We start from the raw sequence: 57,671 nt of genomic DNA, 5'->3' as shown, positions 1-57,671 counted from the left end.
ATTTTTATGATTATTGGTGTACCTCTTTCAATTATTGGCAGCATGTTTAATTGGAATTATATTTTCATGTTTTTTATTTATTGCGTGACATTAATTAGTTTGGCTAATTATATTAGACGTTCCACTGAAAGCCTTAGCGTTGTAGTAGGTCCAACATCAGGCGGATTACTGAATGCTACGTTTGGCAACGCTGCGGAAATTATTATTTCATTTTTTGCATTAAGTAAAGGATTAAATACAATCGTCATTTCCTCAATTACGGGAGCAGTTCTTGTTAATCTTCTTTTTGCCAGTGGAATATCCATGATCGTTGGAGGTATTCGATTTAAAAAGCAAAAATTTAGTGTGTTTAAAACACGACATAATACTTCCCTCTTAATGTTTGCTATTATCGTAACTTTTGTATTGCCGTTTATCTTTGCAAAACGCTTGGATGATAAAGATATGCAGGTTCTATCCACTTCTTTTGCTATTGTGATGCTGACCATTTACCTGCTTGCTCTTCTTTTTAAACTTGTCACGCATAAAGGGATTTTCACCGGAAACGCAGAAGAAAATGGAGAGGAACCAGAATGGGGAAAAAAGAAAGCAATCGTTGTGCTTGGACTGGCGACAATTGTACTAGCTTATATTAGTGAGAAACTTGTTGGCACCATTGAGCCAGTAGGTGCTGCTTTAGGCTGGAGTCACGTTTTTATTGGAATTATTGTTGTCGCCATAGTGGGAAGTGCTGCAGAGTACGTGTCAGCAATTGCCATGGCCTATAATAACAGAATGGACGTAATGGTGGAGATCTCCATTGGTTCAACCGTCCAAACGGCCATGTTTGTTGCTCCTATACTTGTTCTGTTCTCATACTTGTATGATTTCTTGCCTCTTGTGTTTAATACAGCGGAAATGATTGCGATGATTCTTGCCGCTCTCATGACGGTGACCGTTGTGAACGATGGTGATTCCAACTGGTTCGAAGGTGTTTTACTTGTTGGTACCTACATTGCGATAGGCTTTAGTTTTTACCTTTTATAGAATTTTTTCAAGAAAAAGATGAAAATTTCAGCTTACATAAAGACAAAGCTTGATCATCTTTTTAAATCTTGACGAATAATATATACACAAAAATTTGCTTTTCTTTTGCATGGTTTTCAACTTTAAACACAATTAAAGTATTGCTGTATTGATAATATATAATCGTATATGAACAAGAAAAACGAGCTCTTATCTGCTAAGAGCTCGTTTTTTATATTTATTTTATCTACCTTACATATAACCGTTTCAAATAAACAAAAGACACCAGTAAACCTAAAATGTATGTACATATTTTGAAGCGAATGACATATTTATAGCTCAAGAGACAGTGTTTACTAATAAAAGTTAGAGGAGATGAGAGTGAGAATGGATAATTTTAATTCACAATCATCCACTGATCATCCAAACCCGCAAGTATGGAATTTTGTTTCAGCTCCTAATTTACATCCCATGAAGGTTACCATTAATACTAATAAGCCTGGAACAGCTCCCGGCCTATTATTTGTTGCACCCTATACGGTATATGGAGCAGCGATGATTGGACAGACCGGCGCACTAATTATGGATCAGACGGGTAATCCAGTGTGGTTTAGACCGCTTGCTAGTAGGTATATCCAAAATACAGACTTTCGAGTACAAATATACTGCGGGAACCCTGTTCTTACGATGTGGCATGGGACAATTTCAGGCACTCAAACTTCAAACCCTAACCTTCCAGTAGGTGAACCTGAGCCTGGTGCTTATTTTCAAATTATCAATCAGCATTATGAGGTCATTAAAAAGTTATTTGCTAAAAAAGGGTTTACCTCTGATTTGCACGAGTTTACAATCACCAAACGGAATACGGCTTTATTTACGGCGGTAAAACAAGTACCTGCAGATTTATCCAAGTATGGAGGGCCCTTAAACGGGTATTTTAGTAATTACTCTATTCAAGAAGTAGACATTGAGACGGGAGAGCTTCTTTTCTTTTGGGATGTACTTAAACATATTAATCCAGCTGATTCGATGGTACCTGCTTCATCCGCAACAAGCTCTAATAATATATGGGATTGTTACCACGTAAATTCAGTCGAAGAAGGTCCAAACAATACACTTTTAGTGAGCATGCGTAGTATGTGGGCTATTTATAATATTGACAAAGAAACGGGAAAGGTAATTTGGCAACTTGGTGGAAAGCAAAGTGATTTTAGGCTTGGACCGAACGCTAAATTTTCTTGGCAGCATGATGCGCGCTACAGGTCCGAAAACAGGATAAGCTTGTTTGACAATGCCTGCTGTGCTTCTCCTGATTCTCCACCTCAAGGGCAAGCGCGTGGTTTAATTCTTCACTTAGATTATAAACACAAGGTTGCAAATGTAGATCGAACATATTATCATGACCCTGCTTTATATGTTCCAAGTCAAGGAAATGCGCAAAAGCTTTCCAATGGAAATCAACTCATTGGGTGGGGACAAGAACCGTACCTTTCGGAATTTAGGAACGCTGGCAATACACGGAGAAACCCTTCATTTAATTTGTTATATGATATGCAGTATCCAAATCAGAATCTTTCGTATCGAGCCTTTAAAAATAAGTGGGTAGGTCTCCCACTTTATCCGCCTAGCATAACTGTAGACTTATTGCCCGACGGTGAAGCTACAGTTTACGCATCATGGAATGGTTCAACAGAAACAGTCGCTTGGCAGGTACTGGCGGGACCAACACCTTTTAAATTGTCAGTAGTGGTATTTAGTACCCCTCGTACTGGATTTGAAACAGATATTCATGCTGAGGCAGGTGGTCCCTATTTTCAAGTCAAAGCATTAGATTCATGCGGGAACGTCATTGGTACATCACCAACTACTTACGTGAAAATAAGACGAAATAGACGAAAGTGAGCATTAGTAATCCTCTATTAGATTTTTAAAAATGTTCGTATAGTGCCCCTACTCTGATGACCTGGGGGAATACTTGATATAGATGAGTATGGGGTACTTTTTCTCTCGAATTACTTACCTTTTAAAACAACATCTTCTGATTTGTCATTCCATTTAGCAGTTAAAATCAAATGTTTAGATTTCATTATACCTTCACTAGCGTCAACCTTTACTTTCTCTTTAAAATTCCCTTCTTCATTTAACCTTGCGTCTCTCACTGCAATTCCATTTTGATTATTTGAAGTGTCTAAATTAATTCCAAAATCCCCTACGTTTTCTACCTTACTACCTAGATAATTTAAGTTAATTTGAGCTGTTTCTTTACTATTTTCAACGGGATATAACGTAATAGTAGCTGACCAGCTTTGAGTTTCACCTGAAAACTCTAAAGGATCCTCAACTTTACTTTGACATCCAACTAATGAAACAAAAAAGAAAAGACTAAATAAAACAATACAAAACTTTCTCATCCTCGTCCTCCATGTAAACAGTATAATGTCATTTTTACTAACTTATATTGTATTAAACTATATATTTTTAGTTAACGCCGCATAGAATATTATCTAGTAAAGAACATATGTAAGATCTTTTTTAAAAACTGATCGTAGATTTTGAAAGATGCGCTAAATGCGGAACGTTTCTTTTCACTTTCCATTATAATTTTATCCCCTTTTATCCTCAGGCATATTCTATACAAAACAAATTGCCGTTAGTTTAAACAATGAAAGGTCTCCCAGAAATAATTCTGAGAGACTAGTAAAAAAATTAACCTGTGAAAAAACTTACAACACCTATCAGCACAAAAAATATGAGAATTGCAGATAGAATGAGTACAACTGTAAAGATAGGTTTATACTTTGCTCTATTTTCTTGATTACTTATCTTATTATGTAAATCATCTAATTTTCTTTCAATTTCATCCAGACGTTTTTCAGTGTTAATATCCATCACCTCCTACCTTTTATACGAATTACTCCTCTAAAAGTTTCCTAATTACTGTATTTTGAAGAATATATATGTAAAAAACACTTTAAATTGTATGTATAGTTAGTTACCAAAATCTTCTTTTCCCCTAGTAAACGTTCATTAAAAAACAAAAATCTTAATCTAAATCAAAAGTGAAAGGGACTTACTTGTTTGATAATAAACGAAATAATAAACGAAACAGCAATTGTTGCCGCTAGCTGCTTTGGAGTTTCGTAAAAGACTACGCATAAAACAGCATACATAATGAATTCTTCAATATAGTTTACATGTATATAAAATATTCCAACCGCTAAAGAAAGACTTAACAATAACCCCATAGGCAAAGCTGGTAATATCCAAGCCAGACGTAAATTATTTTTAGCCATCCATACAATAGCTGCTAGAAACGGAGACGCTAGTGCGATACTTCCCCACAGTAAAAAATAACTAGTTGGAAAAAATCCAAATAAAAAAGCGGAATATATATAATAGCCTGTTAGCATTCCTATAAAGAACACGAATGTATTAAGAGCCGCACTAATTTTGGTTTTACTATACGCAGCTATAAGGGTAGCAATCAGTACCCAAATCCCTGTCCTCGAACACAAACCTCCAAAATATGGCAGGATGTTCATCCGCCAACTTCCATCAACACCTGCAACAGTATCTAAATATTTGGTTGCTATCCCCAAAGCTGTACCGAAGACTAAATAGATAATAGAAAATGCAAGTTTGTTTGTAGACTTAACTATTCCAATAGTAAACTCCCCCTAACCAAAGAAAATCTATTAAAATGTTTTAACTCTTTCGTCCAAAAGCTTTTGTATCAATATTTTTGTCATCTAGGAAACTCTCTATCTTTATCTGCTCTCTTCCATTTACACTTTTATTTTTATTCATAAGTGACTCAATTTCTGTTTCAGAAAAATCTCCTTCACTCATATGCTCAACCATGTCATCGATTGCTTGATCCAGTTCATCCAAAATTTGATTGGAACCCATAATATAGCGGCTAATTCTCTCTGAATCTTTTTTATATCCTTCTGGTAAAGTATTGTGCGAAATATAGGTGGAAAAGTTATGATCATTTGCTTTCACCAGGTCTTTTAACTCTTCAAATTTTTTCGCTTGAGCTTTATTTAATTTTTGATCGGACTCCATAATTTCTTCAAATTGATCACCGGTATTGGATAGATCCTCGTTAGTATCTAAGTATGTCTGTATACTTTCTTTCATTTCTTTTTCATCAATTAAGGCATTATTTTTCGATGAACTAAATATGGAAGTTGGTAATACAATTTTTCCACTAGCTTCTTTTGTACTTTCCTGATAAGAACAAGCGCCTAATAAAAAAATAATTATTAAGCTAAAACAAAGTTTTTTCAATTCAAACGCTCCCTTTAACAATGTGTTTTTTCTATTAATTTACATAGAAAATTTTAACATTAAAATCCTCTTAGGACTATACATCTAGAGGCGTATATTGGAAAAGTCCCCCCACCTAATTGAATATAGCAAAAAATGTTAAGAACAAAGATTTGTTTGCTGTTATAGTGAACGTAAGGTAGGTGAATGTAAATGAATTATGTAACTTGTATACAGAGAACGCTGGATTACATTGAGGAGAATTTGGAGACACAAATCACTTTAGAAAAGTTAGCAGAAATTGCCTGTTTTTCTCCTTTTCACTATCACCGTGTCTTCCAAGCCATGGTTGGAGAATCAGTGATGGATTATGTGAGGAAACGAAGACTTACGCGCGCAGCAGAACGCTTATTTTTCACAGATGAAAAAGTCATTGATATCGCACTTGATGTTGGTTTCCACTATCAGGAGTCTTTTAACAGAGCGTTCAAAAAATTTTATGATGTTTCACCCAAACAATACCGTAACGCAAGAAGAATATCTGGACCGCTGCGAGGAAAAGCCTACCTAAATACCACAATTTTGTCAGGAGGAAATAAGATGGAACCAAAACTAGTCACTAAACCTGCTTTTTATGTCATTGGATATGAGCTAAAAACAAAGAACGAGGGTAGCCAGAATAATAAAGACATTCCTGAATTTTGGCAACAGTACATGCAAAATGGATTAGGCTCTAGAATACCCCATCCCATAAACAAAAACGTTGAGCTTGGTATTTGCACTGACTTTAATCCTGAAACGGGTGAGTTTGTTTATGTAATTGGTATGGAAGTTGAGAAAGACACTCCAGCACCTGAAGGAACAGTTTACAGAAGCTTCCCTGAACTAGAATATGCCGTATTTACTACACCAAAATCAAATGAAGAATCTTTTACTTCTTCCATTCAGTCCACGTGGAATTATGTTTTTACAGAATGGTTCCCTGAATCGGGTTATGAGCACTACGGATCAATGGAATTTGAACTGTACGACAAAAGATGTTATGGCTCAGAAAATAAAGAGATTGACATCTACATTCCTGTAAAAAAACAGACTGTTAAGGCATAGAAGAGAAAAGCATTCCAAGTAGAAATTCACTTATAATGCTGAACATATTCCTATACAAAAGCCCAATCTCTAAGCACTTATATTTAAGAGAGGGCTTTTTATTCTTTTGCATTGGGAATTTTGGAATCAACCAATTTGAATATTCACTTCATTTTTAGTTATCATAATGTACGATATCGGCAATAAAAACATCAGATATACAGAGAAATACGATGTGCTTTTCTCTCCAATTACTTAATTCTTAAAACAATATCTTCTGATCTGTCACTGAGTATAAAGTAATACTAGCATTTTATTTTATGTATTTTCCTCACGTACATATTTTTTACATTTTATAGGAATGATAACGTTACTCGTTGTATAACAAATATTCACTCATATAAAAGGTGGTAAAACGTGCGACAAAGATATCTTCTGAAAAGCCCTAATAAAAAAAAGACAACAGCTTGTTCAGCAACTCCCTTATATGATGATGTAAATAAAAATATAGAGAGGCTATTGAACGAATTAGGAAATAGTTCTGATGTGTCGTTTCGAATGGTTGAGTCTCCGCATCAAAACACGTTAAAAGCAGCCGTTATTCACCTTGACGGATTAGCAGATGAAAACATTATAAATGAGAATATCATGACTCCTCTTATTCAGTGGTTTAAAGAAAGTAATCAAGTAGTAACCGTCGAAGAGATAGAAGAACAAATACCTCGGATGTTGACTGTATCTCAATTGACTATAAAAGAGAATTGGCATGAATTTGTGTCAGCAGTTTTAACTGGTGATACGGTCATACTAATGAATGGAAGTTCTAAAATTTTCATTGGCACTACAAAAAAACTTCAGTCCCGCGCAGTAACAGAACCAACCAGTCAAACGGTTGTTAGGGGACCTAAAGATAGTTTCACAGAGAATTTAAGGACGAATACTTCTTTAATACGAGCTAGAATTCAGGATTCTAATTTACGTTTAGACAGCATGAAAATTGGAAGCGTAACTCACACAGATATAGGAATCATGTATATTCAAGGAAATGCAGATGAACGTATTGTAGAAGAAATCAAAGAACGTTTAAAAGGGATTGAGGTAGATGGGATCCTTGAGTCGAACTATATTGAAGAATTTATCCGGGATGATAGGACCACTATTTTTCCACTTCTATTAAATACAGAACGACCTGATGCCGTTGTAGGAAATTTATTAGAGGGACGAATTGCTATTATTGTACAAGGAACACCTTTTGTTTTAATTGCACCCGCTATTTTTTCTCAATTTTTTCAGTCTCCCGAAGATTATTATCAAAATTATTATATTGCTTCCTTTTTAAGGATCTTGAGATTTGGTTCTTTTTTTCTTTCTATGTATGCGTCTGCTATCTATTTAGCATTGATTACGCATCATCAGGGACTTATTCCAAACACATTAATGGTCAGCTTAATGGCTCAAAGAGAACGAGTTCCTTTTCCAGCAATTGTAGAAATATTAGTGATGGAACTAGCTTTTGAGATGTTGCGAGAGGCAGGAATCCGAATGCCTAGAGCAATCGGACCAGCAGTCTCCATTGTAGGAGCACTGATTTTAGGACAAGCAGCTGTAGAAGCAGGTTTTGTATCAGCGGCTGTTGTGATCATTGTTGCTATTTCTGCCATCAGCAATTTTACACTGCCATCTACTAGCATTGTCAATGCGGCCCGGGGCTTTCGATTTATCTTGATTCTAATTTCAGCATTTATTGGCTTATATGGAATTTTGCTTATGACCTTATGTATATGGCTTCATATAAGTAGTCTAAGATCTTTCGGTGTCCCCTACTTTTCACCTTTTGCCCCCTTTGATTTTAAAGAGCAAAAGGATACTTTAGCTCGATTCTCTTTACCATCTCTTTTAAGAAAACAACAAAATAAATAGAAGCCACATAAAGATGAATGAGGATGAAAAATGAAAAGTTACCTTTCACTTTTATGGATCACTGCCCTTTGTTTATGTGTTTCAGGGTGTTCGAATTATCGAGAATTGAACCAAATAGGAGTCATTATAGGACTGGGAATTGATGAGAATAAAAATTCGGAAGAACCCTATAAAGTAACCTATCAGATTATTAACCCAAGTGGTTTGTCACAAGGCAGTTCGTCGGGAGGACAGGGTCTTCCTGTCATTAACTACACAGTAACTGCCAAATCGTTAGTGGAAGCATTAAAAAAAGCCTCTGTCGTCATTCCAAGAGAACATATTACTTCTCATCTTTCGCTTATCGTCGTAGGTGAAAAGTTAGCAAGAAATGGTCTTAGCTTATTATTTGATGCCTTGGATCGAGGCAAACAAGCTCGTACAAGTATTCCAGTTTTTATTGCGCGTGATGGAACTGCTGAGAAATTGCTTGGTGTGATTGAACCTTTTGAGGTTACTCCAGTCAAAAGTATCCTAAGTACAACCCAGAACAATCAAAAAATGTATGGAATAGTTAGTAATGTACAAGCATATGAAGTTATTTCTATGCTTTTGAGTGAGGGAAAAGATCTATCTCTTCCTGGAATCAATATTAACAAACCCTCTCAGCAGTCAGAAGAAGCAGGCAATTTAGAGAATACCAGCCCAAGTGCTATGCAGGTAAAAGGATTAGCTATGTTTAGAAAAGGAAAATTAGTTCGATGGCTGGATGGGGATGAAGCTCGATCTGTTCAACTTGTTACGTCTGAAGTGAAGAGCACAGCTCTTGTTTTCCCTTGTAATATAAATGAGAATATCACAGTTACAGCGACTGGAATAAAAAGTGAAATAAAAACAAAAATCCGCCGTGGACAACCTTTTATTCATACAGATCTGAATGTGATGGGAGAAATTACGGAAACATCATGCCAAAAAGATTTAAGCAACCCTAAGGTATTAAAAGAGTTGGAAAAAGAAATCCAAAATGAACTACAAAAGGAAATTAAAAAAACTATTAGCATCGCACAAAAAGAAAAGGCAGATATATTTGGCTTTGGTGATAGCTTATCTCGAACCAACCCTAGTTATTGGCGTCAGCATAAACAGAATTGGGAGAGTCTATTTTCAAGTGCGAAGGTATCGATGAATGTGAACGTCACTATCGTAAATACCGGAATGCGTACAAATCCTTATGAGGTAAATTAGATGAGGAGCTGAAAAAGCATTGACTAAAATAAAAATCGATGGGTTTCAATTATTTTGTATGATGTTTATCTTTATATTAGGCAGTACGTTGCTTTTAGATATAGGAAAGGCTGCTAAGCAAGATGCATGGATCGTTCCCTTTTTGGCTACTATTTTTGGATGTGCACTGTATTTAGTCTATATCTCCCTATATAAGAGATACCCTAATATGCCTTTAACCGGCTATCTTATTAAAATCTGGGGTAAATACGTAGGCAGTGCTATCAGCTTTTGTTATATTATATATTTTGTTTATATTGCTTCTAGAGTACTACGTGATTTTGAAGAATTACTAATTAGCTCTTCTTACTATGTTACATCGATTATTACGCTCGGCATATGCATGACCTTTGTGTTAATTTATAGTATTCACTTGGGAATAGAAGCATTCGCACGAGTTACATGCTTATGTTTTGTTGTTATTTTACTGACTCTTTTTATATTAAACGTTTTGTATGTAGTAGGAGGTTATATCAAAGTGGAAAACCTTCAACCCGTATTAGCAAATGGATGGGGAAACATAGGGAAAGAGTTAGTCCCTCTTGGCATTACTGTCCCTTTCGGAGAATTGATTACCTTTACTATGCTTCTTCCTTATTTGAATAAAAAAAGTCAGGCTGCAACAATTGGACTATCCGCCATTATAATAGGAGGGATTGTCTTAACCATTAATTCAATTATTCTTTTATGTGTACTCGGACCAGAGACTGTTTTAAGATCTTCTTTCCCAGCTCTTACAGCTGTGAGTTACATTAACATAGCCAGTTTTATTCAAAGGCTGGATACCTTTATTCTTATTCTCATGGTCATTTTAGGTTTTGTTAAAATATCCATCTATTTCTTTTGTGCCGTGATTGGGGCAACTGATTTGTTTGGTATGAAACCTTCTGTTACAAACATTTATCTAATTGGTGGTGTTATTTTTTTCTCCTCACTGATGATTGCTCCTAGCTACCAAGCTCATATAAATGAAGGGCTCAAAGTTGTTCCTTATTTATTACACCTCCCTTTTCATATAGCAATTCCTATCCTATTGCTGATTACAGCATATATTAAGCAAAAAATAAAGCCTACCCTTTCATGACAAGGGAGGCTATTGTTTTTTTAAAACAGGAAAAATGCTAACAGTAACGAACAACAAAGCAAATAAAACAATCAAAAAATAATCTTCTCCACGTGCAATTACAAAATATTGTTTTAGGTTATAAAACGATTGAAACATATAGTTTCCCTGAAAAACGTCGATGAATACAATAAGAGCATAAGCCCCCAGCAAAATACATAAGGATGAAATTATTTTAGCCATTATATCAGCCTCACCTTTTTCTTTTAAATTGCGGTAAATAATATAAAAATATACAAGGCGTCCATGAGATTTAATACTATTTATTAAATAATGAAAAATAATTGATCTTCTGCAAAGCAATCTGTTATAAAAAATTTAACGTAACAAGAATTTTAAAAATTCATCTACAAGGAGCTTTATTTATTTTAATGTACGGCTCTATTTTTATAGATTCTCACGAAGTAGTACAAGCCAAGCAGAAGTAATCCTACATTTGTATAAACATAAAAAATAGACCCATACCAAAAGTTCTTTTGAGCCAATGAATCAAAAAAATAATGTAAAAAGTGGTATAGCGCTACATAGATTAAACAAAGACTCCAGAAAACATTTTCTTCTCTAGAATAAATCTCTCTTAGTAATAAAAGAATGATCCACCAAAACACAAGTATTGATAATGTACTGAGTAAGTTAATTGGATAAGTCTTATAGTAAAAAGAATACGCGCTGCTATAAAATAAAAGCATCGATAGTAACAACATGAATAGTGGCTTTCTAGAGTGCTTATTGGTGATAAAAAAGTACAAGCCAATTAAAATGGCCATAAAAAAATAAATGTAATTCAACAAATTCCCCATCTCAAACCTCAACATTTTTATAATTTAATACTATGATATTTACGTTTCTCATAAAATCTTTTATGTAGTGGGTCAAAAACACAGCATCTTATGCTTCCTTGCCTCTTTTATGTGTACAATACCCAAAGATAGCAATTCCAAAAGAAACTCCAAAAGCGGTTGAAAATGCTGTTAAAAGATCAAAATTAGAGGTAAACAGCATATTAATTATTACGTTTCCTCCAAAGAAAATTAAAAAATATACCAAGAATTTCAAAATAACTTTTTTCAAGAACTACCCTACTTTCATAGATGTCGTTTAGATTGACTGCTGATTCAACACAGAATTTAAAAATCACGAAATTATAAATATAGCCAATATATGACTATATTACCATATATTTTTACTGACCATAAAAAAGAACCTCTTTAAAATAGAGGTTCTTTTTATAACAGAGAAGATATTTAGTTAGGGTAATGACAAGAATTAAAATGTCATTTGTGAGCTTTAATAAATATAGTTCTCGTACTACTTATAGCTTCTCTACCAATTCATCAACACGGACACAAGTGAATCCTTTCGTTTTCACTGTTTTTAACACATCTCTTAACGCATTAATTGTATTTCTTGGAGCTTCAGATTCCGCCCCTAGCGTATCACCGCAGTCGTGCAACAAAATCACGTCCCCGCCTTTTATATTTGCTAGGCGCTGTTTAATCTTTTCGCTTCCGCCAGAGGTTCGCCAATCTTCCGCCATGATTGACCATAGAATAATCTTATATTTACCTCTTTTGATAAAATCGAAAAGATTAAGCATTCCCCAAGGCGGGCGATAATATCTAGGCTCGACTCCCGTGATAGCTTCAATCACCTTGGCTGTATCCTTCAGTCCTTTTTGAACTTTCCAAGGCGACATAAACCAGTTGGAGTGATGTACGTAGTTATGAATTCCGATTAAGTGGCCTTCATTATGCATTCGCTGAATCAGTTCAGGGTACTTTTCTGCTTTGGTACCGACCACAAAAAAGGTTGCCTTCACCTCATTTTTCTTCAATAAATCAAGAAGTATCGGCGTATAAATAGGGTTCGGACCATCATCAAACGTAAAAGCAATTTTCGATAAATCCCTTCCCCTTTTAACTACGTTTACTCCTAGACCACGTGATAGGAAATACGGAATAACGGTGTATAATAAAATTAAAAAAATAATAGCAGGAATCATGAACTCCATATTATATACTCACCTCTATCTCCTTTTGCTTTTGTATTGTTCTATCATTTACGTTGAGTAATGGACTACGTCTTGCTGCTTCGACAATGACATGGAGAGCGTCTATGGATGACGTTTTAGTTTGGTATTTTTTTATTCTTTGTTTCATCCATTTTAAAGGTGCTGAATCATGAACCAGATTTTCGACCCGCGCAACCAACTCTTCTTCTGTTTTTACAGAAAGTGCGAATCCTGAACGACATAAATACTCTGCATTGTCTTCTTCTTGTCCCGGTAACGAATGGTAAATTAATATGGGTAAATCCATCGCCATTGCCTCAGACGTTGTCACTCCCCCCGGCTTGCTGATCATTAAATCTGAAATAGCCATTAATTCTTCAACCTTTTCACAATATCCCAAAATTCTCACGTCATGCTTCGAGTCTTTTAATTCCGACTCTAATTGTGTTTTTAACTTCTTGTTTTTACCGCATACTATAAAAAGTTGCATCGGTGTAGAAATGGATTCTAAGGCCTTAAAGGTTGAAAGTCCTTTCCCAAAAAATCCGTCGCCCCCTCCCATGATGAGCAGGGTGAATATATTGGGATCAATCATATATTTTTCTAAGAGAAGATCCTTTGGAAGAACATCCATAAATCTTTTCCGTACAGGTATTCCAGTGTTTTTAATTTTATCTGCCTCTACCCCTAACGCAATTAATTGATCACGCAATCGAGCAGACCCTACCACATATTGATCTGTAGAGGAATGAATCCAATAAGAATGATCCGTATAATCTGTGATGATGGTTACCGCTGGAATATCAATTAACCCTTGCTCTTTTAATTTGGATATAATTCCCGCGGCAAATGGGTAGGTACTAACCACTACTTTCGGCTTTATTTCCTGTATGATTTTAAGCACGGTTTCCATACCCGATAAAAAGATCGAATTTAACTTAACAGAAAAAGAATTTTTCACACGAGTTTTTTCATACAAAAAGCTATACACTTGTGGAAACTTCTTAATTCCTTTTTTATAAATATAATGGCTGATTGGATAAAGGTTGGGATGAACCCACTCCATGATATCAATGGTAATAGGTTCAGCATCAGCAACCACATTACTTACTGCTTCACTTATCGCATTTGCCACTTGTTTATGTCCTTCTCCAAACGTAGCGGAAAGAATTAAGTATTTATCCCGTTCACGGTTATTCATGACTTTTCCCTCCTTGTAGTTTGTATGCTTTTGCTGTGGGGTAAAACTTAGACTTTTCAGCACATCTTTTTGTTCTTTTGTTTAGGCGATTAAAGAATTGCTCTGCTGATAAAAAAGTAATAATGGGTAGTTCCCCTTTTTAATCGATTTGTAGGGTATATCTTTTCTTCTTTTTCGTTACATAGATTGGTTAGGAACTCCTTACACTATTTATTAGAAAAACAAACAGTCTTAAGTTGAGCTTTCAAATAGCACATTTTCAGTCTACGTTTTGTAATTAAAAATAGGCTAAAAATAACATTAAAAATTAATGAAAAATCCAGTTTTTTTAATAAATAGTGCTACATTAAAAGAAATACAAAGGTGAAATTAATCTTTTCACCTTTGTATTTCAATCGCATGTAAGCATATTCGCCTTACCGACTGTGCTTTAGATACATACATACTATGAAAGAAGGACAAACCATGGATTTTATCACATCTTATATAAATCAATACGGATATATCGTGCTGTTTCTATCATTGATGCTGGAACTTCTTGCACTTCCTCTTCCAGGGGAGCTGCTCATGGGCTACGCTGGGGTTCTTGCTTTTCAAGGACATTTGAGCTGGGTGGGAAGTATCTTGGTGGCTGGTATGGGGAGTATGGTTGGAATGACCATAGCCTACGGGGTAGGTTATAGGTTAGGGACTCCCTTTTTTGATAAATACGGAAAAACCCTTCATATGGGGCCAGAGCGAATTGAAAGAATGTCAAAATGGTTTGGTGTACATGGAAACAAGCTGTTGATTATTGCTTATTTCCTCCCGGTTATTAGACATATTACAGGATATTTTTCAGGAATTACTCGGCTTCCCTTTCGTACGTATGCACTGTATGCCTATAGTGGATCATTTCTTTGGGTCACCACATTTATTACTTTAGGAAAGTTATTAGGACCTCAGTGGGAACAGTTTCATCATTCTATTAAAAAGTATTTTGTCATTGGGCTGATTGTAGCTGTAAGTTTGTTCGCAGCTATTTACATTTATAAAAAGTTCAAAGTAACGATTAAAAAGATAGCAATTAATTGCCTCAAGTGGATAGTAAACGCATTTCATACGCGGAAACGGGCGGGTCTTGTTTTTATATTTACAGCATTAGTTACATTAGGGTTTATTCTGCTTATGATTGGAATGACGCAAGACTTTATCGCAAACGAGTTTGGAGATTTTAACAAAATAACGAGTTTATTAATAACAGCTCTTTTTAATAAAGATTGGAATGTACCCATGCGGGTGTTTTTCATACTGGGATCCAGGCAGGTTCTGGTAACATTGATTTTCTTTACACTTGTATGGATTTTATGGAAAGGCAGAGATAAAAAAATTGAATTATTATCTCTGGTAGTTGTTGCAGGCGGCGGAGAGCTATACGAAGAAAGCCTGAGACGAATGTTCCATCATTTCTCCCCTATTAGAAAGTCGTTGATAGAACAGCTTTCATACACCTTTCCAAGCGAGCAGTCTTTAATGGCTTTTGTTATTTATGGGTTTGCTGTATTTATGCTGGTTCGACACTCTAAAAGATTGTGGGTTCCTACAGTAGCACCAATAGTGGCCATTCTTATTTTATTGCTTATTGCCATTAGTCGTTTGTATCTGAGCATACAATACCCCAGTGACATTGCAGCAGGATATGTATTTGGAGGAGTATGGCTAGGGTTAAACGTTTTGCTTCTTGAAACCTTCCGTCTTATGAAAGGTATTAATCTATAAGTGATACTGTCAAAAAACTTATTTCTGATGTTTCCCATGAGAAAAAACACCTCCAAGTGATTGCTCGGTACCCCATACCCAGTTATCAGCTTGAAGGTGTTTTTTATTTATATAAAATCAGAGCCTGTCCAAATTATTAGCAATTACGTTTTCTTAATCTGCGAACGCTGATACTTTCTAAACTAGTCGTATTTCTATTACCTGAATTATCTTCCCATACTAAAAATCCGCCTTCTGCTCGAATAAACGTACCATTTCCATCAAGCTGTCTTCCAGCAGAAAAAACTTGAATTTTATCTCCTCTTCGAAAATTATCTACTATAGAACGAGATTGAGATGTACGACGATCTCCACTACGACGTCCTGGCATAACTCCACCTCCTTATACACTTATAGTACATACCATAAAGAAAGCAAAAATTGGTATAAGCAAAACGCGTAAAAGTATAAAAATATTTTATAAAATAAAAATTTGGCTATACCTGTCTTTAGTATTTCTGCAAGGTTTCTTACATTTATCCACAGTCCCATGAGACCTCTGAATCTCTTTCATCTTGTAACGTGACCTAGATTCAGTGAGTATAAAATACATAAGGGATGTTTAAGGTGTTTGATGTATATAGTCTGAGAAGTCTTCTTTTAGACATAAAAAAGAATCCTCCATGAAAAAGAGGATTCAACAGGGTAAGTAAGAAAAAGAAATATACATGCATGTTCCTGGGGGGGCTACGCTTGTATAATCAACTTATACCCGCTATTCAATGATTGAAACAGCTAAAAACATTTTATAAAAAAATTGATAGTTAACCTATTAAATTAGCCCTATAGATTCTTGAACTACTCCCCCACGGATGATAACCATCGCCTATATATGAAAAGTCATACTTTTCATAGTATCCAACGTAGTCGGTGCATAAATAAAGATTATCAAATCCGGCATTTTTCGTATCTTCTTTCAGCTTTAAAAGAAGTTGCTCACCTAAGGATTTACCTCGATAACTTTCTTCAATGTAAAGAGAACACACCCAGGGCCATAAATCCATTCGACTTATAAAATCGTTGGTGATAAGCCCTGCGCAGCCGATAATTCCTCCTTCGTCTTCTAACAGGTACCAGACTGGAAGACAACTATTTGTGTTTAAGCTATGTATAATACAGTCTTCGTAAAGCTTTAAATTCTCTTTACTCGCCCACTTACGCTGAGTATATTCAATAGCTTTGTCTTTGTACTCTACCTGTTCTCTAATATTAATAATTCGCATGACAAGGGCTCCTCTATTAAAATTAAATCCATTCTTTTGTATGTTCATAAATGAATTTGATATCGTTTTGATAATGCTCAAGATGCCCTTCGTCTATCATTTTTTGAAACGCAATATCACCTTCACTAGCTTTTCTTGTAATTGTTTTACATAACCCCTCTAATCGTAGCAATACCATTTCCAAATAACCTTCTTGTAATTCTTCGCCATAAGATTCAAAAAATAATTTCACTCTTCGCTTTCTATCTTGAGCATGCTGTGATGAATTATAATGAATTTTCTCACCTGTTTCAGAAAGATAAAATCTACTAAAAGGGACGCACGTATAAAGAGTATAAGCAATGTCCCAAAGTCTTGGCCCAGGTGCAGCAACATCAAAATCAATAATTCCTATTGGTCTCTCATCATTAAAAATAATGTTGTATATAGCAAAATCATTATGACATAGTATTTCAAATGGTTTAGGCGTGTTATCTATTGATTTCCAGCTGTCATCAAATGAAAAATCACTCACTGAATCATGATAAAGACGGAGCATTTTTCCTATTTCTATCAAAACATCATCGGACCACATATATTTCTTCAAGGGATAATTACCAGCTTCACCTTCAATAAATGACAAGACCTCTCTCCCTTTTTCGTCAATGCCTAAAAATTTTGGTGCATAAGTAAATCCCTTGTTTTCTAAATGCTTTAATAGCTTATGAAATTTATGATTATCTGATTTTAATTCTCGTCGTACGGTATTTCCCGAGCGGTAAACGTTAGAAACATTCCCTCCTGTTAGTACTTCTTCGTCCTTAAAGTTTGACATATAAATATTCCCCCTGAATATACCCGATTTGTCGTTAATAAGTGAAAGTGATAAAACATTTACCACAATGATATACCTTATTTCACCATCTATTTAGAACAGCCCGTACTTTTCCCTTCATAGCCCATTAATGTTACTTTACATTATAAAAAAAGAATCTTCATTCGAAGATCTTTTTGACTGCTTATTTCATACAAAAATCCGCTAAAAAAGCGGGAGACCGCTACTATGTTAAATCACCAAAAGCCACCGTCTGAGTGGATAATTTGTCCGGTAATCCATTCTGCTTCTTCGCTTGCTAAAAAAACAACTAATTTTGCGGCATCCCGGGGCTCACCAAGTCGACCCATTGGGAACTTCGGCAGTAAATCTTCCTTCAACTTACTGCTCATCCACCCAGTATTAGTTGGTCCAGGATCTACAGCATTAACAGTAATTTTAAGAGGTGCTAATTCAATAGCAACTGATTTAGTAAATGTAGAAACGGCACCTTTGGTGGCAACATAAGCCAAATTGCCAGGCTCAGGTGACTTATCTTGACCTGATACCATATTAATAATTCGACCGCCATGCTTGCCTTCGATTAGACGTGCAAACTCAACAGTTAAAAGACATGTTCCTCTAACATTCACGTTATAATGAGCGTCGAGAACATCAGCATCTATCGAACGAAAATCTACGTCTACAGAATGTGTTGCATTATTTACAAGGATTGATGGAGAACCCAGTTTGGTTTGAACTGTATCAAGCAGTTTTCTTGATGCATCGGGCTGTGATAAATCCAATTCCATCGATTCACATCGTACTCCCAGACTGCGTATCTCCTCAATCAGATGCTTCGACCAATTAAAATCATCCTCATTACAATAATCCATTAAACGATCATAATTTGACCAATGAGTGAAAAAAATATCTGCGCCTTCTTTAGCTAACTCCCTGCATATTTCAGTACCAATACCTTTTGCCCGACTAGCACCAGTAACAATCGCAATTTTATTTATTAATCGCTTCATAAAGCATCTCCTCATGGGAACGCTGAATTTATATGCTCACCAATAGCACACGATTTCAGCAATCCTGTATATGTATATTAATCTATCAAGTTGTAATGAATGAAAAAGGTAATCAAAGTTTAAATGGTATTACAATGTCTATATTCTGCACTCATAGACAGAGAATGACATGCCTTCTCCGTAGCCATCTTTTACTTCATGAACAGTAAGATTGTTAAATCCATTAGAGCTAAGGATACGTTCAAATTCTTCTGAGCCATAAAGTCGAAGAGGGAAATCCATTATCTCCACCTTTTTTGTCTGATTTCCTTGAAGTAGCTCATATTTTATCTTAGTATTCAAAGAGCTCGCTTTTCTATCGTAGAAGCTTTTTTTGTAAACGACGATGATTTCTTTATTAAAAGATACTCTATTTGTTTCAGTCCAATCTACTAGTTCTTCAATTTCACTTTTTTTCTTTATAATCGTTAAAAGTATTTTTCCGCCGTCTTTTAAAACTGCTTTCATATTTTGAAGACTTTTAGTGACAATATCATCAGCTAACAGCGAAAAAGAGCCAAAGGGTATTATAATAAGATCATACTTTTTACTATTTTGAAAATTCTCGATATCTTGGTACCATACATTTGGTTTAATGCTTATTCTTTCAGCCTTTTCTACACATGCTTCAAGCATTTCTTTAGAAATATCGAACCCTTCAATATCAATTCCGTTTTGCATAAATGGAATAAGCATTCTACCGCTCCCGCACATCGGTTCTAATACTTTCATATTTTGGTCTTTTACAAAGGAAAGATAAAACTCCAGCTCTTTTCTCTTTGCAACGGATTTATCAACTTCGTATAACCTTGTGCAAAGCTCTCCATAGTAATCATCCATTCTTATTTCACCTCACATAAGTAGTTTTCCATACGTGCATTCAACTTTCCTGCTCTATTCTAGTCAATAAGGTAACAGACGGAACAATCGATTCCCTAAATAAAATTCAAAAAGGAAATATTCTCATTTTAGAGAAGTGAATAAAGGGCTACTTTTCATTTTTCTAACACTTAAAAGGAGGTACACAAATGAATGAACAAATACTAAAGATAGATAACGTAGAGATTTGCACAGAAAGCTTTGGAAACCCCGAAAATCCTGCTGTACTTTTAATAATGGGAGCAATGTCCTCGTTAGATTGGTGGGATGAAGACTTCTGTCTTCGCCTCGCTGAAAGGGAGAGATTTGTTATTCGTTACGACCATCGTGATTTAGGCCAATCTACCACTTATCCGCCGGGTACTTCTAACTATACAATAACGGATATGGCTGATGATGCAATTGGCGTTTTAGATGCTTATTCTATAGAAAAAGCTCATATTGTTGGAATGTCGTTGGGCGGGATGATAGGTCAGATTCTTGCTCTTAGATATCCAAAACGCATAGACTCTCTTACTTTAATTGCATCAAGCGTTTTTGGAACGGAGGCGGAAAAATTGCCTCCAATGGATCAGCGCATACTTGATTATCATACAAAAAGCACTTCCATAGACTGGTCAAAACATGAGGAAACCGTTCCCTATCTTGCAGGTGGATGGAAAACGTTAAGTGGAACAAAACCTTATGAAGAGGAAAGGATGTATAAGCTAGCAAAAAGAGAAGCTGCCCGCGCCAAACAGTTGCCGAGTAGATTTAATCATGCTTTACTTCAAGGAGGAGGCCAATATTATGACAGATTGAGTGAAATTAGCACACCTACGCTGATTATTCATGGAACAAAAGATCCGGCACTTCCTTATGAACATGGACTTGCTCTTGCAAAAGCTATTTCTCATGCTAAATTAATAGCTCTTGAGGGTACAGGACATGAAGTTCATAGTGAGGACTGGGACCAAATTATCGAAGCAATTGTAGGGATTAGCTCTTAAAAGTAAAAAAAGAGAAATGAAGACTTCAAAGCGCTTTTTCAAGAAAGCTTTGGGGTCTTTTCATATTTCAAAATTCCTTTCTTCTACTAGCAGTTGACAAAAACGTTTTCTATAGCAAAGGGTATTTTGTACAAAAGGACCTACACCTTTTCAAGACAGCCTATTTACGATACACTAATAATTCATGAAATATCCACATAAGGGTATTAAAGTAAGAAAATGGAGGTTTTTATGAAATATTTTAAGGTGCTTTTTTGTTTAATCTTATTACTCCTTGTAGGCATAGCCGGCTGTTCTTCAAAAGAAGAAGTCACAAGTATTAACACTGTTGATGTACAAAAGCTTAAAGAGCATAGCGGAACTTATGTCGGAGATAATTCTAACGTTTCAGCTATCGTAAGAGCATTGCCTGGAGGAGAAACGTTTAAAGAAATCGATTTACATAATAAAACACCAAAAATAATTTATGGTACTAAAGAGGGCTCTTTATCTGAAGATGAAACGTTAAAATATTGGTTTGACGGTAAGAATACATTGGAGAAAAACTTTCTTTACAATGCTATTTATTTAGCAATATTAGTGCCTAATGCTCAAGGTTACAGTTTTAAAGTAGACAATCAAAAATTCTCAGTATCTAGAGAAGAAATGGAACAGTTTATTTCTGGCAACATTAAAACTTTACCGGATAGTAATAAATTATTTGATAAAGAAAAAGCACAGCAATTTATAGATGATAATAAAGAAAAGATAAATAAAACAGTTAAATCGGCAGCTATTCGAGAAAAATTTTTTAAGAATGTTCCGATAGTAAAGGAATAACAACAAATAAAGAGCCGTAAATAAGGCTCTTTATTCGTACTCTATTTACCTTTGTGCTTAGCTTTCGCCTTTAGTTTCTTCATCAAGTATTTTTGTTCCTTTAGTTCTTCACGGTATTGCTTAGATTTCTTTTTTCTACTTTTTTTCTTTTCTTCGTACTCTTGTTTCATAGCCTCTTGAGCTTTAGTAGAAATACCAATTTTATTTACTTCTTTTGCTACTTGGCGCTGTAAACGTTTTGGGTTGACCTTTTTATTAGATTTTATTTTCACATCAAGACCTGAATGAATCGATTGATTAATCAGATTTAACAATTTGTGATGAATAAAGTCTAATATCTCTGTATCTTTTGGTTCTGCTCCAAATACATAACGAAATGCTTTTAATTTACCGCCTTCTACAACTTCAATAATTCCTATCCAAAACTGACCATCATGGTAAATCGTTAATGACATAACGATTCCCTCCTCTAAACATACTATGAAATGATGGACATCCCGAGGAGGGGAAGGTTACTGACATTGATACATATCAATGCATCCGGACTACCAACCGAATTGTGTTTTTACATCCCACATACAAATTTTAACATGAAAATATTTATTATAACTACCATCTTTTATTTTTCACCAAAATTCATTGCAAAAAATACAAAGCTCGCCATAATAAATATTGGGATTACTGCAAAAGAGATTAAACTAAAATATTTCATCAACCCCTCTTCTTGTTTTCCAAAAGCTATTATTCCACATGAGAATCCTATCAAATAAACAGTAATACATACATACAAAATGTCGGGGCTATGTATGGGTGTAAAATACTGGCCAACACCAACAACCGTCCCAAGCAACGATAACCACAGTGAATATTGACTAAAACGTTTTTTCAATTTGGTCCTCCACGAACTAGATAAATGTTTATATGTCACCATTTAATTAGCAGCTTCCATAATGTGTTTAATCACCAGTAGGAAAAAGCTTGGGTGAATCACTCCAAACTCTTTTTTCTATAAAGAAAGAAACCTACTACCGCTCCAAGTGTAGCTATAACTACACTAAAACGAATGAGATGAATAATAAAATCAATAAGTTTTAAATAGGTTGTTTCTGTTACACCATCACCGACTGATTCAACTTCTTTATATGGAATCACAAAGAAACCTAATGATCCTCCTAAAATAAGGCCATAGAAAAAACCTTTTTCTATAAATTTCAACAAGAAATTCCCCTCCTTTCAAACATGCTCATTTAATGAGTTATAGCATTCCCTATTACTATTAAAAGGCATTTATTTATCTTTCATAAAAAATATTTTATCATGAATTTTATTACATATAATCTATATATTAACATATTTACAGATTAAAAAGGAGACTAACGTATAGTCTCCCTTTCTATAAAAGTTTAATAACTTTTACCATGTTATTTACTTAACCAAACTTTCAAATTAAATAAGAAATCCAGAAAGTCACGAATCAAGGAAATTTTTAACAGCAATTAAGAACGCTGATAAATTCTCTGTATGCACCTCATGTCCAGCTCCTTCTATCGTCACTAACTTGCAATCTGGAATACGTTTAGAAACTTCCTGCAACTTATCTTGAGGGATATGGCTAGATCCTCCTCCTATGATGAAAGTAGGTGCAATTATCTCTGTAAGACTTCCCCACCATTTAGGATTCGGGTTGTTCAACTGTTGAAGAATTGAAGGTACAACCTCCCAGTCAAATGGTAGAGAGCCAGGAGGTTTAGAAGGAATTTCGAACTTCTCTCCTGTAAAAGGTGGAGGTGTATCTTCAACAATTAACCGTTTTACCCTTGATGGAAATGTCTCGGAAAAAAGGTAGGAGACGGTGCCACCCATAGAGTGACCCATTAACGTAAAGCGCTCTAATTTCAGCGCATTTACAAACTGAAGCAAGTCATCACACATAAGTTCAAACGTATACGTGCCAGCTTTCTCGCTTCCACCGTGTCCTCTTTGATCTAAAGCTAAAAACCGATATTCCTTTCCTAATGCAGCCGCTACTTCGTCCCACGATTCTGCACTCATTCCTAAAGCGTGAAGTGCAACAATGACAGGTGCTGAAGCTTCGCCCGCCTCTCGATATTGAAATGTTAAACCATTTAGTTTAATTTGATTTACTCGCATTTTCAAATTAGATCAACTCCTAACTCAGATTTCACCAATTAAAATCTAGTTTATTAATGTTCATCTATATATTAGTGAAGGAATGAAGATTTCCTTCACCTCTTATCTTATTGGGAAAGATATCAGATTATTTTATGTATCCTGTGTAATTCTTTAGTCGGCATAATGTACCTAGAGTTTTTCACTTTCGGTACCTATATAATTTAAACCAAAAGTACTGCAAGCCAATTGAATAAACGATTGTAAAGGAAGAGACATAAATTTATCTTTATGCCAAAACATTTGTGTATAAAGGGTCGTATCCACTTTAGTACAAGCCAATTCTTTTAATATTCCTTTCTCAAGCTCTCCTTTTACCACTACTTCAGGCAATATCGCAATACCTAAATCCAACATCACACATTGCTTAATAGCTTCCACACTTGCAAATTCAAATTTAGTGGATGTACAAATACCCGCCTCACGAAACAAGTTTTCCAACACTACGCGATATGAACAACCTGATTCGGTATACAAGAGAGTCTCATTTTCAAGCTCTTCTAAGTAGATATCCGTTTTATCAGCTAAAGGATGCTGAGGCGAAGCAATAATTTTTAAGTCTTCTGCAACAAGACATTGTGTATGTAGATTTGCATCATGATGCTGAATAGGCTCCATTGTAAAGGCGATATCAAGAGTGCCGTCTAGTAGCTGCGCTCTTGTTTGTTCTTGAGAGTAAATAGGTTTAAAAATCATTTTAACCTTAGGAAATTGATCCTTAAACTCTTTTAATATGGGAGGTAATCTATAGGTACACTGGCTTTCAGAAGATCCAATAATAAGCGTACCCGAAGGCTCCTCCACTCCACTTACAGCGTTTTTTGCTTCCTTAGTCAATTGAATCATTTTATCTGCGTATCTTTTAAATTCTCTACCTGCCTCTGTTAAAACCAAGCGTTTCCCAAGACGTTCAAATAAAGGCGTTTCAAGTTCATTTTCAAGAGCTCTTATTTGTGCGGTAACGCTTGATTGAGCAAAATTCAAAATTTTAGCCGTATATGTAAAATTTAAATTTTCTGCAGCTGTTTTAAATGTAATCAGTTGTTTTATTTCCATTTCCCTCACCTCTATGCAATCGGATATTCCGATTGATTCAATCGGAATGTTCATCTGTAACGATCGTTAATTTCATTATAAAATATGGTAAATCAAACCACAACATACTAAATACAAAGTGATAAGGGGAAATCATAATGAATATAAAAAAAGAAAATACAAAGGAATCGATGAGTTTAACACAAAAAGATACGAGTAAAAAAGATTTCAAATACTACTGGAATGAAATTATTCGAGCGCTTATCGTGACTAAATAATTAGAGCAAATCAATTATATGTTGATTAAAAAAGCTATATAAATCAAATTCACATACAAGCGTTTCAATGTAAAAACAATAGCCCGCTAATTCTGAATACCTTCAGAGTTAGCAAGCTATTAATCTAATAAATTTATAGTCATGTTTATTCTTTTGAATCCAACCTAAACTCCGCAATGTCCTTGTCATCTTGGGAGATAATGAGTGTGCCTTTTAATGCATTAGCTTGTAGCTTTTTTAGTTTTTCTTCAGTTGGCAAAAGAGGTAATTCATTATTTTTTTCCTTTGCTCCTAACGTATAATTAAGAGTAAATTTACTTGTTCCTTTAGATGGAATTTCTCCTATACTCATGCCAACCCCTAACTTATTGTTATCCATCTTATAAATATTTGAACCAATTGCTTCTTTTACAGCTGATATTAACTCCTTATCTGGTTCTATGCGAATGTTTGTTTTAACAGGATCAGAGAGAGCCATAATATTATTAGACTTATTTTCCATCGTGAATGTATAGTGTAACTCCGTTGGAACGATACGTTTACTTTTATTCTTTTTATCAGGTACTATCATTTCCCCAACGATTTTTTTATCATCTGTTAACGTTACCTCTGCTTTTTGTAATTTTAAGTAATCAACATTGTTTACATATTCCGTTTTTGAACAAGCAGTAATGATAAACAACAAACAAATAACGGAAAAACCAAGATAGAACTTTTTCATATTTATCCCCCTACCTATTCACATATCATGTTTGTTTACTAGTACATGATTGTGCTGATTCCTTCTATATAACACTTCATGGTGTGATTGAGCTTCGACATGGTATTTAGAATACCTAAACTTAATTATTGATGTTCTTGAGACAAAGCAAATTTAGAATAAATAAAAGTACTCGTGCTAATTATTATTATCCATAAATAAACTGTTTCCTCCCTTTTTTTAGTTTTAACACGTTTTTTGTACATATGATAATGTATCAAAAACGAATAGACATATTGAAAACAAAAAAAGCTACTAGTATGTGGGACAGTCTCGTCCCACATACCAATAGCTTTTTAAATTAAAAATCGTTATATTCCTCTAAATCATCATCATCTAATGACCCGGATAATTGCTCTAGATCTGCAACCTTACCTTCTTTGAAGGTTTGGTGGCTTTCTGAAGGCTTCTCTTCTGTCTCCTCTTGTTTACTCACAAACCCGTTGGACTGAGCTAATTTCTTTAATTCCCGTAGTTCGGAATTGATATGTTCAAGAAGTTCTTCTGTTCTGTGTCCTGCTTCTACTTGATTGGAAGATGTACTATGAAGGTCACGAACAATTAGAGATGAAATATAGTCCCCTAATTTTCGAGACTTTGCATATTTTGCAAGTATATCATAGACTTCATCACTCAACTGGTTAGTTTTAATCGTAAAGGCGTTTTGACGCTCTGACATGGTTATCACCTGCGCTGTTAGGATTTAACGGCTTTCTTCTCGGCTTGTTTCTTTTGAAGGTACCCCATGCTTCGGATTTCTAAGCCGAATAAATTTAAGTGACGGCTATCCTCAGGCACTTTATGATATTTCTCTGTGCGTTCTTCGCCAATTTTTTCACGCATGCTATTCATAATCGCTACTTCTAGTGTAGGAGCGACACCGCCACTATATACATATTTTCGGATTTTATTTGCTGGTGGTGGGGCGACATCATTTAACTTAGCTAGTAAGATCTCTACATAATCTCTTAGAGAAGATTTGATTTGAGCTGTTAAATCAATGGATTCACCTGTGTTTTCATTTTTTAGTTCAAACTTTTGTTTGCTGTAGTTATCTAAAATAAATTGATCAAAAGCGCGTAAATCGGTAAACAACTCTGGGAATTTCTCTTTTCGTAACTTATCGATATGTGCTAAGTAGGGAATACCCTCGATACTTTGGAACGATTCACGACTGTTCGCAGCCTTCAACCCTTCAGGTAAGATTACAACATCAATGGATCCTCCACCGATATCGATCATTACGGTTTCACATTCCACATATTCATTAGCATCTTCACGGTCTTGAAGCGTTAGGTCTTTCTTTAACGCAAAACGTGCGATTTCACCTTCTTTTAAACAAACACTTTCTTCCACAGATACTTTTAATTCTTTTTCAAATCCTGGGGTATGGATGTAAAAAGTGTGATCACCTACAAAGCGATTTGCCATAGCCTTTTGCGCTTCACCAAACGTACTTTCTTTTTTTAGTAACCAAATTGGTAACATTGTAGAGAAATAGTCAATCTGGATGTTGTTGTCCTTTTGATCTTTTGTATGTAACGCGTGGTAGTATGCAACGGCAGCTAAAAATGTTACGTATGGAATATGACTTGTAATTTTATTATGTAAACGATTGATATGATTGTTTGCTAATTGTTGGCTGGCGGCAATGTCACCCACTAAGAAATAACGTTCTTTTTCTTCCTCTCCAATGGTTGTAGATAATAAGATACGCTTTTTAAATTCCTCTGGTGCTGTAACAGCATCTGTGAAGAATGAATCAGCAGCTTCTTTTTGGAGTTCTACTACGTTGGTTTGGAAATCAAATAGATATCCATCTATGATATTCATATCGACTGAGTTCCCACAGTCTTTATTAAAACGTGAAATTTTCATCTCTATACACCTCTTTTTTTAGTTGAACTTCTGTTGAACTTATTATACAAAAGAAAAGGTAGATTTTCAATCCTTCAGTTCAACTGATTTATCATCAAAAACTTACACATATCAACAATTTTTTTATCTAGTTGAACTTATTTCGGGGTTAGAAAAACAGTGTCAGGAAAGTTCTTTTTCGGGAATAAGAAAGTCGGAAGTAGAGATTCTGGTGAAAAAAGAGGTTGAGACAAAAGTATTTTAGATGAAGTAAAAAACGAACTATTGATCAAGATTTTCGATTAGTAGTTTGTTTTTTTATTAAGCTAAACGCAGACTTCATTTGTTTAGGTCTTTCTAGGAGTTGATTGAAGGGTAAGACAAATACTCCTGGTGGAAAAGCGGAATGTATCAAGATAATATTTATATTCGTTAAGAGACTTAAAATCTTGTTTGACAATATTAGATAACACTCACCTTTTTTGAACTACCTTTTTCATTAATTGACTTTTATGATCTTTGTCTTTAACTATAATATAATTCTCTGTTCCTTTTTAATTCCCAGATAAGAGCAATGATAGAAATAGCTCCACCTACCGCAAAGAGGTAAGAAGAAAACGGCGTTGTTTTATATACGAACAAACCTCTTACTCCATAGAAACACAGGATAATAGTGCTGATTAAACCGATCATAAGCCGGATATTTTTTTTAATCGTTTTCTCCCCCTTTAGGCTTCTCCCTGCACCTGGTCCTTTATCATAAGTCCCAATATAATGAAGAAGTTTAATGCAATCAGCAATCCATAATAAAAGCCAAGCCCTTCAAAAAATAAAGAAAGAATGGGAATTATTATAGTTTCAAAGCCAAACAGCATAATAATAAGCCCAATTCCTTTAGCGAGCTTCTTTTCATCCTTAGGTGTAAATATCTTTCCATATCCAGCAATAAAATTAGTACTACCTTTTTTCCATACACGTTTCCCAATATAAATGATTAAACAGCTTACTAGACTTATAAATAATAATTTCAACACCAGACATTACACCTTCTTTACATACTTTAATTTAACATATATAGTACATTTTACCATAATCAATAAACAAATATTATGTATTAAAGGTGGACTCACAAAATACAACACTGTAAAATATATACATACTAATTTTGGAGGTTTTTGTTTGTTAAACTTATGCTTAGAGCTGGGTGAGTAAGCTTCCTTAATGAATGTGTGCATAAAGGAAGCCCCATTTATGGAGTATAAAAAGCGGTAATTTAGCAAGTTGATAGGAGACTCTAAATGGATATCTTAATTAAACAAGAACTCACTGAAGAATATAATAAAACTGAAAAAGTTGTGAAAAGCGCCTTTTTAAATGAAGAATACAGCGATAAGAAAGAACATTTACTTGTGAAACGAATTAGGAAGTCAGATGAATTTATTCCTGAACTTTCACTAGTCGCATTAAATCAGAATGCAGCAGATATTATAGGCCATATTCTTCTATCTAAAATAACAATTATAAATGGTGATAACGCTACCGTTTCTTTAGCACTTGCTCCAATTTCCGTTTTTCCTCAGTATCAGAAACAAGGAGTTGGAAGTCAATTAATTCACGCTGCGTTAAAGCGGGCAAAAGAGCTTGGTTATCATTCAGTAATCGTTTTAGGGCATAAAGATTACTATCCAAAGTTTGGATTTAAACCAGCTAGCTTATGGAATATTTATGCTCCATTTGACATACCTGAAGAATTCTTTATGGCCTTAGAGTTAACAGAGGGATCACTAAAAAATGTGCAAGGCGTTGTGCAGTACTCAAAAGCTTTTTCAGAGTAAGCACAAACTGATTAATTAGGTTTTACGTAGAGGCTGTCCGGAAGAAATTTTATAGTATTTTCTATGGACAGCCTCTCTTTTATTTATTTGATATTATTAAAGCGGTGGATTTTCTACACCTAAATGAACCCAATCTTCTTTTGGAGGTCCATAAACTCCAGCAGGTTTTAGTCCTGCTTGACGCATAAGAACTGTGATCTGACCTCGGTGATGAACAATATGTTTGATTAGTCCCATTAAGATTGCCGCATTTGATTGCTGTCTTCCAAACGCTTCTTGTGTATGACTTAAAGCTTCGTCTGTCCATTGCTGTTCAATAATTTTAGCAGCATGAGAACTTACATTTTTGAAAGTTATAGCAATTTCCTGTGCAGAAGATGGAACGCTTGCTGTACTTTCAATTCTCTCTATGCTTAATCCAAACTCAGTTAGATAATCTGGAATATTTGTTGTAAAATGCCAAGCAATTCTACCTAGCGTACGCCCTTCAGGATAAACCTGTTGCTTCAACGAATCATCTGTCAAGCTATCCAACACTTTTTGAGTTAGCATGGCTTCGCTGTTCCATTCTTTGATAAAATCTGAAATGGTATTATACATGTAAAAGACCTCCCAATATAAATCTAATCTAAATTAACACTTAAATAATATCATAGAAAAAACAAGTTGGCTTATTTACTAAAGAAAGGAGATTCTATGTTATTTAAAGCTACCGCTCAAAAAACTATCATGTTTGCTTTATTACTTTTGTATGCTTTATTATTCATTCAAGCAATTCAATATAAAGCACTTGCCTTTTTACTTCTTTTGGCTATCCTTTGTTCGTTTCTTTCCCTGTTCCTCAGATATGAATTTCAAATAGACAAAGATACTTTAACCTATAGAACATATATATTATGGTTTAAAGTATATGCAAAAACAGTTAAACCAATGGACATTAAAAGAATTGTATTTAAACGGTTAAGTTGGAAAACAAAATTAGCAGTAGTAAAAGTAGAAAACGGGTGGAATATGCGAATAGCATTATTTAATCCACCAAATGTTTTTAAGGAATTAGAAAGGTTTGCACATGAATATGATGTAGATATTAAAAAAACCTCAGATTATAAAATTCTAGAGAAAATGTCTTGAATCTCACCCCGTTTGGAATACATTAACTTTACGTATGGGTGCACAATCAGCAGTTATTCATTTCTAATTAAGCAGCTTTTGGACCCCTTTACCGCTACAAAACATTAGTAAAGAGGGCTTTTCCTAAGCACCTTCAAGTTTAAAGAATTAGTCCTCCTTCCTCGCATCAACCTCAAGCCCTACATAAAAATAGACTTCAAGACCGTTTTATTTAGCATTATTTGGATATACAATTCGTATATAACACTTTTTAAGAGGTGATGATTCTGTATATATCAAAAAAGGTTGGCATTTTAAGCTGGTTTGCTACTTGCTTGTATTTTTTAGTTGAACCTTTCTTTATTTTGACTTCAACTGCTCCCTACAGTTTTTTACATCACGCAATGAGTGATCTTGGTGTAACTTCTTGTGGAAACTACACCTATTCAATTGCACCTCATGAAATTTGCTCTCCTCACCATTTTTGGATGAACGTATTGTTTATTGTAAACGGATTAACACTTTCAATTGGTGTTTTTTATATTTCACAGAACCTAAAGAAAACAACAATAACCCAACTAGCAACAGTGTTTATCCTTATATTAGCGTTAGGCAATATTGTTTCAGGCTTTATACCGGCTGATATACATTTATTTTGGCATTCAATATTCGCTCAGCTTGGTATGGTTACTGTTTTAGCTGGTCTTTGGATATATGCATCATCTTTAACAAGCGGCAAGTATTGGACTTATGGGTGCTTAGTGTCCTTACTAGTCATCCTTATACTCATTTTGCTTGTATTTTTTGTTCCTATGCCTACCGGTCTGCTGCAAAGGTTATTCTATTTAGTAATCTTTATATGGGGCACCGTGCTTTCCTTTATGTTAAACAAATAATCCATTATCATTCCGTTTCATATGAGCTTACAAGACTATGTTAAACTAGCCGGAATTTCAAATAGCAAAAAGTCCATAGAGGCATTCCCTATGGACTTTTTGCTATTTTGTTAAATAAATTCTCTTAATAATTCTTTAGATTTCTTTCCGCTAAAACCAAAATAATTGCCAATAAGTTTGACGTATTCTGTGTAAGTAACTTTTCTATTTAAAGCAGTTTCCCACCATCTCTGTGGATTATAATAACGACTTCCACTAGAACAATAGGTTAATTGTATTTGGGTATCCTCAAATTCTTTATTAAAGTTTTTTTCTACCCTTTTCATATGATAGTTTGAAGAAACAACGATAGCAGATTGAAAGTGATAGTTCATCATTAGCTTTTTTGTAAATTTAGCATTTTCCGTAGTACTTGTAGCGTGATTTTCTAATATAATTGAATCCTCAGGTATTCCAGAGTCTTTGGCTTGATGATAAAAATTATTCTCTTGACCATTCGAAAGGATCAAATGAGACGCATATCCTTTTTTATATAATTCAATTCCTTTCTCCAGTCGATCATTATCACCACTTAACACAATAATCACGTCAGATTTTACAGGCTTTTCGTTCACTACAAGCTCTTTCCCGGCAAACAGGAAAAAAATCATCCCTAATCCCAGCATGAATATACTGATCTTTACTCTTTTACCTTTAATTTTTTGCATATAGACCCTCATTTAAAAAGTTCACTTCATATCGTATCATAAAGCTCAATATTCATAAAAATAAAAAGGTAATCTTCAAAAAAATTTTGCGCGCTGCAAGTAATCACAGCTTTTATATAAAAGTTAGAAGGTAAAACTTTAACAAACATTCTTTCTAAATATTTTCGTTGTGATAGCTGTTCAAGTATTTGTAAACCTTGGAGCTGTCACGGGTCTTCTTCCTATTACCGGTGTCCCCCTACCTTTTATAAGCTTTGGAGGTTCTTCGCTGACATTGTTAATGCTTGCTGCAGGAATACTTACCAATGTTTCGATGTTTACCACATACACTCAAACCTATCAAAGCCACTCAATGGAACAAGCTTATATAAGGAATGTTTAACGTTTGAATGGCTAACTGGTGGCTATAATAAAAAGTCCTGACTATATATCAGGACTTTTTACTTTATTTACATAAATAATAATCAAGCAGCTGCTTAGAATTGCTGTGTTTTTTACTAGTAATCTATTAGAGGATAGATTTACTTCCTAAATAACGAGGTGCCCAGTAAGAATTGCTTAACGATGCAATAGTTACACCAGTTGAACTTCCAGCATGAATAAACTGCCCGTTTCCAATATAAATTCCAGCGTGTGAAGGACCTCCAGTAGTATCGAAGAATACGATATCTCCAATATTCGGAGTAGATGTACTTTTTCCTGACTGATACAAGGTGGCTACTGTTCGCGGTACAGTTACTCCACCTCCATTTTTAAATACATAATAAATGAAACCACTGCAATCGAAACCATTTGGAGAAGTTCCGCCCCAAACATATGGCACCCCTATGAATTTTTTAGAATAAGCCACAATATCACTAGCTGTCGCTTGCGTTGAACTATTAACAGTTGAAGAACCAGTGGCGCTAGTAGATGCGTTATTTAAGGCATTTAAAGTAGCTGGACCTACTATTCCATCCACAGCTAAGCCATGATCCCGTTGGAAATTCATAACGGCAGTTTGAGTAATTGTGCCAAAATAGCCTGTTGGTGTGGCGTTAAAGTAACCTTTTTCCTTTAACAGCTGCTGTACTTTTTCAACTTCATTACTAGTCATTCCATATTTCAGAAGTGTACTGCTTGTAACCGCACTTGTTGAATTAGCTATTAACGCTTGATATGTATTAGGTCCCACCATTCCATCAGCGGTTAAACTATGAGAACGCTGAAAGCTTAGAACTGAATCTTTTGTAATTGAACCAAAATAGGCAGTCGAAGTAGCTGAAAATATGCCCTTCTGTCTTAAAACATCCTGTAATTCTTTTACGTCTGGATCTGTCATCCCTTCTTTTAATAGCTTGTCCCCTAAAGCTGCATGGCTTATTGTTGGTAAAACAATCAATGATGAGCATAAAGCTAATGAAGAAATTATCTTTTTCACTAAGTATATCCCCCGATGTTATATTTTTCTTGTTCTTGACTATAAAATTTTAGCAGGGAGAAATAGAAAAGAAACAACCTATTTGTGAATTTTTCGTGACAATTCTAAAAATCACTTGATTTATTAGGAGGTAATTATTTGTTTTGTCATATAAAGTATAAATATACTTATAATGGTTAAAGTTACTATTCTTTGACCTTACTGTTTTACGTATATACCGCTAAATCTTTCATACAATAAAGCACCTTTTTATAATTGTGAACATAAAAAAGAAAAATAGAGGCTGTATGGTAAAGGATAGGGGGAATAATGTGAGCAAAATAGCGGGTTTGAAGCGCCGATTTAAATACTTACTTATTAAACTATTACGATTAAAAGATCATTCACATAAAGTTGCGCTAGGTTTTAGTCTAGGTTCTGTTGTGAACTTTGTTCCTACCTTTGGATTTGGCCTTATACTATCCGTAGGTTTAGCTAAATTATGTAAAGGAAACAGCATAGCAGGACTCATTGGTGGAATGTTTTTTATGTGGGCCTTTCCGTTGATGTTTTACTTGAATACAGTAGTTGGAGGATATATATTCCCAATCGATCTTGATCAAACTTTACTTCAGAATACAGATGAAGATTTAGATAATCGACTAGAACTAGGAGCAAAAGTAGGAAAGAATTTTTTAACAGGCATGATTCTTAACAGCTTCTTATTTAGAAGTATACTCTATATTGCTAGCTACTATATTATAAATCAGTACAGAGGCTTTCTCTTACACTACATCTCTAAAAAGTGGATAGTAAAAAAACCGTACTAAACAAATGGATTATTAGCTTGATTTCAACCTTTATTTCTAATTGTAAATCAATCTAATTTATATAAAAATATAACCATTAACGAACATTTCTTCAAAAGGCATAGAGGTAAATTAGCCCATAATTGATACCTATGGTTATCAATTATGGGCTAAGGTACAATCTTTGTTTCTGTTTTAAGATAAATATGGAGAAAATACATTGAAAGAGAGTTCTGTCTATTTTTTTCTTGAATATCAATTTGCTGCATGTGTTCTAATGTACTCCTTTCAATTGTATATATCATTTACCATTTTTTATCATAACGATCGATAGTAAACCTAATATATTTTTTTCTTTGTAAGAGTACATTCAGTTTAAAAACTTAAAAACAGTAAAACAGCTCCACGTAAAAATAAGTAGCCATACTATGATAATAATTGAACCCACAACCCAATTTTTAGGTTTTTCATTTTGAATGAGCTCTTCTGCTTTTATTGTGCAGTCCTCTATTACATTTTTAGGTATCATCTTTAAAGCAAGCATAATTCCTAAAGGAACAATGATTATATCGTCAATATAGCCTAAAACCGGTATAAAATCAGGAATTAAATCGATTGGACTGAAGGCATATGCAACCACACAAGCAGTAAATACTTTGGTATACCAAGATACTCGGTTATCTTTATAAGCTAAGTATAAGATAAATAGCTGCTTTTTTAACTTTTTAGCCCACAACTTTAATTGGTTAAGCATGTTTCCTATTCTCCTTATGGACGGTTTAATATAATATGAAAATCGGTTTTATTTTTTGTTTAAATGCATGTTTCTTTTATGAGTAAATTCAAAACTATACGAATAACTGATTAATGCAGTCATCTTGATTTGCAGCTAGTTTAGGAACAGCTCCAACAGGAACCCAATAATAGAAAAAGATTAATCCTGCATCTTCCCCTTCAGAATTCACCTTATATTCCCACCGTTCTGCCGTTTCTTTTTGAACTTCTAAATGAAAAACATGTCGTTCATGATATTGATTTTTACCTTCATGATGATAAACATATGTTTTCAATTTTGTGACGGATAAAAACTCCATTAATCCAGATTCTTCTTTGACCTCCCTATATAAAGCTTCTTCAATTGTTTCTCCTTCTTCTACAGTACCGGCTGGAACTTGAACTCCTGCTTCTGGATAATCTCTATGTTCGCAAACTAGTAACTCTGTATAGGGCTCATTGAATCTAGTTATGTAAGCCATAACTTTTGTTATAGTGGGGGTTTCCTTCATATTCCCTTCCTCCTTTAATGGAGACTAATTGAAAATATCTCTTTTTTTTAACGAACTTCTTTAATTCAAAAAAAACATTTATCAGTGTGTAAATTTATGGTAATATTTATGTCATACAGCTCAAGGAGGTTAAAAATGCCTATAATGTACTTGATTGTTATAACTACAGTTGCTTGCTTACTTTTACTTTCATACAAACTGAGCAGAACAACATCTTCTTTAAAATATACAATACCTTTAATTGCAGGAATAGTTAGTCTAAGTATTGTTATTATAAGCTATTTTTACGGAGGATTAACTGGTATGGGAATTGGAGTAGTTAATTTTGCTATTTTTATAGGATCCATTATATCTATAATCATCATATTATTAAGTGAGATAATAAGAAGTAAAGAAAGCCCCATAAATAAACCTTAGAGCTTTCTTTGCTTTCTAAATAGATTTTATTCATATTGTCCTTCTTAAAAATACCTATCAGAAGAGTAAGGACTCCGATTAAAAAGAAAAGCGGCAATGATAACATCATTAAACCAACTTCTGCAAAATCATCTCCTTGATTAATACTAAACAGAATAGAAACAACACATGAAAAGAATGGAGTTATTATTAATATAATAGTCGTTCCCCATACTATATATTTTTTTTTTAGCTGACTTTCCTTGGCTTAGTCTACTCGCAAACATAATACCTAATACTAAAACAGTTAATGCGATTCCGATTACCATTTCATCCCCGCCTTTCTCATAATGAAAAGTTTTATCTTTCAACCTCGCCCCCGTTTTTTAGCTCTAGTGCTACTATAAATATACTTGTAATGATAAATAAGATTAACCCTTCTCCCATTGTAATTGAACTTTTTATCTGTATATCCCTTCAGCTAAATATTACCATTAAAAAAGCAATCCATAGAAATTTAGTCAAAAAATAAGTAATGCTCCTATTTCAGAAGCATTACTTATCTTTATAGATTAATTAGTAAATCGCATATATAACCAAAAGCTTTATCAAAAAACAACTATGCTTTTGCACTGGAATTATTGCTGCTTATCATGTCTTGGCTACCAGATTTAATGTTTTTAGCTACTAGTATACCTACTACCCCCGATAACCCTAAAACAATGAAGATGGAGTTATAGCTTGTAACAAGAGCAATAAGCGTGGACGAAATAATACTTCCGAAATAACGAAACGTTGAATAAATGCCAGAGGCTGTACCAGATTGCTCTTTGCTTACCGAGTCTAGCGAGGCAATCTGCATGCTTGTTAGACCTATTCCGGTCGAAAAACCTCCAATAATTAAAGCCACTATAAGAAAAAGAATAGATCCAACGTTCTCTAAAGATAGAAAAAGAATAGTAGAGAAAATGATCATAGCAAAAGAAAAGCCAATCACTTTTTTAGAACTAAACTTATTGTTTAACAATCCTCCTATCCAGCCGCTTAAAGACATTGAAATCGAAAAAACCGATAAAACAATACCCGTTTGTGCTGTAGATAAGTGAAATTGAGCCTTCATTAACAGCGGCATAATTAATAAAATCACATACATAACAAAATTGCTAAGCATAATAGACAAATTAGCGCTTGTAAAGGTGGCATTTTTAAACAAAGAAAAATTGATAATCGGGTTTTCTGCCGTATTTTCTCTTTTGATAAACAAGAATGAAGATAAAACAAATACTAATCCCATTATTAAAGCCTTAGTAATTTCCATACCGTGTGTTAATAAAATCAATAAGGAAATACTAATGGCTAAATAGATGGAACCTTGAATATCTAAAGTACTTGCTTGTTTTTTTACATTAGATTTAGGAATCATAACTATGCCACTGATTAAAGCTAAGAAAAGAAAAGGCACATTCACCCAGAATATAGCTTCCAAGTTGAAGTTTTCAAGCAATACAGACCCTAGTAATGGTCCAATTGCAGCACCCAATCCCATTCCCATTCCAAATACACCTAAAATTTTAGGAAGCCGCTCTTTTGGCACCACATATCTAATGATGGCTATCGTGTTAGGGGTGAGTAAAGCTCCTCCTACTGCCTGCAGTGATCGAAAAATAATAAGGGAAATGAGATTAGTTGAAAATATACATCCTAAAGATGCTATAAGAAAGAACACTACGCCCCATAAATAGATATTTCTGTTTCCGTACAAATCTCCTAGCTTTCCAGCGATAGGCTGAGTAACAGCCATTACAATCAAATAAATAGTTACTACCCACGAAATATTTGCAAGTGGTTCATTAAAATGAGCTGATATAGTTGATAGAGCAACGGCAATCATGGTTGAATTAATTGGTACAAGAAATGTCCCAATTAGCAATGAAATAATCAAGATAAGCTCTTTATGTTTACCCAAACATTAATGCCTCCTTTTAGTGGAGAGAAATTCCTTTTATAAACGTGTTTATACTGTTTTTTATCATATCTTGATAATCCGCATGTAAGGCTTTGTCTCCAAAATTTAGTTTATACATAAAATATCCCCAATACGTACTTAGGAAAATCTCTGCTTGTGTGCAGCAATCTAATTCTTTGATAGATCCTTTCCTTTGCATTTCTTCAAAGTATTCTTTTAATATTTTTTTCGTATCATTAATTTTTTTTATAATTTCCTCGTGCGCCTGTGAGAAAATTAAGGGGTCTTTTAAAGCAATTGAAATCATGTCTCGGTTATTATCAAAGTCTTTTAGTAACAGGTAACCGAAATTCGTCAAATCTTTTTCAAGCTCCCATTCAATTGATTTATCAAAAATCTCAAGTGAAAAGCTTGTTGTTTTGACAATAGCTTGAATAATGCCTTCTTTATTGCCAAAGTGGCGAAAAACCGTCAATTCATTAACGCCAGCTTGTTCTGCAATTTCTCTAGTGGTAGTACCTTTATAGCCTTTTTCTTTAAGCAGTTCTATTGTAGCTTTTGTTATCTTCTTTTTTGTTTCATCTTTTTTCATGTTAATCATCCTTTATGCTTCCTGAATGTAAGTATTTACTTTCCATTAGGCAGTATATAAAGGAAAAAGAGCTGTTGTCAAATAGAAGCGAAGAGAATCATTTAGTCATTTAAAAGCGTGACAATTCCATTCGTACCATCGACCATAACCATATCGCCATCTTTTAGCTTATCCGTACTTATTTTCGTACCAACTACTGCAGGAATTTCATATTCACGTGCAATTATTGCTGAATGAGAAAGAATACCTCCAGCGTCGGTGATAACAGCCCCCGCAGTTTGAAATAAAGTAGTCCAAAGTGGAGTAGTGGTCTTACATACTAAAACGTCCCCTTTTTCTAACTTGTAAAATTCCTTTGTGTTTGAAATAACTTTTACTTTTCCGGTATAGATTCCTGAAGAAGAGGCTAATCCTTTGATAGAATGTTCGCTGTTCGCGTCATCTTCCTCAATAGCTCCCATATATTTCTCAGCTTCTTTCAGCTGAGCTGCTTCAGGGACGCCGAAGTATCTAGGTAAATTAGACGTTTGCTCATGTTCTACATGTTCTTCTTTACGTTTCTCAATTAATTGGGTCATGTCTACTGGATTTTCTAAAAGAGACTCTAGTTCATCAAGATATAAGAAGAAAATATCTTCTTTCACTAGAAAAACATGATGATGTACTAGTAAATTACCTAGCTTAAGTAGGAATAAACGAGCTTTTGCATCCAGCATTGCATCGATATAAAAATGATGATCATCTCTTATAACGGACGCATCTAATGCCCACTGATAATATTTTTTAAATTCTTCTTTGTGTTTGCTATCCGCTATCTGTTCCAGAAATTCATTATAGTTCTGTTCACGTTTCTTGACCGTCTGTTTGAAATTCTCATCAAAGTTGTAATTGTCTTTAACATACCCTTGAATAATTGATAATGCGTGAAGAGGATTCTCTAGCCAAGTTTCTCCTACAAAATCATGACTTACAACGTTTCGATATCCATACTGTTTTAGAAAAGTATTTAATTCAGCCATAAAGCTTTTTCCTGCTTCACTTTCCTCTAACTTTTTCACTAAAGTTTCTGTACATTCTTCTTCGAAGATCTTAGTAAGTTCCGCATTGCCTTTAACTGTTAAAGCAAGTCTAGAAAGCTCCTGATCAGTTTCCAACGATTTGTTCATTTTCCCCGTCAATAGCTCATAAACATCGTGTCCGGATTTTTTATTTGTAAGGTTTTTATAGTACTCTTCAACTATAGTATTTAAAGACATTTGAGGCATAACAATATCAAAATGCAGATCATATGCCGTTTTATAAAAATCAGTCAAACTTTGAAGAATCTCTTTTCCTCTCTGAAGGTTGAAATTTTCCCAAGTAGAGCTATCTAATTTGTCATAGTAAGATAAAAATTGTTCCTTAATAATTTGATTCATTCGTTTTGTTAAGGCTGGATAAATACTTTCCATTAATTCTTTATGTTCTTGGCTTCTCTTATTGAAATCTCCTTTAAAGGGCTCCGTTCTTGTATAGATATGACCTTTATAAACTTTTAAGTTAAGTCTATCAAATATAAAGCTTAACTTTTGAAAACTAGCAGCTGTTCCTTCAGAAAATGCCGGAATAATAAATGAAGCGTACAAAGGACTAACAGCATGAGAAAAACTTGTGTCATTTAAAATCCAAAACTCTTCCATATCCTCGAAACTTAAAGATATATCTTTTTGGAAAGAAGTTAATTCTTTGGCCTCTGTTAATGTAGTAATAGCTCTTGCCTGCAATAGATATACTTGATTGTCTTGAACCCCAAACTCTATGTCTACGGGATGTTGGTAAAGAGCTTCTACTTCTTTTGTTATTTCGGCCAGTTCAATGATTTTCTCGTCTGTCAAACAAAACCTTTGCTGCTCATCTTCCGTTGTTTTGATTTCTTCAACTCCTTCAACAAGTGGAATTATTTTTACTTCTTTTAGCCCCTTTTCTTTCTCTATTTTAAAAGTTTGCTTATTAACTAGGTAAACATCAGGTGTTACTAAGCCTGATACGATTGCTTCTCCTAGTCCATAGCTGGCATTAATCATCATTTCTTTTGTATTATGAGTGACAGGATTTTGACTGAATATCACTCCCGATACTTCGGACTCAATTAACCCTTGAACAACAACTGCCATTGAAACTTCGTCAAAATTAGCATACATATTTTGAGTATATTGTTCGACTCTTTCAGTAAAAAATGAGGCCCAGCACGCTTTCACTTTACTCAAAAAATCCTCGGTACTTTTCACATTAAGATAGGTTTCATACTGGCCAGCAAAAGATGCACCTTCTAAATCTTCAGCACTAGATGATGAACGAACAGCTACCGATGTATAAGAGCACTTTAGGTTTCGAAATGCCTCTATGAGATCTGATTCAATTTCAATAGGAATTTCCCCGTGTAAAATTCTCTCGTGTATATTATCCGTTTGACGATCAATCCCGTTCCATTCGATATATCGCTTTAAAGCTTCCGTTTGAATAACAAACCCATCTGGAATCGGTAAATTTTTTCTTTTCATTTTTATAAGGTTTAAAGCTTTTGCTCCAACTCGTTCATTCGCCTCGTCCACCTTTTGAAAACTTAAGCTATACATTAAAAATATTCATCCTCCCACAAACTAATTTTAAAAATGTAAGTAATTACTTACTTTATATTTATTTTAATTCTTTTAAATTTTTATGGTCAATAAAAAATGGTAAAACATTTAAAAAATGCATATTTAGTTGTGCTTTATTTTAATTTCACTTAAATAATATTCCTCTTTTTTATTACATTTTTTAACTTTTATTAGTCTTTTTTATTATAAAGTCTAAATAGTTAACCAATTAAAAAGTTACTAAAAGAAATGCAAAAAACCCCATCTAAATTAAGATGGAGGTTTTCCTCTTTTACAGCTGGGTTAACCATTATCTCTGAGTGCTTACAAGCTTCCACTGGCTGAGTGACAATTTTATCTTATATCCTCTAATATATAAGTGAGCGCTATCAGATTTACGAATCATATGTGAAGTCATAATCCAAACTCTCCCTTCTTATAAAACTATTTTGGAAATCTTAACCTAAGCATAGCTCAGTATTGTAAACCATTTATTAATGACAAGAAAAGATTATGTAAACATTTTAAATTACAGGGGAACCGCTCATTACTTATGTTTCAACTTCAGTAGATTTAAGTCTATATATGTGTGAGTTCATTGACGGAGCAGAAACTGCAGTGAAGATTTAAAAAATCAAGTGGATTCCAATACTGTAAGGTAAACGAAAAGGATAGCCCTTTAAAGACCTATCCTTTTACATGCATATAAAAAATTTATTTTCTTAATAAAATTGAGACATTCACCATCTATAATGGTTATGTACGAGGATCAGTCTATTAAACTGACAAGCTACTATTTATGTTGGATACAATCCTTTTTAACTCCATTAAATCATCTATTACCACATCAGCCTGTGCAAGCTCAGCTTCTTGAGCAAAATCAAAATTGCACCCCACTGCCATTAAACCATTATCCCTTGCAGCATTGATATCCGATAGACGGTCTCCCACTACTGCTGCGTGCTTTACATCGTATTTCTTTATAATCGTTTTGACTAAATCTCCTTTATCGAGCGTTTGGATTTGTTGAATACTAAATGTTTCTGTTACCCACTTATCCAAATCGTAATGGTCTACAATCGCTTCTAAATATTCCTTCAAACCGTTACTTGCTATGTAAATGGAGCAATTATTTTCTTTTAAATAGCTAAAGACCTCTTTTACATTAGGGTATAAAGCGCCTTTGCCTTTTTTTATATTCTCAACTAAGCTTTTCAAAAAATAGTCATTCGTATACTTTCTTATTTCACCTGAATGAGTAGGTAATAAAGCTTCCCATACTTTGGGTAACGGTACACCCATGATTTCACGATACTTATCAACAGGAGTACTAGTATTCCACTGATTGAGTGTACGCAAATGGTTAAAGGTATCATCAAGTGATAATTCTAAAATTTTATCTGTTTGAAACAGCGTTCCATCCATATCAAAGATTAGTGATTGCAACATTAAGTATCTCCCTCTTTCAACAGTATTTAATACGTATCTATATACAATACCATAAAAAGGAATATGTAATTTATTAAAAATAGTAATCACTGTTCTCAGCACAAAAAGAGCACCTACTTATTTATAGGTACTCTTCTTAACTTTACATACTTTGTTTGAAATAATAAATGAAAAAGTGGCCGCTATAATCGAACTTAAAAATGGATAATTAACAGAAAAAATACTGACCGTTGAGCTACTCAAGTGCTGTGAAGTCTCAGGTACATATGTAAGTGTAAGAAATAGACCAGAAACAATTTGAAAAGCAAATAGCAACAATATAAAACTACCAATAAACACTGCATAGTTTTTCAAAAAAGCGCCTCCAGTACTCTTAATTTATAAACCTGATATTATTTTAAAAATAGTGACGCAATGATAAAACCTATAATCATTACAGTAATAAGTACACCAAGACCCTTCCATCCTAAGCTGCCTGCTAAACCAGATAAGTTTCCAGCTTCATTTCTATTAAATGCATCGTTCATATTCCCAGCTGGATTTCTTTTTACCTCTTCGTGTTTTAATCTCTCTCTTCTTCTTTCAGGTGTTTCTTTATCTTCGCTCATTGTCACACCACCATTTTTAAAACATTATAACATATTATGGTTAAAATATAAAATAATGGTTTTTTTAGAAACAAAGAAAGAAATCTATAGTGACAGATCTCTTTTCCTCAACTAACTGTACACATTTCTTTTTTTAATAAGTATGAAACAACGCTTTTTAATGAAAAAGTATACAGCTCTAGTTAATATAATTACTATTACAAACACCTACATCAAAGAGATCCTCTTTATTTAAGGGGATCTCTTTAATAGCCTTATACTAGATACACATTCTTGAAGTTTTTTTGTGTAAGCTTATTTATTTAAAACCTCTTCTTTTATAATTGCTTTTTCATAGATCAATGGTTTGGTTCCTGCTTCTGGTAAAAGATAAATAAAAACAGTAAACATAAGTTGGAGGATTGAAACGACGGTCAAAAATAGAAAAAGACGTTCCTTATTCTTAAACCATATTACTAAACATAAAACTACAGATATTAACGACAAAAACAAAAAAAGAAAAAAGCTATATAAATAAGAAACACCGTAACGATACGAAATATTTAAAAAGAAGAATACTATGTAGAGAAGTATAAAAGTTGACGGTACTACTTTAATAAAGTTGCTCAATAGAAAAATCCTTTCCCTTTATTTGTTGTAGATTGGTCGCCCTAACACTCAATTTACATAAAAGAGCAAATATTGAAAGTTACAGCAAACATGATTATATTTATTTACTTCAATTTTTATCTCTCATTTTCTTTCTTTGAAAAATGAAACTAGCTATAAACAAAAAGCCCAATAACATCGTTAAATAAAAGGTTACAGAATCACCTGAACGATTAAATTCATCTACAATGATGCCTTCTTGAAACAATAAGGCTGCTGCAATTATTAAAAAGAAAAAAGAATTGACGATTACATAACTACTTGCTTTGACTTTATTTCTCAAGAAAATTATATACACCAAATTGCATACTGAAAAAACTGCGATCAGGTAATAAATAGGCCTTAATAATGTAAATGGTTCCCCAAGCATTAATATATTCCTCTCTATTATTATTTCAAATTTATTAATCACTATATTTTCATTTTATAAAAAGTTGATTATAGCCCATATTAACCATTTATTTTTTGAACCAAAACCCCTCCAACTTTGTCCTTATCATCTAAAGAAAACTCAATATTGAGTTTATGAGTTTTATCAAAATACCCTATTATTGTTGCTCCGGTATCTTCTCTGTCGTAATAATTTTTACCATATGCCCTAACGACACTTTGTTTGCTGTCACCAGTATGTATTCCCTTCTCTGTAGCATACTTGTTACTAATCAAGTCATATCTGCTGACTTGATTATCTACAATTTTAAATTCAACATCATACTTTTCTGTGCTTTTTCCGTAAATGTAGGTAGTATACGGAGGCTGCTCAGTAATCTCTATAAATTTTGGTTTCTTCTTCAAACAACTTGCTACCTCGTATTTAGAACTGCCTATTGATACTAATTGAACGTTTTCTGATTCAAGGTTTGTGCTTTTGGTGCTTGAATAGTATTTTTCTTTAGGTGTAGAAGATGGATCACAGCTAGCTACTAATAGTAAAATGAGTGGAAAGACGAACAAAAAATAATTCTTAATGCGCACTGTTAGACTCCTTTATATCGTTTGTTTTTACTCTGACTCTCAGCATTGTCTAATCTATTAACTATTTTTCTTTTGCCTATACAAGTCAATCGAATAGAAAACACTAACTGCAAAATAATACATGGCAAGTATAGCTAACGTCTCATAAACAGATTCCGCAGCGCTATTTTTCACAAAAGAAAAAACAGTACGCACTACAAAGAAAACGATAGGATAGATGATAAATAGAGAATTAAATTTACGATTGACCACAACAATTAGTTCCTTTTTTTGGATATTTATGATTATTATAACATATATTTTTCTTTTTTATTTCTCTCCTACATATTCAATAAGTTTTTCGTTTACATAACACCGTTTATCAACAGGACTAAATCAAAAGAAAATCTTATCAGTAGGTCTTCTTTTGATTATCCGTTGTTTTCGATTTCTTATCTACGATGAATTTTAAATGGCTAATAAAAATCAACAAGCCACAGATAACCATTAACCAGCGCGTAATCCCTTGATGTAAAGGGTCAAAAAGGTTTAATAAAGCTATTCCCAATCCTGATAACATAGCTAGATAACGTAAGATCAAGTATAATCCCCCATTCCGAGAGTGAAGAGAATCCCCCTTCATACTTAAGTTAAAGCTTCTTACCACACCATAGGCAAAATGAAATTCCAATGATGGATGAACCACCATCATGGATAATTAAACCGTATTCCTGGACACTCAAATGGATCACTATGAATATCACACGTAAAGTTCACATGATAATTCATATAATCGCAGCAATGCTTTTTCATTCGTTTTCTCCTTACTATATCGTCATTATTGCTTTTCTCGGTAAGCTGAACAGTGGTCATCTGAAATACGATAATTTTCCTTACCGGTTGGGGCTGCTACCTCAACTAATTTATGTCCCAACCAGTCCCACACAGCTACTGTATGCAAAGATACCCATTTCAGATCTCCTCTAGCAAGACGAAAAGAATCATACCAGTTTTCAGTCGTTACTAATAGATTTTTATAAGTAAGTTCCTTTTTCCTTAAGTGTTTGATTTCCAACATGAAATCTAACATATTTTCTTCCTTAGGCACTTGAATAATTCGCGCTATAAATGTTCCGTTAGGATTTTTTTTCGTTTTATAAACTTTTTCCCTTTCTATTTCTAACTCTGGCCTCCCCCTCATATTCCTTCCCCCTGTGTATTAACAAATAATCTCAGTGCTAAGTAGAAATCTATAATTGGTTCAGTAATTCTTCTAACTTTTCTTCAATATCAGCTTCTAAATGATTTTTTGACAAATCATACAAAGTACCTGTCCCTTTAAAATACCCACCAAAGTAATACCACAACTGAAGGTAATGAACGTATGCATCTTCTTCATCTTCTTCATCTTCTTCATCTGTAAATCCATCAAAGTTTATCGCAACTTGGGAACGATATTCTTTTTCTAGACACTGCTCCGAACTTAGATTTGGTAGTTGGTCGCCATCAATATCTCGACACACCCATATTTTTAAGTTCTGCTTACCATCATGTTCAAATTTATTTCTATATTTGTGCTGAAGACTTTCGCTGTATGCCTCTCCTACTTCTTCCAACTTCACTATCTCTCTTTTTAAATTCTCATTTATTTCACTCTCAGGGACTAGAATGTATTTGTCATCTGCTTCCTGACCCTGTTTATTCATAAATAGCTTTTTCAATTTATCAAACAAGCTTTTCCCACCTATCTAAAAAAAGAATATAAGCATGTTAAATTCGACTAAAGAAAGCTCATTTCCTTCTCTGAACTGCGTTTAGTCGTCATAACTAATATGATATCAGCTACTTCCTTACGTGTGGAATCTTTTACGAGAGTGCTGATTTTCTGACATACTTGTAATTCGATATTTTTTACAGTGAATACATATGTTAAAGTGTAAAGTAGTGGAATGAAAGGAGTAACGACAACATGGCTCAACGAATCGTCAATATGTTTTTATCTGTTTTAGCTGCTTATGGAACGTTAATTCTAACGAAACACATGAGTATTGCAGATAATATTTTTGTGACACAGATTGTTCGTCTGATCATTTGTATTGTGGCTGTTATCATTGTGACAGGAATTACTACATACATTTTCAGAAATAAATCTTCTAATAAATAAAAGGGCAGCTATTTAGATAGCCGCCCTTTTTGTTTTCCTTAATTCTCATTTTATTTCACCCTAAAGAAATGGGGATGTCTCAAACACTCATGAGACATCCCCATTAAGGCTATACATACTTTTACGCGTTTAAAGCACGCACAAATTCTTTTGCTAGGCTGATTGTAGACTGCGGATTTTGTCCTGTTAAAAGCTTTCCGTCTACTTCAATATGATCGCTCCAATTATCTTTTGCAATAAACTCGGCGCCTAGCTCACGAAGCTTTGTTTCAAGAAGAAACGGCATGTATTTATCTAACGTTGTATCTTTCTCTTCTGAATCAGTAAACGCTGTAATACGTTTTCCTTTTACAATCGGCTCACCATTTTTAAGCTTTCCGCCTACAAGAGCTGCCGGTCCGTGGCATACCGCTGCAATTAGCTTGTCGTCTTCAGCAAATTCTGTTAGCAAACGATGTAAGTGCGTATCGTCTGGAAAGTCAAACATTGTTCCGTGCCCTCCAGGTACAAACATACCTGCAAATTCTTGTGAACTTACTTCAGCTAATGATTTTGTATTCTCTAAAAGTTTTCCTGCTTCTTTGTCTTCGTCCGTCACATCATCTGTTAAGCTGTTAGGATCCACAGGTGATTTTCCGCCTTTTGGACTTGCTACGACTACTTCGTATCCTTCTTTTTTAAATTCTAAATATGCTTCAGAGAATTCTGTAAGCCAAATTCCAGCAAGCTCTCCATTTTCCATCGTATGTCCATTTGTAACAACCATTAAAACTTTTGAATTTCCTGCCATGATTTACTCATTCCTTTTTCATTTATTATTTACATACATGTATCATTAATAATTCATTTATCTCTTTGAATATGTTCCCCGGTATTATTTGATGAAAACATGGTAACTTTTTCTTACTAATAAAAAGAACAGGTGAAAATAATAGTTGAATTATATAGAGAAGCAGGATCTTTTTTACACTTTAAAGATTAGACGGAGCCGATTTTTTATATGCAGTGTGACAAGTCTTCACTTTAAATATTTTTTTGACATGTACACCCAATTCGATTAATATCAAATTAGATATATATCGAATTAGAGGGAGAAGGTATTAAGCTATGCAATTGGATAAGTTGGTTAATTATCATAAAGCCGTTGGTGATCCTACGAGGATTAGAATTATTTCACTATTAAAAAAAGGGCCTCTTCACGGGCAAGCAATTGCTTATAAGCTGGGGTTGCAACCTTCAACTATTACTCATCATATTTCAAAGCTAAGAGATGTAGGAATTGTTTATCAAAGAAGACAAGGAAACATTATTTATTTTTATCTAGACCTTGAAAGACTTGAATATAACTCGAAGGCTATTTTAAGTATTGGAGAGGATTCGATGGAAAATCAAGACAACCATTTACAGGATAAAGACAAATTATCTATTGTTAAAAACTTTATAAATAGTGACGGTACTTTAAAAATTATTCCAAGTCAAAGAAAGAAAAAGAACGTAATATTAGCCTATTTAATACGTGATTTACAGCACGGAAAAACGTATCCAGAAAAAGAATTAAATGAACATATTAAAAAATATCATGAAGATTATGCAACGATTCGCAGAGAGTTAATTATGCAGCATTTTATGTATAGGCAAAATGGAGAATACGAGTTAAATCCGAAAGAGATGTGGCCCGTTATTTATTAAAGTGGACGTAAAAACGTTCATTTTTTAAGCCTTCTAATTCGATATATGTCTAATTAGTTTGTGTTGTTTCAAATAGAATTAAAGTAAAAATGTAATTTCCAAAATGAAAGAAGGCAACATTTTGGTAAGCATGTGACATTAATTTTATTCTCCTATGTGTTGGCACAGCAACCATATTAGTTTGCTTACTGCTTCCCCTAAAAGCATCTGCTTTGAAGAAAAGCATAAAGTCTCTGTATGCAATAAGGATTATCCTCTACCAGTTAAATTAGTGAATAATCCTTATTTTTTAAAACTATAAAAAAAGTGTTTTAACCATGATGAGATCTATTTGTTCTTCGTCTCCCATATAAAATGAGTGAGATCCAATTTGAACAAATCCCTGTTTCTTGTAAAAAGCAATCGCATTTTTATTTTTTTCCCATACCCCTAACCAAATTTTCTTTTTATTAAATGTCGTTGCTATCTCTACTGATTTATTAAATAAATGTTTACCAAGTCCTTGTTTTTGAAAGCTGTTACCTATATAAATTCTTTCAATTTCAAGCGCTTCTTCCCCCATCTCTTCAGACTGAGCGTCATTCATATTAACCTTTAAATAACCTGCAATTTCATGATTAACATACATAAAAAAGAATTGCGAGGACGTATTAGATAGTTCTTTTTCTAGCTGTTCGATTGTAAATGCTTTTTCTAAATAAGCTGTCATATTTTCTTGTGAATTCTGATCTTTAAATGTCTCATAAAACGTTTTATAGCTAACGTCTTGAAGATCATATACATCTTCAAGAATACACTTTTTTATATGCATCATTACTGACATGCGCCTCTCCTTTATATCATCAATAATTTCTCTTGTTTCCTTTTTTGACAAACTCCCAGTCTGTTTCGATATTTTTTCTTACTCTTTGAACTAGCTTAAGAATGGTATCTGCTTCTTCCTGGGTAAAACCTTCTAATGCCACTTTATCCGAATAATCATTTTCTCTTTTTATAAACGGGTATACGTTCTTCCCTTTTTCAGTAGGAAAAAGGTTTTTATTTTTTTTATTATGGAGATCATCTTTCTTTTCAATAAAACCATTCATTTCAAGCTTTTTTATAGCCCGAGCCGCTGTTGTGCGATCTACTTTTATCATTTCAGCTAACTTTTCCTGAATGATTCCTGGATTTTCACATATTCGCACCAAATACAAATACTGCCCTTTTGTCAGGTCATATTCTTTAAATTCTATATTACTAATTGAATCCAACGCTCTTGCTATCATGCCAATTTCACGCAGAATTTCACTCATAAAATATCTCCTTTATACATATTTTTGTTGCAAATACAATAAAAATAATCTACATTTAATGTATCTCAAAATAGTTGCATTTGCAACAAAAAATAACAAAAAGGATGATGACAGTGAAGTATGTTGTTTATGCAGGAGGAATTTTACTATTAACTCTTGGAATTGCTTTGACGATACAATCTAACCTAGGAGCTTCACCTTTTGATGCACTGTTGGTTGGACTGTCACTAAACGTAGGTTTTAGCGTTGGAAGCTGGGAGATTATACTTGCCTGTATTTTAATTTGTGGTAATTCTCTTTTAAGCAAACAAAAGCCAGAAATACTGGGACTGTTAACGGCATTCATAACAGGTCTTGGTATCGATATATGGCTTTTTTTCTTAAAGAATTGGATTACGTTCGAAAGTTGGTACAGCAAAGTATGTTGTTTCGGAATCGGTTTAATCATTATAGGAGTAGGAACCTCAGCCTATTTACATACAAATTTTGCACCTATTCCAATTGACCGCTTAACATTAATCATACAAAAACTAGCTAAAACCAATTTATTTCTTTCAAGAACATTTATTTACCTCACATTCTTACTAGCTGCAATATTTTTAAACGGACCAATTGGTGTTGGAACGTTATTAACCGTGTGTTTAGGCGGCGTGCTGCTTAATTTCTTTATGCCCATTACTCAAAAAGCAGTAGACTGCATATTACCAACATCTCATACATTAAAAAATCATATTAAAGATCATAAACGTTCCATTACGTAACTAATTCTGTCTATATCATGGTTTTCATGCACAATCATCATTGATGCACAAAAAGCGGATCTCCAGTTAGAGATCCGCCTTCTGTGTGTGATTACTCTATTTTTTTGCCTCAGCTTTAATAATAAAACGATGTTGTTCTACGTCGAAAAACCCTTGAGACTGTATAATTTGATGGATATTATACAATCCGCCAATATGTGTTTCTATATCAAAATTAGGAACTTGCCAAGGAATTGCATTTAGATAAAAAACTAGCGCCCCGATATCATAAAATCTCTGCACAGGAAACTCTTCCTTGCAAAAGATGATGTTAAAAGAACTTTGTTGGAGCTCTTCTATTGCTTTCTTTAAATTCCAATTACAAAACTCTTTATTTATTGGAACCCCTATACATTCATTGATTCGTGAACAGTCTAACCCTCCCACTTGCTGAGTGAAAAACGTGCCTCCCTTAGACAAAATCCTTCTCACTTCAGAAGCACAAAAAGCTTCGTGCTGGTTCAAAATTAAATCAAATGTACCATCTTTAAACGGTAGATTCTCGTTTTCAGTTCGTTCAACAACTGTGACACCAAATGGCTCTAACCGTTTTTTAGCGATTGGAACGTTAGGTTTGTATCCTTCGGTAGCATACATAACGCGAGGAAAAGGTTGTAACAAAGATAAAAACTCTCCTCCTCCTGTTCCCATATCTAAAGCAGCATTAGAGTTTTGAATAAGGCGAAAAGCTTCACTTCCGTATGACCACGAAAGCATATCGCTATCCATACGACCAGTACGAGTAATAATAGAAAAATCCCATCCAGTAAAATCAACATTTGTATTGTTTACAGCATTTAAAAAATGTTTGTCCGTTATCATGTTAAAATCCTCCTTTTAATAGTCAGTCAGCATTAATCATCTATCCTAAACTAGTAAAAGGCGGGCCACGAACATACAGGCAGCGTTGTTATGTTTCATATGCTAACTTATTCAAAATAACCGCTCCTTCATCCGAATTACGTATTTTTCATTTATTTGTCCATTCATATGTAATATCGGGTAGTTTCTCTTCGTTTTCACCTCCTCTTTTTATAATACTGAAGCCGTGTTTTTCGTAAAATCGCTGTGCGTTTTTATTTTGTTCAAATGTACATAATGTTAATTTTCCATTTGATTCTGCTTTGGCTCTTTCAAGCAATCGCTGTCCGATTCCTCCTCCTTGATAATCTATATGAATGTACAGCTGGTTAATTTCATCAGCGTTATAGGCGACCATTCCTACTATTTGTTCATCTATTAACGCTAATTCAACTTTATAGTGTGCTGACAATATATGATCTAAAAAATAAATATGACGGTCAAAACTGTGCATTTCCTTTTGTCCAATCGCTTTTTCTTTACTATCTCTCCACATTTTTACCGTTGCCTCAGCAAATTGTGGATGATAGTGAACAATATCAACATTAAAATGGGCCATACATTTTCCCCTTATCTGTCATTGTGCTATTCGTATTTTTAATAACGATGTCTAGATATTCTCTTCATGTGGTTGAAGCCTGTCAAAATCTTGTTTTAATAAAGAGTACATGTACAAATCATCAAATTTTCCACACGTAAATTCATAGCTTCTTAATAGGCCTTCTTTTATAAAACCGTGCTTTTTTATTAATTTTTGTGAAGCAGCATTAGCAGGCTCTATCAAAGCTTCGATTCTCCGTAAGTTAAAATGTGTAAAACCATATTTTATGACCGCGCCCAATGTCTCATTAGCAATTCCATTTCCCCAGTAGTCTCTGGCTAATTCATAACCAATTTCCGTACGGTAATGGTCATGAACTCGATTAAGAAACCCGCAGCTGCCAATAATGTCGTCTTGTTCTTTAAGAGTAATGCCCCATCTTATTCCAGATTCTTTGTTTAAGATTGATTTATACCACGCAATCTCATTTAAAGCATCTTCAACCGTTGTAAAAGGCTCTAGACCGTAGTGTTTCATTACTTCTTTGTCGGATAGGTATTTTAAAATATTGCTTGCGTCTTCTGCTACAATTTCCCTTAGTACAAGTCTTTTTGTTTTAATGACAGGAAAATGATGTGACACCTGTAATTCCCTCCTCTTATCCATTCATTAACTGGACGGATCTTTTCTCACAGCTTTATCTAATTTAAATAATGGTTAGTAAAAAAGTTCTTTTATTATTAGTGAATTCCTTTTTTAGTCATAAATATTTGTCGAAAAACACGCAAAAAAGCACGCAATTCTTCATTTCTAAATCAGAACCGTCATTTATTTTGTATTTGTTCGTTTTAAAAATTAAAGGAATAAAAGATAGAAATGAAGAATTCTTCTCCAACTAGTCTAAATGTAAAAAGTAAGGAGAACGATATGAAACTGTACGGAGATTTTGAAAAAGAAGATTGGCTAAACGTATTAAAGCTATCAGAAAAAGAGCTGCCTAATGCATTTATTATTCATGGTGAGTGGGGATTCCAAGATAATCTAAGCTTATGGAAAGAGATTTTATCTACCAATGTTCATATGCCTAAATGGAACACGGTGATAGGTAAGTTCAAAAACAGAAATATAGGGTTTGCGAATGTGTACGGCAGTCCAATGGCATCAAACATCGTACATCAATTTGCCGGCAGCGGAACCGACTTATTTATTCAAACGGGATATTTTGGAGGCTTATCTTCCACTATACAATATGGAGATATTTTAATTGTATCTGCAGCACAAATGCAAGACGGCGTATCGCACTGGTATTTACCAGACCAAACGCTTGTAGAAGCTGACAAAGAGCTAGTGGAAGCCGCCTGCAGATATTGTGAAGAAAAAGGCTACAGCTATATTAAAGGACATGTGGTCAGTATGGGTGCCATGCTTATGGAGACGCATAATATGGTAAAAGAATGGTCACTTGCAGATTTTCTCGGCGTGGATATGGAGACAGCTACCACTTTAGCGATTGCTCATAAATTCAACAAGCGCGCTGTGGGCTTGTTGAATTTATCAGACCACCTTCTTCACGGCGATACTCTTTATTCGTATACAAAGGACAGAGAGTTAATAGAAAGTGAAACTGATAAAGCCATTCGCGATGTGGCTCTTTATTTAAGCAGTACATACTAAAATAGAACAAATAAAAGAAGATAACTATTCAGTTATCTTCTTTTATTTGTTTCGCAGTTTTTAACACCTTTATAGTTTGTTTATAAACAGGATTCTCTGTTGTCAGCATTTAAATTTTTATTTGTTTATTGTTTAAACCAGCTTCCAACGTATCATACAGGGCAAGTTTATAATTAATTCGTTCTAGGTGGAGGTAAGTTTGCGACATATCTGCTTCTACTTTCTTTTTATGCTGAAGCATCATGTTTCTACGTTCGCTGATTGTACTTTCGCCTTTTTTATATGACTCTACATATTGCTTGATTTCAGCAAGAGGCATCCCAGTTGCGCGTAAAGCTAAAATAAACTTAACCCACTCAATATTCTGATCAGTATATAGGCGCTGGTCATGTTCGTTTCGTTCAACAAAGGGTAAAATACCTTCCTTTTCGTAGTAGCGCAATGTAGGAGCAGACAGCCCCGTTTTTTCTTGCATGTCTCTCATTGTATAAGACATGTGATTTCACTCCCATTTTCTTCATATGCGTATCAATGGTACAAATAGAAAAAGCTGTCCAAAGAGTGAGGTTACTCTCTGGACAACTTTTGACTTAATAGGATCCTCAAATTACCATTCTTGATGTACAGGACGAATGATCATTTCGTTTACTGCCACACCAGCTGGCTCTTCGATCGCAAACGCAATCGCGCGTGCGATGCTTTCTACTTCAATCGCACCTTTATAGAATTCATCGATACCTGATTTTAAATCTGTATCCGTGATTGTTTCTTTTAGTTCTGTTGCAATCGCTCCTGGAGAAATGTTCGTTGCACGAATGTTGCTTCCGCCAGCTGATTCTTCTAGACGAAGACCTTCTGTGATCGCTTTAACCGCAAATTTGGTTGCACTGTACACGGCACTTCCAGCACCTACTGCGTGTCCAGCTACTGAAGACAAGTTAATCACATGTCCGTCTTTTTGTTCTCTCATTGCTGGAAGAACTGCTGAGATTCCGTAAAGAACACCTTTAATGTTCACATCAATCATTGTATTCCACTCATCTACTTTTTGGTTGCGTAGAAGAGATAATGGCATAAGACCCGCGTTGTTCACAAGCACATCAATACGTCCAAATGCTGAAAGCGCATCTTGTGCTAGCTCTTGCATTTGTTCGTGAGACGTTACGTCTACTACTTTGTAGATTGCTTCTCCGCCGTTTGCTTTGATATCTTCTTGTAATGCTTTCAAACGATCTTCACGACGAGCTGCTAAAACAAGCTTTGCTCCTTTTGCTGAAAGCTCTTTTGCTGTTGCTTCGCCGATTCCGCTAGAAGCACCTGTAATAATGACTACTTTACCTTGTGTGTTAGACATAATAAACATTCATCCTTTCTGTTTTAACTGATTTCTACCTTTAGTGAGAAAGCAAGTCTATGACCTGCTGTTTTTCGCTGTGTTAGCTGGTACAGTAATAGCTTATCTCCTAAAGTCAGCTTTAACGCAAGGATTTTATAAAACTTTTTCTTATTTATTATGTAAAAATGCTGCTATTAGTATCTATAGAGCCTTTTCAAGAACTGTTTTTTTTCTGTAATTCTCTTTTCGTTTTCCTTTAATTTGTATTTACTTAATCATTTTCCTTTGTATCCCCCGCTATACATTAAAGTAAGCTTTACCTGTTACATTCTTTTTAAGGATTTATATCGGGAATAACCACATAATATATGTCTTATACTACAGATACACGCTTGTGTGCTGAAACTTACTTATTCAAAGCCAATTAAGAAGCATGTAGCACCTTCTGCTCCTTTTTTCCTTTTTCTTTAATTAGTAAGACACCTAACAACCCCATCATTGAAAACAAAATGGGAATCATAAAAGCATAATGATAGCCCACGTGCAGCGAGCGTTCAGGGAATAAATCAAGGACATTTCCGAAAATACTAGGTAATAATACAGCGCTTAAAAAGCCTCCCATATTAGCAAAACCTGATACAACTCCTACTTCTTTTACTGAAAAAGATTGACGTACTACGGCAAATGTCAAAGCGCTTGCGCCGTTTCCAAATCCGATGATAAAAAGTAAAATAACGACTAGCATGAATGAAGGTTTCACTCCCGTTAATAATAATCCTGTCCAGCTAAGCACCACAATAAGATGGACGAGTGAATAGATTTTTTTAATGGAGTTTAACCTGCTTGATATCCAGCTAATTAAAGGTCCGCCGATCATAGCGCCAAACAAACCATACATAATAAGCTGACTTGCATCAGCGCGAGATAAATGAAACACATTCATGCCATAAGGAACTCCCCAAGAGCCAATAAAACCTATATATGTACCTACTACACCAAAATGACAAAGAAATGTTGCCCATGCTTGACGAGTCGTCATTACCCTTTTTAGGATCGCCCATACGCTTTCTTGAGTCTTAACAGAGGCTTTATTTGCTTTAGCATCATCTACAAATAATCGTTTAGGTTTTATAACTAAAACGACATAAAGCAAATAAGATACCGCGATTAAAACTAGACCTATACTAAGAAAAGGAACTCTCCAGCCTGAAAAGGAGATCCACATAGATAAAGGCACGGTAGCTGATAATGACCCCACACTTCCTACCAGCCCAATTAAACCTAAAAGCTTTACAAACTCATTTCCCTTGAACCACTGACTTAAAATTAACACTAAATTGACAAAAATCATGGAGTCTCCGGTACCGACTAGCAAACGAGAGAAAATTAACACATATTCGTTGGGAGATGTGCTGTAGATAAGGCTTCCTATTCCGGTTAAAAGCGATCCGATGATAAGAAATCGATTTGGACCGTACCGGTCAGAAAGTAAACCAACAGGAATCTGAAGGCCTGCATAGGCTAAAAATTGTATACTCGTCATCAATCCTATAACGGATGCTGAAACGTGAAAATCTTTCATTAACTGCTCGGTAATAAGTCCGGGGGCTGTTCGTTGACTGACAATCAAATAATACGCTAATAAAGCGGTTCCAAAAACCACCCATCTATAACTACTTTCCTGCTTGTTCATTTTGATAGATCCTCTCATGTATAATTTTTTCTGCGTAGAAATGCTGGTGGAAAACGTTTAAGAGATGAAGATATTGATAGAATGAAGGTCTGTTTGATAAATAGGTCGCTATTGCGGACAGCTCTTCTTTTTATCCTTGTTTTTCCTTTCTATGATAATTTTAAGTTTTTAAAGGTTATTTTTCAATGAGGTATGGACTTTTAAAATATATCCTTTACTATTTCCCTTTCACTATTAGGCATCCAAGTTAGAGTTCTTCTTGTCATTTTTGGTTATAAAGCAATTCAATAAGAACCCATAAAGAACCTATATCACCCGTGTTTTTTTCAAAAGACCTCTTCTTTCACAGCTTTTCAGCTGTTTAATAAGTTGGTATAAAACTTGCATGTTCATCTATGAACACTTACTAAAGGAGGAGAACTTTATGAAAAAAGTTAAACGTAAGAAAAGTATTAAAAAGCAGGTCATTACTGGTGCTGTTCTCGCAGCATCTCTTTTACTGCCCATTTCAGCTTCTGCTGCATCTGCACCTTATACACTTTATCAAGTCGGAAGTACTGCAGACAAAGCGACTAGTACAAGCTTTGGACAAGTCTATATGGGTGGAAGCATCGATGTAGATGAAGCGTTCAAATGGATGATTCAAAAGGCAAACGGCGGAGATTTCTTAGTTATAAGAGCGACGGGTACTGATGCCTATAACTCTTATATCTACGACCTAGCAAAAAGCATAGGTAAGCCTCTTAACTCTGTTAGCACAATTGTCGTCGA

General features: G+C 34.4%; 65 protein-coding genes and 1 pseudogene (2 of these 66 cut by a window edge). 20 read left to right on the top strand and 46 right to left on the bottom strand.

Annotated features, from left to right (window positions below):
• Together cax and MKX72_RS08520 are read left to right on the top strand one after the other, a co-directional pair.
• Positions 1–1,026: the 3' portion of a calcium/proton exchanger gene (gene cax, locus MKX72_RS08525; RefSeq protein ID WP_155008552.1), read on the top strand. Its footprint begins 18 nt before the window's first position; only the last 1,026 of its 1,044 coding nucleotides appear in the window; its start codon lies off the left edge, out of view; its stop codon occupies positions 1,024–1,026.
• Positions 1,027–1,392: 366 nt separating this feature from the next.
• Entirely contained in the window at positions 1,393–2,907 is a 1,515-nt protein-coding gene (locus MKX72_RS08520) for an arylsulfotransferase family protein (RefSeq protein ID WP_049163933.1), read from the top strand.
• A 110-nt stretch (positions 2,908–3,017) separates the two neighbouring features.
• Here the strand turns inward: MKX72_RS08520 and MKX72_RS08515 are convergent, their stop codons facing one another.
• The 4 genes from MKX72_RS08515 to MKX72_RS08500 form a co-directional block, all read right to left on the bottom strand.
• Positions 3,018–3,416, bottom strand: a complete 399-nt coding sequence (locus MKX72_RS08515) for a hypothetical protein (protein WP_155008553.1) — start codon at positions 3,414–3,416, stop codon at positions 3,018–3,020.
• 295 nt (positions 3,417–3,711) lie between these two features.
• Positions 3,712–3,894 (bottom strand): hypothetical protein, encoded by a 183-nt coding sequence (locus MKX72_RS08510; RefSeq protein ID WP_014460704.1) that lies wholly within the window; start codon positions 3,892–3,894, stop codon positions 3,712–3,714.
• A gap of 164 nt (positions 3,895–4,058) precedes the next feature.
• Positions 4,059–4,547: a DUF6518 family protein gene (locus tag MKX72_RS08505; protein WP_154991492.1), complete on the bottom strand. Its 489-nt coding sequence runs from the start codon at positions 4,545–4,547 to the stop codon at positions 4,059–4,061.
• A gap of 163 nt (positions 4,548–4,710) precedes the next feature.
• Positions 4,711–5,298 (bottom strand): NDxxF motif lipoprotein, encoded by a 588-nt coding sequence (locus MKX72_RS08500; protein WP_098627294.1) that lies wholly within the window; start codon positions 5,296–5,298, stop codon positions 4,711–4,713.
• A 192-nt stretch (positions 5,299–5,490) separates the two neighbouring features.
• Here MKX72_RS08500 and MKX72_RS08495 point away from each other — a divergent pair, with 192 nt between their 5' ends.
• The 4 genes from MKX72_RS08495 (at position 5,491) to MKX72_RS08480 (ending at position 10,630) form a co-directional block, all read left to right on the top strand.
• Positions 5,491–6,384: an AraC family transcriptional regulator gene (locus tag MKX72_RS08495; protein WP_033578579.1), complete on the top strand. Its 894-nt coding sequence runs from the start codon at positions 5,491–5,493 to the stop codon at positions 6,382–6,384.
• A gap of 396 nt (positions 6,385–6,780) precedes the next feature.
• Entirely contained in the window at positions 6,781–8,283 is a 1,503-nt protein-coding gene (locus tag MKX72_RS08490) for a spore germination protein (protein WP_033578578.1), read from the top strand.
• A 30-nt stretch (positions 8,284–8,313) separates the two neighbouring features.
• Positions 8,314–9,507, top strand: a complete 1,194-nt coding sequence (locus MKX72_RS08485) for a Ger(x)C family spore germination protein (RefSeq protein ID WP_098627297.1) — start codon at positions 8,314–8,316, stop codon at positions 9,505–9,507.
• A 19-nt stretch (positions 9,508–9,526) separates the two neighbouring features.
• On the top strand, positions 9,527–10,630 hold the full coding sequence (locus tag MKX72_RS08480) for a GerAB/ArcD/ProY family transporter (RefSeq protein ID WP_034265045.1): 1,104 nt from the start codon (positions 9,527–9,529) through the stop codon (positions 10,628–10,630).
• Positions 10,631–10,639: 9 nt separating this feature from the next.
• Here the strand turns inward: MKX72_RS08480 and MKX72_RS08475 are convergent, their stop codons facing one another.
• From MKX72_RS08475 to MKX72_RS08460, 4 genes are all read right to left on the bottom strand, one after another.
• Positions 10,640–10,852: a hypothetical protein gene (locus MKX72_RS08475; RefSeq protein ID WP_226313283.1), complete on the bottom strand. Its 213-nt coding sequence runs from the start codon at positions 10,850–10,852 to the stop codon at positions 10,640–10,642.
• Positions 10,853–11,557: 705 nt separating this feature from the next.
• The gene (locus tag MKX72_RS08470) at positions 11,558–11,740 is read right to left on the bottom strand and encodes a hypothetical protein (protein ID WP_154991493.1); all 183 of its coding nucleotides are present in this window, start codon (positions 11,738–11,740) and stop codon (positions 11,558–11,560) included.
• Between the two features lie 241 nt (positions 11,741–11,981).
• Entirely contained in the window at positions 11,982–12,680 is a 699-nt protein-coding gene (locus MKX72_RS08465; RefSeq protein ID WP_098627299.1) for a polysaccharide deacetylase family protein, read from the bottom strand.
• 1 nt (position 12,681) lies between these two features.
• Entirely contained in the window at positions 12,682–13,881 is a 1,200-nt protein-coding gene (locus MKX72_RS08460; protein ID WP_098627300.1) for an MGDG synthase family glycosyltransferase, read from the bottom strand.
• 465 nt (positions 13,882–14,346) lie between these two features.
• Between MKX72_RS08460 and MKX72_RS08455 the strand changes: the two genes are divergently transcribed.
• Positions 14,347–15,639, top strand: coding sequence for a VTT domain-containing protein (locus tag MKX72_RS08455; RefSeq protein WP_186808543.1), 1,293 nt, complete (start codon positions 14,347–14,349; stop codon positions 15,637–15,639).
• A gap of 136 nt (positions 15,640–15,775) precedes the next feature.
• On the opposite strand, the gene MKX72_RS08450 is transcribed toward MKX72_RS08455, so the two are convergent.
• The 5 genes from MKX72_RS08450 to MKX72_RS08430 all read right to left on the bottom strand — a co-directional run bounded on the left by MKX72_RS08450 (position 15,776) and on the right by MKX72_RS08430 (position 19,607).
• Complete coding sequence (locus MKX72_RS08450) at positions 15,776–16,009, bottom strand: hypothetical protein (protein ID WP_045289872.1); 234 nt, start codon at positions 16,007–16,009, stop codon at positions 15,776–15,778.
• A gap of 433 nt (positions 16,010–16,442) precedes the next feature.
• Entirely contained in the window at positions 16,443–16,901 is a 459-nt protein-coding gene (locus MKX72_RS08445) for a GNAT family N-acetyltransferase (RefSeq protein ID WP_033578571.1), read from the bottom strand.
• A 22-nt stretch (positions 16,902–16,923) separates the two neighbouring features.
• On the bottom strand, positions 16,924–17,715 hold the full coding sequence (locus MKX72_RS08440; RefSeq protein ID WP_033578570.1) for a phosphotransferase: 792 nt from the start codon (positions 17,713–17,715) through the stop codon (positions 16,924–16,926).
• Positions 17,716–17,951: 236 nt separating this feature from the next.
• A complete protein-coding gene (locus MKX72_RS08435) occupies positions 17,952–18,728 on the bottom strand; it encodes an SDR family oxidoreductase (RefSeq protein ID WP_033578569.1) in 777 nt (258 codons plus the stop codon).
• A 138-nt stretch (positions 18,729–18,866) separates the two neighbouring features.
• Complete coding sequence (locus MKX72_RS08430) at positions 18,867–19,607, bottom strand: class I SAM-dependent methyltransferase (protein ID WP_033578568.1); 741 nt, start codon at positions 19,605–19,607, stop codon at positions 18,867–18,869.
• A 188-nt stretch (positions 19,608–19,795) separates the two neighbouring features.
• On the opposite strand from MKX72_RS08430, the gene MKX72_RS08425 reads away from it, so the two are divergent.
• Complete coding sequence (locus MKX72_RS08425) at positions 19,796–20,635, top strand: alpha/beta fold hydrolase (RefSeq protein ID WP_033578567.1); 840 nt, start codon at positions 19,796–19,798, stop codon at positions 20,633–20,635.
• 231 nt (positions 20,636–20,866) lie between these two features.
• Positions 20,867–21,454, top strand: coding sequence for a DUF4825 domain-containing protein (locus MKX72_RS08420; RefSeq protein WP_155008556.1), 588 nt, complete (start codon positions 20,867–20,869; stop codon positions 21,452–21,454).
• Positions 21,455–21,495: 41 nt separating this feature from the next.
• Here the strand turns inward: MKX72_RS08420 and MKX72_RS08415 are convergent, their stop codons facing one another.
• The 9 genes from MKX72_RS08415 to MKX72_RS08375 all read right to left on the bottom strand — a co-directional run bounded on the left by MKX72_RS08415 (position 21,496) and on the right by MKX72_RS08375 (position 28,608).
• Positions 21,496–21,909, bottom strand: a complete 414-nt coding sequence (locus MKX72_RS08415) for a YjdF family protein (protein WP_033578565.1) — start codon at positions 21,907–21,909, stop codon at positions 21,496–21,498.
• A gap of 164 nt (positions 21,910–22,073) precedes the next feature.
• On the bottom strand, positions 22,074–22,343 hold the full coding sequence (locus tag MKX72_RS08410) for a hypothetical protein (protein WP_033578564.1): 270 nt from the start codon (positions 22,341–22,343) through the stop codon (positions 22,074–22,076).
• A 98-nt stretch (positions 22,344–22,441) separates the two neighbouring features.
• Complete coding sequence (locus MKX72_RS08405) at positions 22,442–22,672, bottom strand: hypothetical protein (RefSeq protein WP_033578563.1); 231 nt, start codon at positions 22,670–22,672, stop codon at positions 22,442–22,444.
• Between the two features lie 249 nt (positions 22,673–22,921).
• Entirely contained in the window at positions 22,922–23,611 is a 690-nt protein-coding gene (locus MKX72_RS08400) for an alpha/beta fold hydrolase (protein ID WP_155008558.1), read from the bottom strand.
• A gap of 165 nt (positions 23,612–23,776) precedes the next feature.
• Complete coding sequence (locus MKX72_RS08395) at positions 23,777–24,700, bottom strand: LysR family transcriptional regulator (RefSeq protein ID WP_186808544.1); 924 nt, start codon at positions 24,698–24,700, stop codon at positions 23,777–23,779.
• A 402-nt stretch (positions 24,701–25,102) separates the two neighbouring features.
• Positions 25,103–25,678 carry a hypothetical protein gene (locus tag MKX72_RS08390; protein WP_115653507.1) on the bottom strand — a complete coding sequence of 192 codons (576 nt, stop codon included), beginning with the start codon at positions 25,676–25,678 and terminating at the stop codon, positions 25,103–25,105.
• Between the two features lie 340 nt (positions 25,679–26,018).
• Positions 26,019–26,396: a hypothetical protein gene (locus tag MKX72_RS08385; RefSeq protein ID WP_033578561.1), complete on the bottom strand. Its 378-nt coding sequence runs from the start codon at positions 26,394–26,396 to the stop codon at positions 26,019–26,021.
• A 17-nt stretch (positions 26,397–26,413) separates the two neighbouring features.
• Positions 26,414–27,595 carry an Alp7A family actin-like protein gene (locus MKX72_RS08380; RefSeq protein WP_014460729.1) on the bottom strand — a complete coding sequence of 394 codons (1,182 nt, stop codon included), beginning with the start codon at positions 27,593–27,595 and terminating at the stop codon, positions 26,414–26,416.
• 707 nt (positions 27,596–28,302) lie between these two features.
• Positions 28,303–28,608 (bottom strand): hypothetical protein, encoded by a 306-nt coding sequence (locus tag MKX72_RS08375; protein WP_155008562.1) that lies wholly within the window; start codon positions 28,606–28,608, stop codon positions 28,303–28,305.
• 264 nt (positions 28,609–28,872) lie between these two features.
• On the opposite strand from MKX72_RS08375, the gene MKX72_RS08370 reads away from it, so the two are divergent.
• Positions 28,873–29,409: a GNAT family N-acetyltransferase gene (locus MKX72_RS08370; protein ID WP_155008564.1), complete on the top strand. Its 537-nt coding sequence runs from the start codon at positions 28,873–28,875 to the stop codon at positions 29,407–29,409.
• 96 nt (positions 29,410–29,505) lie between these two features.
• On the opposite strand, the gene MKX72_RS08365 is transcribed toward MKX72_RS08370, so the two are convergent.
• Positions 29,506–30,009 carry a DinB family protein gene (locus MKX72_RS08365; RefSeq protein WP_115653504.1) on the bottom strand — a complete coding sequence of 168 codons (504 nt, stop codon included), beginning with the start codon at positions 30,007–30,009 and terminating at the stop codon, positions 29,506–29,508.
• Positions 30,010–30,105: 96 nt separating this feature from the next.
• Between MKX72_RS08365 and MKX72_RS08360 the strand changes: the two genes are divergently transcribed.
• On the top strand, positions 30,106–30,540 hold the full coding sequence (locus MKX72_RS08360) for a diguanylate cyclase (RefSeq protein ID WP_115653503.1): 435 nt from the start codon (positions 30,106–30,108) through the stop codon (positions 30,538–30,540).
• A gap of 260 nt (positions 30,541–30,800) precedes the next feature.
• The gene (locus tag MKX72_RS08355; RefSeq protein ID WP_155008566.1) at positions 30,801–31,415 is read left to right on the top strand and encodes a DUF998 domain-containing protein; all 615 of its coding nucleotides are present in this window, start codon (positions 30,801–30,803) and stop codon (positions 31,413–31,415) included.
• A 110-nt stretch (positions 31,416–31,525) separates the two neighbouring features.
• Here the strand turns inward: MKX72_RS08355 and MKX72_RS08350 are convergent, their stop codons facing one another.
• A complete protein-coding gene (locus MKX72_RS08350; protein WP_028413886.1) occupies positions 31,526–32,122 on the bottom strand; it encodes a YdcF family protein in 597 nt (198 codons plus the stop codon).
• A gap of 160 nt (positions 32,123–32,282) precedes the next feature.
• Here MKX72_RS08350 and MKX72_RS08345 point away from each other — a divergent pair, with 160 nt between their 5' ends.
• On the top strand, positions 32,283–32,504 hold the full coding sequence (locus tag MKX72_RS08345; protein WP_154991774.1) for an FtsW/RodA/SpoVE family cell cycle protein: 222 nt from the start codon (positions 32,283–32,285) through the stop codon (positions 32,502–32,504).
• Between the two features lie 126 nt (positions 32,505–32,630).
• Here MKX72_RS08345 and MKX72_RS08340 read toward each other — a convergent pair whose 3' ends face one another.
• Positions 32,631–33,542: a C40 family peptidase gene (locus tag MKX72_RS08340; protein ID WP_028413887.1), complete on the bottom strand. Its 912-nt coding sequence runs from the start codon at positions 33,540–33,542 to the stop codon at positions 32,631–32,633.
• Positions 33,543–33,853: 311 nt separating this feature from the next.
• Between MKX72_RS08340 and MKX72_RS08335 the strand changes: the two genes are divergently transcribed.
• Entirely contained in the window at positions 33,854–34,351 is a 498-nt protein-coding gene (locus tag MKX72_RS08335; protein ID WP_155008568.1) for a DUF2062 domain-containing protein, read from the top strand.
• Positions 34,352–34,700: 349 nt separating this feature from the next.
• Here MKX72_RS08335 and MKX72_RS08330 read toward each other — a convergent pair whose 3' ends face one another.
• Both MKX72_RS08330 and MKX72_RS08325 read right to left on the bottom strand, forming a co-directional pair.
• Positions 34,701–35,084, bottom strand: coding sequence for a YkvA family protein (locus MKX72_RS08330; RefSeq protein ID WP_028413889.1), 384 nt, complete (start codon positions 35,082–35,084; stop codon positions 34,701–34,703).
• 94 nt (positions 35,085–35,178) lie between these two features.
• The gene (locus MKX72_RS08325) at positions 35,179–35,616 is read right to left on the bottom strand and encodes an NUDIX hydrolase (RefSeq protein ID WP_033578553.1); all 438 of its coding nucleotides are present in this window, start codon (positions 35,614–35,616) and stop codon (positions 35,179–35,181) included.
• Between the two features lie 135 nt (positions 35,617–35,751).
• Between MKX72_RS08325 and MKX72_RS08320 the strand changes: the two genes are divergently transcribed.
• Positions 35,752–36,033, top strand: a complete 282-nt coding sequence (locus MKX72_RS08320) for a YesK family protein (protein ID WP_155008570.1) — start codon at positions 35,752–35,754, stop codon at positions 36,031–36,033.
• Positions 36,034–36,631: 598 nt separating this feature from the next.
• Here the strand turns inward: MKX72_RS08320 and MKX72_RS08315 are convergent.
• From MKX72_RS08315 to MKX72_RS08275, 10 genes and pseudogenes are all read right to left on the bottom strand, one after another.
• Positions 36,632–37,978: an MFS transporter gene (locus MKX72_RS08315; protein ID WP_155008572.1), complete on the bottom strand. Its 1,347-nt coding sequence runs from the start codon at positions 37,976–37,978 to the stop codon at positions 36,632–36,634.
• A gap of 16 nt (positions 37,979–37,994) precedes the next feature.
• Positions 37,995–38,570, bottom strand: coding sequence for a TetR/AcrR family transcriptional regulator (locus MKX72_RS08310; RefSeq protein WP_223546497.1), 576 nt, complete (start codon positions 38,568–38,570; stop codon positions 37,995–37,997).
• Positions 38,571–38,671: 101 nt separating this feature from the next.
• Positions 38,672–41,185, bottom strand: coding sequence for a PEP/pyruvate-binding domain-containing protein (locus MKX72_RS08305; RefSeq protein ID WP_155008574.1), 2,514 nt, complete (start codon positions 41,183–41,185; stop codon positions 38,672–38,674).
• Positions 41,186–41,965: 780 nt separating this feature from the next.
• Positions 41,966–42,637, bottom strand: coding sequence for an HAD hydrolase-like protein (locus tag MKX72_RS08300; RefSeq protein ID WP_028413897.1), 672 nt, complete (start codon positions 42,635–42,637; stop codon positions 41,966–41,968).
• A gap of 392 nt (positions 42,638–43,029) precedes the next feature.
• Entirely contained in the window at positions 43,030–43,245 is a 216-nt protein-coding gene (locus tag MKX72_RS08295; protein WP_034265158.1) for a DUF6366 family protein, read from the bottom strand.
• 718 nt (positions 43,246–43,963) lie between these two features.
• Positions 43,964–44,263, bottom strand: a complete 300-nt coding sequence (locus MKX72_RS08290) for a hypothetical protein (RefSeq protein WP_047751293.1) — start codon at positions 44,261–44,263, stop codon at positions 43,964–43,966.
• Between the two features lie 80 nt (positions 44,264–44,343).
• Positions 44,344–44,868: a hypothetical protein gene (locus tag MKX72_RS08285; RefSeq protein WP_155008576.1), complete on the bottom strand. Its 525-nt coding sequence runs from the start codon at positions 44,866–44,868 to the stop codon at positions 44,344–44,346.
• Between the two features lie 629 nt (positions 44,869–45,497).
• Positions 45,498–45,660, bottom strand: a pseudogene (locus MKX72_RS28305) (DUF6980 family protein).
• 25 nt (positions 45,661–45,685) lie between these two features.
• Positions 45,686–46,048, bottom strand: a complete 363-nt coding sequence (locus tag MKX72_RS08280; RefSeq protein ID WP_028413904.1) for a hypothetical protein — start codon at positions 46,046–46,048, stop codon at positions 45,686–45,688.
• 49 nt (positions 46,049–46,097) lie between these two features.
• The gene (locus tag MKX72_RS08275; RefSeq protein WP_155008578.1) at positions 46,098–46,580 is read right to left on the bottom strand and encodes a hypothetical protein; all 483 of its coding nucleotides are present in this window, start codon (positions 46,578–46,580) and stop codon (positions 46,098–46,100) included.
• Between the two features lie 236 nt (positions 46,581–46,816).
• Here MKX72_RS08275 and MKX72_RS08270 point away from each other — a divergent pair, with 236 nt between their 5' ends.
• On the top strand, positions 46,817–47,011 hold the full coding sequence (locus tag MKX72_RS08270; protein WP_013056341.1) for a hypothetical protein: 195 nt from the start codon (positions 46,817–46,819) through the stop codon (positions 47,009–47,011).
• Positions 47,012–47,132: 121 nt separating this feature from the next.
• On the opposite strand, the gene MKX72_RS08265 is transcribed toward MKX72_RS08270, so the two are convergent.
• Positions 47,133–47,801, bottom strand: coding sequence for a type 1 glutamine amidotransferase domain-containing protein (locus MKX72_RS08265; RefSeq protein WP_028413906.1), 669 nt, complete (start codon positions 47,799–47,801; stop codon positions 47,133–47,135).
• Positions 47,802–48,118: 317 nt separating this feature from the next.
• Between MKX72_RS08265 and MKX72_RS08260 the strand changes: the two genes are divergently transcribed.
• The gene (locus MKX72_RS08260; protein ID WP_028413907.1) at positions 48,119–48,700 is read left to right on the top strand and encodes a DUF2087 domain-containing protein; all 582 of its coding nucleotides are present in this window, start codon (positions 48,119–48,121) and stop codon (positions 48,698–48,700) included.
• 295 nt (positions 48,701–48,995) lie between these two features.
• On the opposite strand, the gene MKX72_RS08255 is transcribed toward MKX72_RS08260, so the two are convergent.
• Both MKX72_RS08255 and MKX72_RS08250 read right to left on the bottom strand, forming a co-directional pair.
• Complete coding sequence (locus MKX72_RS08255) at positions 48,996–49,523, bottom strand: GNAT family N-acetyltransferase (protein WP_098113401.1); 528 nt, start codon at positions 49,521–49,523, stop codon at positions 48,996–48,998.
• Positions 49,524–49,542: 19 nt separating this feature from the next.
• Positions 49,543–49,995, bottom strand: coding sequence for a MarR family winged helix-turn-helix transcriptional regulator (locus MKX72_RS08250; RefSeq protein ID WP_013056339.1), 453 nt, complete (start codon positions 49,993–49,995; stop codon positions 49,543–49,545).
• Between the two features lie 113 nt (positions 49,996–50,108).
• On the opposite strand from MKX72_RS08250, the gene MKX72_RS08245 reads away from it, so the two are divergent.
• Entirely contained in the window at positions 50,109–50,756 is a 648-nt protein-coding gene (locus MKX72_RS08245; RefSeq protein ID WP_034265164.1) for a YczE/YyaS/YitT family protein, read from the top strand.
• 96 nt (positions 50,757–50,852) lie between these two features.
• Here the strand turns inward: MKX72_RS08245 and MKX72_RS08240 are convergent, their stop codons facing one another.
• From MKX72_RS08240 to MKX72_RS08230, 3 genes are all read right to left on the bottom strand, one after another.
• Positions 50,853–51,617 (bottom strand): class I SAM-dependent methyltransferase, encoded by a 765-nt coding sequence (locus MKX72_RS08240; RefSeq protein ID WP_155008579.1) that lies wholly within the window; start codon positions 51,615–51,617, stop codon positions 50,853–50,855.
• A 148-nt stretch (positions 51,618–51,765) separates the two neighbouring features.
• Positions 51,766–52,215 (bottom strand): GNAT family N-acetyltransferase, encoded by a 450-nt coding sequence (locus MKX72_RS08235; protein ID WP_155008581.1) that lies wholly within the window; start codon positions 52,213–52,215, stop codon positions 51,766–51,768.
• Between the two features lie 51 nt (positions 52,216–52,266).
• The gene (locus MKX72_RS08230; protein WP_155008583.1) at positions 52,267–52,839 is read right to left on the bottom strand and encodes a GNAT family N-acetyltransferase; all 573 of its coding nucleotides are present in this window, start codon (positions 52,837–52,839) and stop codon (positions 52,267–52,269) included.
• A 285-nt stretch (positions 52,840–53,124) separates the two neighbouring features.
• Here MKX72_RS08230 and MKX72_RS08225 point away from each other — a divergent pair, with 285 nt between their 5' ends.
• Positions 53,125–53,871 (top strand): phosphorylase family protein, encoded by a 747-nt coding sequence (locus tag MKX72_RS08225; RefSeq protein WP_155008585.1) that lies wholly within the window; start codon positions 53,125–53,127, stop codon positions 53,869–53,871.
• A gap of 109 nt (positions 53,872–53,980) precedes the next feature.
• Here MKX72_RS08225 and MKX72_RS08220 read toward each other — a convergent pair whose 3' ends face one another.
• The 3 genes from MKX72_RS08220 to MKX72_RS08210 all read right to left on the bottom strand — a co-directional run bounded on the left by MKX72_RS08220 (position 53,981) and on the right by MKX72_RS08210 (position 56,900).
• Complete coding sequence (locus tag MKX72_RS08220) at positions 53,981–54,367, bottom strand: MerR family transcriptional regulator (protein ID WP_033578534.1); 387 nt, start codon at positions 54,365–54,367, stop codon at positions 53,981–53,983.
• Positions 54,368–54,478: 111 nt separating this feature from the next.
• Positions 54,479–55,225, bottom strand: a complete 747-nt coding sequence (locus MKX72_RS08215; RefSeq protein WP_154989864.1) for an SDR family oxidoreductase — start codon at positions 55,223–55,225, stop codon at positions 54,479–54,481.
• A gap of 406 nt (positions 55,226–55,631) precedes the next feature.
• Positions 55,632–56,900 carry an MFS transporter gene (locus MKX72_RS08210; RefSeq protein WP_033578532.1) on the bottom strand — a complete coding sequence of 423 codons (1,269 nt, stop codon included), beginning with the start codon at positions 56,898–56,900 and terminating at the stop codon, positions 55,632–55,634.
• A 424-nt stretch (positions 56,901–57,324) separates the two neighbouring features.
• On the opposite strand from MKX72_RS08210, the gene MKX72_RS08205 reads away from it, so the two are divergent.
• Positions 57,325–57,671 carry the 5' portion of a cyanophycinase gene (locus tag MKX72_RS08205; protein WP_033578531.1) on the top strand. 730 nt of this gene lie beyond the right edge of the window, so only the first 347 of its 1,077 coding nucleotides appear in the window; its start codon is at positions 57,325–57,327; its stop codon lies off the right edge, out of view.

Origin of the sequence: Priestia sp. FSL R5-0597 (genome assembly GCF_038006305.1) — a bacterium.
GTDB lineage: Bacteria > Bacillota > Bacilli > Bacillales > Bacillaceae_H > Priestia > Priestia zanthoxyli.
The sequence above is the reverse complement of the archived record's forward strand: the minus strand, read 5'-3'. Positions and strand labels throughout refer to the sequence as shown.

Bases quoted from the DNA above. Each gene is read 5' to 3' on its own strand.
- MKX72_RS08520 (WP_049163933.1), top strand. From the start codon at position 1,393: ATGGATAATTTTAATTCACAATCATCCACTGATCATCCAAACCCGCAA.
- MKX72_RS08515 (WP_155008553.1), bottom strand. From the start codon at position 3,416: ATGAGAAAGTTTTGTATTGTTTTATTTAGTCTTTTCTTTTTTGTTTCA.
- MKX72_RS08510 (WP_014460704.1), bottom strand. From the start codon at position 3,894: ATGGATATTAACACTGAAAAACGTCTGGATGAAATTGAAAGAAAATTA.
- MKX72_RS08505 (WP_154991492.1), bottom strand. From the start codon at position 4,547: ATGAACATCCTGCCATATTTTGGAGGTTTGTGTTCGAGGACAGGGATT.
- MKX72_RS08495 (WP_033578579.1), top strand. From the start codon at position 5,491: ATGAATTATGTAACTTGTATACAGAGAACGCTGGATTACATTGAGGAG.
- MKX72_RS08485 (WP_098627297.1), top strand. From the start codon at position 8,314: ATGAAAAGTTACCTTTCACTTTTATGGATCACTGCCCTTTGTTTATGT.
- MKX72_RS08475 (WP_226313283.1), bottom strand. From the start codon at position 10,852: ATGGCTAAAATAATTTCATCCTTATGTATTTTGCTGGGGGCTTATGCT.
- MKX72_RS08465 (WP_098627299.1), bottom strand. From the start codon at position 12,680: ATGGAGTTCATGATTCCTGCTATTATTTTTTTAATTTTATTATACACC.
- MKX72_RS08460 (WP_098627300.1), bottom strand. From the start codon at position 13,881: ATGAATAACCGTGAACGGGATAAATACTTAATTCTTTCCGCTACGTTT.
- MKX72_RS08455 (WP_186808543.1), top strand. From the start codon at position 14,347: ATGGATTTTATCACATCTTATATAAATCAATACGGATATATCGTGCTG.
- MKX72_RS08450 (WP_045289872.1), bottom strand. From the start codon at position 16,009: ATGCCAGGACGTCGTAGTGGAGATCGTCGTACATCTCAATCTCGTTCT.
- MKX72_RS08445 (WP_033578571.1), bottom strand. From the start codon at position 16,901: ATGCGAATTATTAATATTAGAGAACAGGTAGAGTACAAAGACAAAGCT.
- MKX72_RS08440 (WP_033578570.1), bottom strand. From the start codon at position 17,715: ATGTCAAACTTTAAGGACGAAGAAGTACTAACAGGAGGGAATGTTTCT.
- MKX72_RS08435 (WP_033578569.1), bottom strand. From the start codon at position 18,728: ATGAAGCGATTAATAAATAAAATTGCGATTGTTACTGGTGCTAGTCGG.
- MKX72_RS08430 (WP_033578568.1), bottom strand. From the start codon at position 19,607: ATGGATGATTACTATGGAGAGCTTTGCACAAGGTTATACGAAGTTGAT.
- MKX72_RS08425 (WP_033578567.1), top strand. From the start codon at position 19,796: ATGAATGAACAAATACTAAAGATAGATAACGTAGAGATTTGCACAGAA.
- MKX72_RS08420 (WP_155008556.1), top strand. From the start codon at position 20,867: ATGAAATATTTTAAGGTGCTTTTTTGTTTAATCTTATTACTCCTTGTA.
- MKX72_RS08415 (WP_033578565.1), bottom strand. From the start codon at position 21,909: ATGTCATTAACGATTTACCATGATGGTCAGTTTTGGATAGGAATTATT.
- MKX72_RS08395 (WP_186808544.1), bottom strand. From the start codon at position 24,700: ATGGAAATAAAACAACTGATTACATTTAAAACAGCTGCAGAAAATTTA.
- MKX72_RS08390 (WP_115653507.1), bottom strand. From the start codon at position 25,678: ATGAAAAAGTTCTATCTTGGTTTTTCCGTTATTTGTTTGTTGTTTATC.
- MKX72_RS08385 (WP_033578561.1), bottom strand. From the start codon at position 26,396: ATGTCAGAGCGTCAAAACGCCTTTACGATTAAAACTAACCAGTTGAGT.
- MKX72_RS08380 (WP_014460729.1), bottom strand. From the start codon at position 27,595: ATGAAAATTTCACGTTTTAATAAAGACTGTGGGAACTCAGTCGATATG.
- MKX72_RS08370 (WP_155008564.1), top strand. From the start codon at position 28,873: ATGGATATCTTAATTAAACAAGAACTCACTGAAGAATATAATAAAACT.
- MKX72_RS08365 (WP_115653504.1), bottom strand. From the start codon at position 30,009: ATGTATAATACCATTTCAGATTTTATCAAAGAATGGAACAGCGAAGCC.
- MKX72_RS08360 (WP_115653503.1), top strand. From the start codon at position 30,106: ATGTTATTTAAAGCTACCGCTCAAAAAACTATCATGTTTGCTTTATTA.
- MKX72_RS08355 (WP_155008566.1), top strand. From the start codon at position 30,801: ATGATTCTGTATATATCAAAAAAGGTTGGCATTTTAAGCTGGTTTGCT.
- MKX72_RS08350 (WP_028413886.1), bottom strand. From the start codon at position 32,122: ATGCAAAAAATTAAAGGTAAAAGAGTAAAGATCAGTATATTCATGCTG.
- MKX72_RS08330 (WP_028413889.1), bottom strand. From the start codon at position 35,084: ATGCTTAACCAATTAAAGTTGTGGGCTAAAAAGTTAAAAAAGCAGCTA.
- MKX72_RS08325 (WP_033578553.1), bottom strand. From the start codon at position 35,616: ATGAAGGAAACCCCCACTATAACAAAAGTTATGGCTTACATAACTAGA.
- MKX72_RS08320 (WP_155008570.1), top strand. From the start codon at position 35,752: ATGCCTATAATGTACTTGATTGTTATAACTACAGTTGCTTGCTTACTT.
- MKX72_RS08310 (WP_223546497.1), bottom strand. From the start codon at position 38,570: ATGAAAAAAGATGAAACAAAAAAGAAGATAACAAAAGCTACAATAGAA.
- MKX72_RS08305 (WP_155008574.1), bottom strand. From the start codon at position 41,185: ATGTATAGCTTAAGTTTTCAAAAGGTGGACGAGGCGAATGAACGAGTT.
- MKX72_RS08300 (WP_028413897.1), bottom strand. From the start codon at position 42,637: ATGTTGCAATCACTAATCTTTGATATGGATGGAACGCTGTTTCAAACA.
- MKX72_RS08295 (WP_034265158.1), bottom strand. From the start codon at position 43,245: ATGAGCGAAGATAAAGAAACACCTGAAAGAAGAAGAGAGAGATTAAAA.
- MKX72_RS08290 (WP_047751293.1), bottom strand. From the start codon at position 44,263: ATGCTTGGGGAACCATTTACATTATTAAGGCCTATTTATTACCTGATC.
- MKX72_RS08280 (WP_028413904.1), bottom strand. From the start codon at position 46,048: ATGAGGGGGAGGCCAGAGTTAGAAATAGAAAGGGAAAAAGTTTATAAA.
- MKX72_RS08270 (WP_013056341.1), top strand. From the start codon at position 46,817: ATGGCTCAACGAATCGTCAATATGTTTTTATCTGTTTTAGCTGCTTAT.
- MKX72_RS08265 (WP_028413906.1), bottom strand. From the start codon at position 47,801: ATGGCAGGAAATTCAAAAGTTTTAATGGTTGTTACAAATGGACATACG.
- MKX72_RS08260 (WP_028413907.1), top strand. From the start codon at position 48,119: ATGCAATTGGATAAGTTGGTTAATTATCATAAAGCCGTTGGTGATCCT.
- MKX72_RS08255 (WP_098113401.1), bottom strand. From the start codon at position 49,523: ATGTCAGTAATGATGCATATAAAAAAGTGTATTCTTGAAGATGTATAT.
- MKX72_RS08250 (WP_013056339.1), bottom strand. From the start codon at position 49,995: ATGAGTGAAATTCTGCGTGAAATTGGCATGATAGCAAGAGCGTTGGAT.
- MKX72_RS08240 (WP_155008579.1), bottom strand. From the start codon at position 51,617: ATGATAACGGACAAACATTTTTTAAATGCTGTAAACAATACAAATGTT.
- MKX72_RS08235 (WP_155008581.1), bottom strand. From the start codon at position 52,215: ATGGCCCATTTTAATGTTGATATTGTTCACTATCATCCACAATTTGCT.
- MKX72_RS08225 (WP_155008585.1), top strand. From the start codon at position 53,125: ATGAAACTGTACGGAGATTTTGAAAAAGAAGATTGGCTAAACGTATTA.
- MKX72_RS08220 (WP_033578534.1), bottom strand. From the start codon at position 54,367: ATGTCTTATACAATGAGAGACATGCAAGAAAAAACGGGGCTGTCTGCT.
- MKX72_RS08215 (WP_154989864.1), bottom strand. From the start codon at position 55,225: ATGTCTAACACACAAGGTAAAGTAGTCATTATTACAGGTGCTTCTAGC.
- MKX72_RS08210 (WP_033578532.1), bottom strand. From the start codon at position 56,900: ATGAACAAGCAGGAAAGTAGTTATAGATGGGTGGTTTTTGGAACCGCT.